The organism is Campylobacter sp. CFSAN093249 (assembly GCF_011067895.1).
GTDB classification, from domain to species: domain Bacteria; phylum Campylobacterota; class Campylobacteria; order Campylobacterales; family Campylobacteraceae; genus Campylobacter_D; species Campylobacter_D jejuni.
This window is the reverse complement of sequence record NZ_JAAMWM010000004.1, coordinates 114665-172335: the sequence shown is the minus strand read 5'-3', so window position 1 is coordinate 172335 and position 57671 is coordinate 114665. Positions and strand designations below refer to the sequence as shown.

Genomic DNA, 57671 nt, shown 5'->3' with positions numbered 1-57671 from the left:
AAACATAGCAAAACAATCTTGCAAATCAAATTCCTTAAGTACTTTATTAACAAGAGTAAATATAGCCTCATTTGTAAATTTTGCTTCACTTCCGCCTTTAAATACACAAGCATTGGAACTTTTTATCATTAAAGCTGCGATTTCAGCGCTAAGACTAGGCCTTGCTTCGTAAATAACACAAATGAGTCCTAAAGGAATGCTTATTTTTTGTATGTTTAAACCCGCATAATTTTTCCAGCCTTTAGAAATTTTGCCTATAGGATCTTCGATGTAAGCGATTTTTTCTAGGCCTTCGCAAAGAGCTAAAATACGTTTTTCATCTAACAAAAGCCTATCTTTCATTGCTCCGCTTTTTGTGAAATTTGCCATATCTTTTTTATTTGCTTCTAGGATAATTTTGAAATTTTCTCTTAAAATTTGAGCTAATTTTAGAATAATTTTTTCTTTATCTTTGGGCGTTAAGTTAAGTAGTTTTTGAGAATTTTTCTTAATATTTTCAAGCAAATTTCGCATTTTTAATCCTTTATTTACAAAAAACTTGATAAATTATACAAAAAAATTTAGAATTGAAAGGTAAATATAAATGAAAAAAATAGATTTAATTGTAGTAGGTGCAGGTCCAACAGGGATAGGCTGTGCAGTTGAAGCCAAGCTTAAAAACAAAGAAGTTTTGATACTAGAAAAATCAAATAACATTTGTCAAACTTTAATGCAATTTTATAAGGATGGCAAAAGAGTAGATAAAGCTTATAAGGGATGCGAAGGAACCAATCACGGACATGTTCCTTTTGAAGATGGCACCAAAGAAAGCACTATAGAAACTTTTCAAAACGCTTTAAAAGAGCACAATATAGAAGTTGAATTTGGTTCTGAAGTTGAGAGCGTTAAAAATGAAAATGGAGTTTTTTTAGTAAGTACAGCTAAAGGTGTTTATGAGTGTAAAAACATTATTGTTGCTATAGGTAGAATGGGTAAACCTAATAAACCTGATTACAAACTTCCTATGACTTTAACAAAAATCATTAATTTTAATGCCAATTCAGTTTTGGGAAATGAAAAAATTCTTGTTGTAGGTGGCGGAAATTCAGCAGCAGAATACGCTGTGGATTTGGCAAATTCAAATCAAGTTAGCCTTTGTTATCGTAAAAAAGAATTTACAAGATTAAATGATATAAATCTTAAAGATATTCACGAAGCTGGAAATTCGGGTAAGGTAGAGTTAAAATTAGGAATTGACATTAATGAAGTAGAAGATGATAATGGCAAAGCTAAAGTAAATTTTACCGATGGTACAAGCGATATTTATGATAGAATCATTTATGCTATTGGTGGTTCTACTCCACTTGATTTTTTACAAAAATGTGGGATTAATGTTGATGATAAAGGCGTGCCTTTAATGGATAAAAACAAACAAAGCAATGTTAAAGGCATCTTTGTAGCAGGAGATATTGCTACTAAAAATGGAGCAAGTATAGTTACAGGGTTAAATGACGCTGTGAAAATTCTTTCTGTGCTTTAAAATTTAGCCTTTGGGCTAAATTTTTATTTTAGTTTAATCTAGAAAATTTATATGCAAAATAAAATAAATATTAATAAACTTATTGCGAAATTACTTTATTTAAATTCTTACATACTAGGACTTTTGGCATTTTATTAGCGGTTTAAAATATTTTTAATTTTAAATATTTTAAGGATTATTATGTCAAGTATTTTTAGCACCTTAAGCCCTTTTAGGCTTTTTATAAAATGTGCCGTGCCAAATGTTATAAGCATGGCTTTTATTTCTTTTTATTATATAGTTGATGGAATTTTTGTTGGAAAATATCTAGGAAGTGATGCTTTAGCGGCACTAGCCTTGATTATTCCCTTTATCATGATGTCTTTTGCTTTGGCTGATATGATAGCCATAGGATCAGCAGTGCAAATTTCTATGCATTTAGGTTTAGGCAAGAAGAATTTAGCTAGAAAGATATTTAGCTCAAGTATGTTGATTATCTTTATAATCTCTTGTTTTATCGGAATTTTAGAGTATTTTTTAGGACCTGTTTTGATTGATTGTTTAAATGTTAGCGATGAGATTAAAACGATGGCTAAAGAATGTATGTTTGTTTTTGCTTTGTTTGCGCCCTTTACTATGCTTTCTTTTGCTTTGGATAATTATTTAAGAATTTGCGGAAAAACTGCTTATAGTATGGTAATGAATGTGATTATAGCATTAAGCAATATAGTGCTTGATTATATTTTTATAGTCGAGTTGGGTTGGGGCTTATTTTCAGCTGCTCTTGCAACTTGTTTGGGGCTTGTTTTAGGTGGTATTTTTGGAATTTTTCCTTTCTTGTTTCAAAATTTAGAGCTTAAAATTTCAAGCCTATACATGAATTTAAAAATTTTTAAAAATATTCTTTATAACGGAAGCAGTGAGTTTTTTGGCAATATTTCAGGATCTTTATATAGTATTTTTGCAAATTTTGTTTTATTAAAAATTTCTGATACTCAAGCCGTGGCAGCCTTTTCTATAGTTTTATATATTGATAGTTTTATTATAATGCTTATTATTGCTATGGGTGATGCAATGCAGCCTGCGCTTAGTTACAACTATGCTAAAAAAGATTTTTCAAGAATCAAAGCTATTGTAAAAGTGGTATTTTTTGCAGGGGGATTTTTATCTTTATTCTCTATAGTGCTTATATTGATATTTGGAGAAAATTTAATCACGCTTTTTACAAAAGAAAACAATCAAGAATTTAAAACTTTTGCTTATACAGCTTTGATGCTTTTTGCTTTTAATTATTTTTTTGCATGGTTTAATGTTCTAAGTGGTTCTTTTTTGACAGCTTTTAATAAGGCAAGCTTTTCTTTGGTTTTAAGTTTGGCGCAAAATTTATTTATACCTTTGTTTTTTCTTTTGTTTTTATCTTGTTTTATGGGTTTAAATGGAGTATGGCTAAGTCCATTTTTTGCTGAATTTTGTGTTTTGATTTTAGCTTGGATTTTTCTTAAAAGAATTTTTAAAGATCTATCTTTATAGGAGATAGATCTTTTTTAAATTTTATCAAAGGAGCTTTTTTATAATTTTTTAGAATTTATATCCTATACCAGTTAGGACAATTTGATAGGTTTCATCATAAAATCCTATATCGCTATTTCTTTTTTCTATGCCATAATTTGCAAAACCATAAAGTCCGTTATAACCCAAAAATTGATTTTTAACAACTTTTAGATTAAGCTTAACTATATTACCATCTTGTTTTTTGTGGAAGATAGGATCAGTTCCTACTGCTTCATATTTGCTAAGATTTAAATTTGGAGTGAAGATGTAATCATTAGCAAAAGCCAAATTTGTTCCTATACTAAAACCATATCTTGAATAGCTTTGAGCTTTTCCGTCTGCATCATTGTAATCATAATTTAGTCCTAGGTTTAATAAGCTATAATTATAGTTTAATTCAATTTCGTGATAATATCCCTCCCTTTTTAAAGAGCTTTGTGCGATAGTGTCTTTATCATATTTGTTTTTGCTAAATAAATATGAAGTGGTAAATTTCCCAAAATCACTTTCATAAAGTTGAGAGATTTTAAAACCATATCTATCAACATCAGTTTCTTCTCTATTTCCTATTACATAAGGATTTGCATAAGCTTTTTCTCTTAAAGAGGAAATTACAGAAAAAGAAGTGCTAAAACGCTCTAAATAAGCTCTTTCGTAGCCTAAAGCTATACCGCTGATATCTCTTCCATTGTAGTTTTTAATAAAAATTCTATCATTATCTATAAGATTACCATAGTAAAGTTCTGCACCGATAAAAGGAATGAAAGAGGAGTCTGAATTATCAGCATTGTGACTGCTTAGATAATCACTGTTTGCCAAGGTTGAAATATTACTTTTAATATCCCTTGCACCCACACCTATGCTTAAATTTCCACTAAAACCTTCTTGAAATTCTACAGCCGTAGCTGATTGGGTTAAAATGGAGGCTAAAACACAGGAAAATAAATATTTTTTCAAATGTTCTCCTTGAAATGTTTGTTGTTTGTAATTAAATTACATTTATAATTGTAACTAATATTACATTAAATATTTATAAAAAAATTAAGTTTTATAATTTAAGTTTTTTTAGATAGAATTTTTAGAATTAATTTATATTTATAAGGAAATTTAGTGCAGCAAGAGTATTATGACTTGGATTTAGAACGAGCTATTTTAAGCAGTTGTATCATGAGTGAAGAAGCTTATGCTAGTATAGCAGGTGATATTAGCCCAAAAGATTTTAGTCTTAAAGCTCACCAAGATATTTTTAAAGCGGTTATAGCTTGTAGTAATAACAAAGAGCCCATTTCTGTAAGTTTTTTAAGAAAACATAAAAAAATAGATGAGCAAATTTTAGCAGAAATTCTTGCCACTCCTTCTATGATAGATTTGCCTGCTTATGTAAATGAACTTCACGAAAAGTCCGTAAAAAGACAACTCTTGAGTTTTGCACATCTTTTGCCAACTCGTATCAATGAAGATCGTGCTGTAAGTGAAATCGCAGATGAAATTGGTAAAGAAATTTTTAGCATTACAAATCGTGTGAATTCTAGAGATATTAAAGATGTTGATATGGTAATATCAGAACTTTTTGAAGAATTTAAAAAGCAAAAAACTTTAGAAAATAAAGGTATTATAGGGCTTGATACAGGTTTTGAAGGTCTAAATAAAATGACAAAAGGTTTTAAAGGGGGTGAACTTATAATAATCGCTGCGCGCCCAGGTATGGGAAAGACAACTCTTTGTTTAAATTTCATTGACAAGATTTTAAGACAAAAAAAAGGCGTGGCTTTGTTTTCTCTTGAAATGCCTGCAACTCAAATCATGCAAAGAATGCTATCTTCCAAAACTTCCATTCCTTTGCAAAAAATTTTAACTGCAGATTTAAATGATGATGAATGGGAGCGTTTAGGAGATGCTTGTAATGATTATAGTCAAAAGAAATTATATATTTACGATAGTGGTTATGCAACTATTGCTGATGTAAGGGCTATTTTAAGGCGTTTAAAATCTCAAGATGAAAGTATAGGACTTTGTGTGATTGACTATATAGGGCTTATGATGAGTAATTCAAATTTTAATGATAGACATTTGCAAGTTAGTGAAATTTCAAGAGGACTTAAGCTTTTGGCTAGGGAGCTTGATATGCCTATTATCGCACTTTCACAACTTAATCGTGGCTTAGAGCAAAGGGCAAATAAGCGTCCTTTGATGAGTGATTTGCGAGAAAGTGGAGCTATAGAGCAAGATGCGGATGCTATTTTGTTTGTATATCGCGATGAGGTTTATAGAGAACAAGAAGAAAAAGAAAGAGAGAATAAAGCTAAAGCTGAAGGCAAAGCTTATCAAAGGCTTTTTATACCAAATCCTATGCAAGAAAATGCTGAAATTATTGTTGGAAAAAATAGAAATGGACCTGTTGGAACTATAGAAGTTGTATTTTTAAAAGAAAAATCTTGTTTTGTAGATAAACCTATAGGCTATGAAACTACTGAATTTACAGGCTAGCTTTAATAAAATAAGTTTTTAATATTTTAAAGTTATTTTTTACGACACAACCTGTCGCAAGGGTGTTTTATACTTTCTTTGTTATTTTAAAACAAGGAGAGAAAATGTTAAAACAAATCGCATTTGGTAGTATAGCTCTTACAGCTACAGGATATGGCATAAAAAAATTATACGAAAAATTATCCAAGCCAGAAAGAAAATTTGATACACATGCTATTGTTCCAAGCTGTAAGGATGTAATCAACACCGAAGAATATAAACTCAAAAGAGAGCTTGAAGTCGAACAAAAGAAAAATCAAATTCAAGAATTTCTTTGTGAATGCATGGAGTGTTATAGCGGCTTTTCAAAATATTTTAATTCTAAGGAATTTTTAGAATTTGAGCAAAATTTTACCTCTAAAAATAATCACAAAACAGAATTTCTTTTGTCGTCTTATAAAGATCAAATGATAAAAGTGATCGACTATGCTAAAAAATTTAAATGCTTGAGTGCTTTTTTGGAAACACAAAGCGAAAAAAATGACTTAGCGGTTGTAAAAATGATAAGTGAAAGTATGGAGAGAAAAACACAGAGATTTTATTTGCAAACAAAATTTCAAACTTTTCCTCAGTATATTTTTCCTTCTGTGTGGAGTTCTCCTATGTGGGATAAACAATGGGAATAATACTTGGAATTTTAAGCCTTATAGCTGGCTTTGTTGCCATAGTGTTGATGTGTGGTTTGTATTTTATAGCGTTTATGGTTTTTGTTGGCATAGCGATACTTATTTTTCTTTCTATGCAACCTTATCCTTATAATATAATATTTTGTGCTATATATTTAATCACAATTTTAGCGCTAGTGCTATGGTGTAAAACTTAAAAATTTCACTTCCCCCTTGACTGGGGGGGGGGATTTGATAAAATACAAAAATTAAAAACAAGGAATTATTAAAATATGAATAATTATATACATTTAGAAGAATTGGATTTAAAAGCCAATTATGCGGATTTAGAAAAAGAGTTGGAAAATTTATCTAAAAAAGAATGTCTAAGAATAGAAATTGATAAAGGTTTGGAAAATTCACTTAAAGAACTTGAAGATTTAATGGAAAAATTACCCGAACAGCAAACCCAAACACTTTTTGAACAATGCACTAAAAATGCTATGGATGCTGTGACAGGGCATTTTGGACTCGCTTCAACGATCTTAAATGCAAAAGATGGTGGGAATGTAACAACACTACATAACTTTGAAAAAGGTATTGTAGCAACAGAAGAAGATTTACAAAAGCTTACAAAGTATCAACAAGGCTATAAACGAGATTCAAACTATGATAAAATAAAAGATAATATAAGAGATAATTCTCCAAAAATTGTACGTAGTGAATACACAGGTGAAGAAATGGAAAGGGGTGCTGGAAAGAATAAAGCGCAACTAGATCATGTTATTTCTTTAAAGGAAATTGATAGAGATCCTAATATGCATTTATTTTTGGATGATGCAATTAGGGCAGAAATAGCAAATCACCCTGACAATCTTAAGTGGCTTGATGCAAGTGCTAATGCTTCTAAAGGTGATAGAGATCTTATGGAGTGGGGTAAAGAAATTGATCCAAAAACAGGAAAAACCAATTTTGAAAAATATGGAATCGATGAAAAAAAAGCTGAAAAAATTTACAATACAGCCAAATCAAACCTAAAAAAGAAAGTTATAAAAGAAAAAATTGTCAAATATTCTAATGAAGTTTTAAGTACAGGTGCTAAAGATTCAATGAAAATCTTTGTTTATTCTGCCTTTGGAGTTGTCTTAAAAGATTTTATTGAAGCTGTTGTTATTGAATTAAAAACCACCTTTAGAGAGTTTGGAAAAGAAAATATTAAAGAAATTTTTAAACGATTTGCACGCAGAATGGAAAAAGTTTGGGAAAAGATAAAGGCAAAATGGAAGGATATATTCAAAGGTTCTTTAGAAGCAGGAATTCAAGCATTTTTTTCTAATTTGTTGGTTTTTATTATTAACACTATTTTTACAACTTTAAAAAAAATAGTGCAAATCATACGTGCAGGCTTTACTTCTCTATATCAAGCTGTAAAAATCATTATTAATCCACCTAAAAATATACCAAAAGATGAAATTTACTTTGAAGCATCGAAAATTTTTGTTAGCGGGATGATTTCTGCAATTTCAATGTTAGGAAGTGAAATGATCCACAAGTTTCTGCTGTCAATACCTGGATTTAATGTATTTTTGTCACTACCTATCCCTTTTACCGATGAAACAATAGGGGATGCCCTTTCTTTATGTATTTCAGCGGCTGGTGGTGCTGTATTGAGCACTATAGCTATTTTTTATATGGATAAGTGGAGAAGCAATTCCAAAATTGGCAATTTACAAATACAAATTGTAACTCAAAAAAATTTGATAGTACAATACAAAATTGCCAAAACTTGGTTTGCATTGAATGATGCTTATCATATTGTAAAAAACGAAACTTTAGCAACTATACAACAAATCAAAAAAGATAACCAAATGAGAGAGCAAAGTTCTCAAGAAGTAGAAACAGCAATTGAAGAATTTGAAAATTGTAATATCACTAAAAAATTATACAAAAAACTTAATCAAACTAAGGAGAACTGATGCTAGAACTTATCACACAAAAAGATCAAGATTTTTTGCAAAATATTGAAAACCTTGATGAAGAATATATTCAAAAATTTATTAATAAAAAAATCAGTGAAATAGCTATAGCTATTGAAACAGCAGCAGAGAATGCTGATAAAGCAAAAGATAGAACACAAAAAGCCAAAAATCTTAATACAGATAGTGATTGGCAAACTTATATACCAATTTTTGGACGTTGGCTTGGAGAAACATCAGAAGAAAAAAAAGAAATTAAATCCAATATGATCCTTGAAGTAGCAGAGTTACAGAATGAATCAATGAATCAAATGACAACAATTCTAAAAGAAGTTGTAATATTTTTTACTTCCAGTTTTTGTATTGCTACGCGTATGAATCAAGCTTTATCTCTTATTATTGCGCAAGGTTTTGTAAAGAGCGATGGCAAGGTAATTCGTTTATCTAAAGCCGCTAAAGAACAATTTCAACAAATACAAAAGTTCACACTGAGTTTTATAGAAGATCATGAAAAACACAAAGATACGATAAATAATATCCAAGTAGAATTAGATAAAAAAAATCAAATTGATGATGAGCAATATAAACTCATAGAAAAACATTATCAAGAATTTATACAATATAAAAATTATAATGACAAAATTGTTCAAGAGCAAGAATGTAAAATCAATGAACTGAAAGATATTTTAAATAAAAGAAAAAATGTTTTTACAAATAGCATTTCAATTTTAGCTTTGATAGTTTCTGTTGCGTCGATTGTATTATATTTTATAGGGCGTTAATTTATGAATTTTTTAAGTTCTTTAAAAGATAAGGCGGTAAATGCTTCAGAAGCAATTAAAGACAAAACTATTAAGACTGCTGAAGTTGTTAAAGATATTGGAATGGAAGTAAAATGTGGGATTGGTTGGCACGCGGGTGAATATCAAAATGAAAAAGATAAACCAAAATGTTTTTTTTCCAAAATTTGCCCTGATTGCGGAAAATATCTTACAAAAAATCAACATGATTTTGAAGCTCCTGAAATATTAAATCCTGATAATTGTTATGGATATAGACGATGTACTCTTTGTTCTATTCAAGTGTTTGATAATTTTCATAATTATTATGAAATCAAAAAAGATGCAAAATGCAGAATGCACGAAAAATGTAATTTATGCGGACATGAAAGATTGGGACAAACAAGACACAATTGGAAATATGACGAAAACGGGCAAAAAATTTGTCTAGATTGCAAAGAAACAGTATAAAGACAGATGTTTTCTAAGATTTTCTCATCTCTTAGCCTTGCAAATGCGTTTAAAGGATTTTTATTTAAACGCATTTCAAGCCCTATGCAAAGTGCTCGTATTATTAGTATGGTTTTGGATATAAAAAATGCTTTTAATGACAGCAAAGATCAAGCAAGTAGTATTTGCAAAACTTTGGATTTGATAGTAAATTTTAAAAAAGAACATCCGCAGGATTTTAACGAGTTGTTTGAAATTTTAAAAGATCTCATACAAGAATACGAGCAAAATCCTAATGAAATCAAGCAAAATCTCAAAGAAATCCTAAAATAAGGCAAAACATGAACCACCTTTTAATCCTTTATAATCCCTATTATCAAGAAGATGTCATCAAGCAACATTTAAGCATTTTACAAGAAAAATCCCAAGTTGCCTTTGGCAAAATCAAATCAAAACTCAACGATCAAGAAAAGCAAAATTCCTTAGAAGAAATTTACCAAAATACAAATGAAGAAAATTTCTTGCAACTTTTTTTAAGCGATTATGCTAATTTATTTGTCGCTAAAGTGGTAAAAATTTCTAAAAATGTCGATGAAAGTTTGATTCCTAGTTATTATAAAGAAAAAAATTTAGAAGTGGAAGACTTTTTTATCATCAGTGATTTAAGAGAATTAGTCAGGGAAGATTTTAGTCTTTTAAGAGATAAATTTTTAGCCAATTTCATCACCCCAAACGATCACACCTATGCCATTTATGGCAATAATTACACCTATCCTTTGCCTGTGAGATTAAAAGAAGAGTGTTCTTATTTTTTAGGAGATGAAAAGCATTATCTAAGCGTGTATAAAAGCAAAGAATACCTAGCCATGCAAGAAAATTTCATACGCTTTGTTTTTGGCAAAAGGATTTTTTATCTCTTGCACCCTGATAGCATAAGCAATATCATTCATGCAGAATTAGAACTTTTACAAAGCGAAAACGATCTTTTAAATGATTTTACAAGTATTGTAGTCAAATACTCCAAAACCTTAGAATATGAAATTTACGCTTTTGCCAAAAAAGTTCTTTTAAAAGCTTGTATGAAAGATCCTAGCCTTTATGATTTAGCTTATAATGTCCAAGGCAAATCTTTTATACTTAAAGATTTTTTTACCCAAAAACCCAATCTTGGAAGTATTAAATTTCTACTCAGACATGAAAATATCCAATGTCATTTAGGAAAAAGTTTAACTCAATTTATCAATTATCCTTTTTCAAAAAGTCTTACTCTCATTCAAGAAATCCGCAATGAAGCCGTTCATGCAAAAGCCCCAAGTTTAAATGAAGTCAAAAAACTTAGAAATGAAATTTTAGGCATAGAAGGCGTAAGTTTGTTAAAAAGCATTTTAACTCACAAGGAAATTTCATGAAAGAATACGACAAATTAAGCATACGCTTGGTGCAGATTTTATCAAAATTTAACAATGGGGAAAGTCTAAGCGCCCAAGAGCTTGCACAAGAGTTTAATGTCGATACAAGAACCATACAAAGGGATCTTAACGAAAGACTTACTTTTATGCCTATTAAAAAAGAAAATGGAAGATATGTTTTAGAAAGCTTTGCTTTGGGAAAATTAAGCTTTAAAGATATACAGAATTTCGCCACCTTAAGTGGCATTGCTGAGCTTTATCCAAAACTCGATCAAGGCTTTATAGTTGATCTTTTAAGCCATAGGGTAAATAAAGTTTTGATGGTAAAAAATGAAGGTTTTCAAAAGGTGGATTATGAGCTTTTTAAAGATCTTGGTGTGGCTATACTCAAACACAATGTATTAAATTTTTTCTATAAGGAAAAAGAACGCCAAATCAAACCTTACAAACTCGTAAATTACAAGGGAATTTGGTATCTTTTAGGGGATGAAAACGATAAATTAAAACATTTTAATTTAGATAAAATTTCAAAACTTCGCACTAAAAATGAAAATTTTATTCCCAATGAAAAACTTGAGGAACAAATCCAAAATGATCCTAATATCTGGCTTGGAGAAAGCAAAGAAGTGATTTTAAAACTTGATAAAAATGCTAAGGAATATTTTTTTAGAAAAGAAATACTAAGCAATTATCAAATCATTGATGAAGATGAAACAAGCTATACTTTAAGCACTCAAGTTTCCTATGAAGATGAAATTTTGCATTTGGTTAAGCAGTGGATTCCTTATATAAAAATTCTAGCTCCTATAGAACTGAAAACACAGCTGGAGAATATTTTAAAAAGTTATTTAAACAATCTATCTAAATAAAATTTATTTTAAATCCATAACTGGTTGCGAAGGGGAGATTTGAACTCCCGACCTTCGGGTTATGAGCCCGACGAGCTAACCACTGCTCTACTTCGCGGCATATAAGATACTTTGAAATATAAAATAAGAAGTGGATGGGGTAAAGGGATTCGAACCCCTGAATGACAGGACCAAAACCTGTTGCCTTACCGCTTGGCGATACCCCAATAAATATTTTTTAAAAGTGTGATTATAATGAATTTTAATTTATTTGTCAAGCAATTTAAGTTATAATTTTAAAAATTTTAAGGAAATAAAAATGAAATTTGTTAGCGTAGAACAAGCGATTAAGGATTTACAAGCAGGAAAAATGCTTGTTATGGTAGATGCAGAAGATAGAGAAAATGAAGGCGATTTAATCTTTCCTGCGCAATTTAGCACTCAAGAAAAAGTAAATTTCATGATAAAAGAAGCTCGTGGTGTGGTTTGTGTAGCCTTAGATGAAACTTTGGCAAAAAAATTTGAACTTCCTTTAATGGTGCCTAAAAATACTTCAAACCACGAAACTGCTTTTACTATAACCGTAGATGCAAAAGATGCTACAACGGGAGTTAGCGCCTATGAAAGAAATATGACTATACAAATTTTTGCCGATGATAATGCTAAGGCGAGTGATTTTGTAAGACCAGGGCATATCAATCCTTTAATCGCAAAAAAAGGTGGGGTTTTAGAACGCACAGGTCATACAGAAGGCACGGTTGATCTTTGTAAATTAGCAGGATTAAAAGGTGCTTGTGTGATTTGTGAAATTGTAAAAGATAATGGAGATATGGCAAGAAGAGAAGATCTAGAAATTTTTTGCCAAAAACATGATTTAAATATGATAGCCGTAAGCGATCTTATAGAATATCGCCTAAAACATGAAAGCCTTATTAAGCTTGAAGAAAAAAGTCAAAGTGTTTTAGCAGGCTTTAAAGCAGAAAAATTTATCTTTAGTGATCATAATCAAACCCAACACATAGCTTTTTGCTTTAAAGATATCAAAAAATGTGAAAATGTTAAATTTCATATCAGTGGTAGTGATTTTGAGCTTTTAACTTCAGATAAATTTTCAAAACTTTTAGAGCAAATCAAATTTCTTAGTGAAAATGGTGGCGTTATAGTTTTCATGCAAGGAGAAAAATCCAGTACTACTCAATACAAAAACTATGGTATAGGAGCACAGATTTTAAGATATTTTGGTATAGAAGAAATTAAACTTTTATCTCAAAGTTGTGATAAAGACTATATAGGTTTAGAAGGTTTTGGTTTAAATCTTAAAGCTTGTAATTTTAACTAAAAAGGAAAAAAATGACTTTAAAAGAACAAATTTTAAACGATATCAAAGAGGCAATGAAACAAAAAGATGATTTTAAAAGAGATAGTTTAAGAACTCTAAATGCAGCTTTTAAGCAAATAGAAGTGGATGAAAGAATAGAGTTGGATAATGAAAGAATTTATAAAATCATTGCAAGTGAAATCAAAAAACGCAAAGACGCAATCGAACTTTATCTTAAGGCAAATCGTGAAGATTTAGCACAAAAAGAACAAAATGAAATAAGTCTTTTTGAAATTTATCTGCCTAAACAACTAAGTGATGAGGAGTTAACTTTAGCCTTAAAACAACTTATAGAAGAATTGGGCGTAAGTTCACTAAAAGAACAAGGTTTGGTAATGAAAGAAGCTAAAATAAAATTAGGTGCGAGTGTTGATGGCAAAAGACTTAATTTAGCACTTAAAGAGCTTTTACAATAATTTTTTGGAGTGTTATTATGAAAGAGTTAAGCGGTTCGGCAATGATTTGCGAGGCTTTAAAAGAAGAAAATGTTAAAATTGTTTTTGGTTATCCTGGAGGCGCTGCGCTTAATATTTATGATGAAATTTACAATCAAAAGTATTTTAAACATATTTTAGTGCGTCATGAACAAGCGGCTTTGCATGCTGCTGATGCTTACGCAAGAATGAGCGGAGAAGTGGGCGTAGCTATAGTTACAAGCGGACCAGGTTTTACAAATACTATTACAGGTCTAGCTACGGCTTATAGCGATTCTATCCCTTTGGTGTTGATTTCAGGGCAGGTGGCAAATTCTCTTATTGGTACAGATGCTTTTCAAGAAATTGATGCAGTAGGCATTTCAAGACCTTGTGTAAAGCATAATTATTTAGTTACTTGTATAGAAGAGTTTCCACGCATTTTAAAAGAGGCTTTTTATATAGCAAGAAGTGGTAGACCTGGGCCTGTGCATATAGATGTGCCAAAAGACGTAAGTGCAACTTTGGGACTTTGGGAATACTCTAAAGAAATTTCCATGAAGACTTATAAGCCCGTTTATAAGGGTAACTCAAAGCAAATTAAAAAATTTGCAGAGCTTTTAAAAGAAGCAAAAAGACCTTTGTTTTACTTAGGTGGAGGTTGCATCAGTTCTAATGCAAGCGAGCAAATCAGAGAGCTTATAAAATTTACAAAAATTCCAGCAGTTGAAACTTTGATGGCGCTTGGAACTTTAAGAAGTGATGATGTTTTTAATCTTAAAATGGCAGGCATGCATGGAAGCTATGCTGCTAATATGGCTTTAAGTGAGTGCGATTTGCTTGTGAGTGTAGGAGCGAGATTTGATGATAGGATTACAGGAAAAACAAGTGAATTTGCTAAACATGCGACTATAGTTCATGTTGATATTGATCCTAGTTCTATTTCAAAGATTATCAATGCGCATTATCCTATAGTAGGAGATATTAAAGAAGTTCTTAAAGAGCTTTTAGAAGAGCTTAAAAAGGAAAATTTCAACACAACTTTTAAAGAATGGCACGAAACTTTAAAGCGTTATAATGAACTTTATCCGCTTTCTTATGAAGATAGCAATGAGATTTTAAAACCGCAATGGGTGATTGAAGAATGTGCGAAAATGGCTCCAGATGCAAGGATTATTACTGATGTGGGTCAGCATCAAATGTGGGTGGCACAGTTTTATCCTTTTAATTATCCAAGACAACTTGCAACAAGCGGAGGGCAAGGAACTATGGGATATTCTTTACCTGCTGCTTTGGGTGCAAAGCTTGCTGTGGGTGAAGAAGTGGTGATTAATTTCGTAGGCGATGGATCGGTTTTAATGAATATCCAAGAGCTTATGACTGCTTATGAGTATGGTATAAAAACTATAAATATTATTTTAAATAATGCCTTTTTAGGTATGGTAAGACAATGGCAAAGTATGTTTTATAAAGAGCATTTTTCACAAACTGATTTAAGCACTCAGCCTGATTTTATCAAAATAGCTCAAGGTTTTGGTTGTGAAGGTTATGAAATTTCAAACAAAGAAGAATTTATCCAAGCTTTTAGCCAAGCTTTAAAAAGTGATAAAACCTCTCTTTTAAATGTAAAAATTGATCGCTTTGAAGATGTTTTACCTATGGTGCCTGCAGGAGGTGCGATTTATAATATGATTTTACCAAAGGCAAAGGATAGACAATGAGAAGGGTTTTATCGGTAATTGTTTTAAATGAGCATGGGGTTTTATCTCGTATAGTAGGACTTTTTTCAGGAAGAGGTTATAATATTGACTCGCTTACAGTAGCACCTTTGGAAAATAAAGAATTTTCTCGTATTAATATAGTCACTTCAGGAAATGAAAGAACTTTTGAGCAGATAGTCAAACAACTTCATAAGCTCATTCCTACTTATAAAGTGATAGAAAGTGAAGAATTTATTGACAAAGAAATGGCTTTGGTGAAAATTCCTTTAAATGAAAATTTAGGTGGACTTGATGCCGTTTTGAAAGCTTATAATGGTACTATTGCAAATAGCAATGAGAATTTTTTATTTTTAATGGTTGCTGATGATGCAAATCGCATTGATAATTTTTTAAAAACAATTAAAAAATATAATCCTAGTGATATAGTTCGCAGTGGATCTGTTTTGATGGAGATTAAATGAAATTAAGTGAAATAGCAGAATTTTTAAGCTTGGAATATAAAGGCGAGGATATAGAAATCAGTGCTTTAAATTCTTTATTGAAAGCAAATTTTACAGAGCTTACTTATTGTGATGGTGAGAAAAATACCAAAGATATACCTCACACAGGAGCTGCTGCTATTTTAGTATCTAAAGAATATGAAAATTTAGTACCTAAAGATACTAAAGCTTTGATTACTCAAAGTCCACATTTGAGTTTTGCTTTTTTAAGCAAGCTTTTTGCTAAACCTTTGATAAGCACAGCTAAAGAAAAAGTACAAAATATCGCAAAAAGCGCAAGAATCATGCCTAATGTTTATATAGGTGATAATGTAAATATCGGTGAAAATGTAATCATTATGGCAGGAGCTTATATAGGCGATAATGTCAGCATTGGTGATGAGAGTATTATTCATCCTAATGTAGTGATTTATAATGATACTAAAATCGGTAAAAAATGTCATCTGCTTGCTAATTGTGTAATAGGAAGCGATGGCTTTGGTTATGCGCACAATAAAAACGGCGAACATTATAAAATTTATCATAATGGCAATGTGGTTTTAGAAGATTTTGTAGAAGTGGGGGCTTGTACAACTATAGATAGAGCAGTTTTTGATAGTACTATTATCAAAGCAGGTACTAAGGTAGACAATCTAGTTCAAATCGGACATAATTGCAATATAGGTCAAAATTGTATCATTGTGGCACAAACTGGAATTTCAGGTTCAAGTGAGTTAGGACGCAATGTTATTATGGGTGGTCAAAGTGCAACGAGTGGACATTTAAAAATAGGCGATTTTAGTACTATAGCTGCAAGAGGCGGTGTGAGTAAAAATTTAGAAGGCGGGCGTGTTTATGGAGGTTTTCCTATCATGCTTCAAAAAGATTGGCTAAAACTTCAAGCTAAAATAGCAATAAATTTTAAAGAAAAATCACAAGATTAACATCGCATCGCCATAAGAGTAAAAGCGATATTTTTCTTTTATGGCGAGTTCATAAAGTTTTAAACACTGTTCTCTACCGATAAAAGCTGAAACTAGCATGATAAGAGTAGATTTTGGTAAATGAAAATTGGTTAAAAGATGATTTTGTCTTATAGGTGGATTTTGCGGGTGTAAAAAAAGATCACAAAAACCATTTTTTGTTTTAGTTCTTGCATAATATTCTATGGTTCTTGTTACCGTTGTTCCTACGCCTAAAATAGCTTGTTTAGAATCTATAATTTCACATGCTTGCTGCGGAATATTAAAAAATTCGCTATGCATTTTATGCTCTTGTATATTTTCGCATTCCACGCTTTTAAAGGTTCCAGCTCCTACATGTAAGGTTAAATGATAAATTTCGTGTTTTTTTCTTAAATTTTCAAGCATAGTCTCACTAAAATGTAAACTTGCAGTCGGAGCAGCCACTGCACCTAAATTTTTTGCAAAGATACTTTGATAATCTTTCAAATCACTTTTTTCATCCTCCCTTTTAATATAAGGAGGCAAGGGTATATGTCCTATCTTGTCAAGCAGGTTGTAAAGATTTGAGGTGTCTAAGGTTTTATCATTTTGAAAAAATTGAACTTTTCGAAGACCATCATTTAAAAGTTCTACAACGCGTACTTTTAAATCATCTTTAAAATATAAGATTTCATCTTTTTTAACACGCCCTTTAATTTGAGCTAGAAAAAGCGGATCGTGAGAATTTAAAAAAGGTTGATGCAAGAAAAGCTCTATTTTTCCTCCGCTTGCTTTATTGCCATAAATTCTTGCTTTAATAACTTTGGTATCATTGAAAAAAATCGCGCAGTTGGGTAAAAAGTCTTGTAAATTTTTAAAAGTAGTATGAAAAATTTCTTTGTTTTTGCGATCAAAAACCAAAAGCCTAGCATCTTCTTTTGGATTTGTAGGATAGTTGGCTATGAGTTCATTAGCTAGAGTGTAATCATAGCTTGAAAGAAGTAGGTCTTTATTCATCGCTTTCTTTATCTTTTGGAGCAGGATTTACCTTTTGAACAATTAAAATAGAAAGTCCATAAAGTCCGCAAAGTGGTCCTGCCATTAAAAATTGAGATAAAACATCAGGTGGAGTCATAAAGGCTGAAAAAACAAAAATAACTAAAACAGCTATGCGAAAATGGCGTTTTAAAAAACTATCATCTATAAGTCCGATTTTAGCAAAGAAAAAGGCAATTACAGGCATTTCAAAAGCTAAGCCAAAAGCCACAACAACTTTGGTAAAAAAATCTACATAAGTTCCTATGGTAATCACAGGATTAAAATCTTCATTTAAACCAAAATTAATCAAAAATTTAAAAGCCAAAGGCACTACAACAAAATAGCAAAAACAAGCCCCAAAGGCAAACATAATGCTTGCAAAGCTAACAAAAGGCACTACAAGGCGTTTTTCATTATCATAAAGTCCTGGAGCTACAAATTTCCAAAATTGCCAAAAAATTACAGGTAGAGAAAAGATAAAGGCTGCAAAAAAACTAACCTTCATTGCGGTAAATAAGGCTTCTTGTACTTCAATTACATTCACATGTTTGGCTACTTCGGGTAAAACAGCTATAAGTGGAGCTTTTAGAATATCTAAGATATAGCTACGCAAGGCAAAACATACAATAAACATAACTACAATGCAAGCAACGCTTATAAAAAGGCGTTTTCTAAGTTCTATTAAATGAGGTCTTAATTCTTCAAACATTTATTTTTCCGTTTTATCTTGTGTTTCTAATCTGGTAAGATTTGGTTTTTCTTCTGTATTTAAATTTTGTCCGCTAAGGTTATTTTTTACTTTATCATCTCTGCTATCAAAGGTTAAATCTACCTTTGTTTTATCTAAAATATCTCTCTTAAGGTCATCAAATTCTTCAAAGCTGAGTTTTTTGCGTATATTTTCATTAGTGCTTGAAAATTCATCTTTGTATTTCTTAGCTTCTTCTTTTAAGTCATTGATGCGTATTTCTTTTTCTATGCTTGATTTTGCATCATCTATGTTGCGTTTTACAGCCTTTAGAATTTTTGCTATTTGTACTATAGCTTCTGGAAGTTTATCAGGTCCTAAGACTAAAATCGCTACAACTAAAATAACTATAATTTCACCAAAACTCATTAATCATTACTCTTTGATTTGATATTTTAAATAAATATTTTACTTAAAAAACTTAAATTTAAGATGAGAGATATAAAGTAAGTTCATCGCTAATGAGAAAATTAGGATTAAAATATCTTTTATTTTTGTAAAAAAGTTTTTTTTCTTTTAATAATATATTTATTTTGTCTTTTTGCCATTGATTGAGTTTTGTTTCATCAATCCCTACTATACTTCTAAGTCCTAAAAATAGGTGCTCTAAATTCAAGTCTTTGGAACTTAGTTGCTCTATAGATCTAAAAGTAGGATTTTCTATGTAATTTTTTAAATTTTTTGCTGTATAAAAACGCTTATTTTCATAAAATCCTACTGCACTTAATCCACAAGCTAGGTAGTTTTTTCCTTGCCAATAAGCAAGATTATGTTTGCAAATTTGGGCTTTGGTTTTTGAAAAATTACTGATTTCATATTGAAAAAAGTCAAGCTCTAGAAGTTGTTTGATGAAAAATTTCATTAAATTAGGAGCATTTTTTTTGAAATGTTCTTTTTTAGCAAAGGCTGTGTTTGATTCTATGGTTAAATTATAAGCACTAAGGTGTGTGATTAAATCCTTGATTTGTTTTAAGTGTAAGAGTTCAAATTCAAGCATTTTTTTATTGTCTAATTTCGTATCATAAATAAGATCTAAATTGATATTTTTAAAACCTACTTTATTTGCGTTTTCTAATGTTTTGATAATCATTTCTTGATTGTGAATTCTTCCAAGAAAGTGAAGTTTTTTAGGATGAAAACTTTGAGCTCCAAAAGAAATGCGATTAACTCCTAGATTTTTCATATTTTTAAGCCAATTTAATGTTGCTGAGTTGGGATTAGCTTCGCATGAAATTTCTACATTTTTATCTAGTAAGGGATATAAAATTTTAAAAATATCTTCATAATTATACGCATCGACACAACTTGGTGTTCCTCCACCTATGAATAAGGTTTTAATTTGATTTGATTGAATGTTAAATTGTTTTAATTGAAAAACAATATCTTCTTTTAAAGCCTGAAAATAAGCTTTTTCATAATCATTTTTTTTCAAACTTGTAAAAGCGCAATAATTACATTTGCTTTCACAAAATGGAATATGGATATAAAAATGCATAAAAACCCTAGAATATTTTATTAAATTTTTAATGTATTTTAATAAAAATTTGATTTGATTTAGGTTAAAATTATATTCTTGAGATTTAAGGAAAAATATTGTGGAAAACGAGAAAAATTATAGACCAAATGTTGCAGCTATTGTTTTATCAAGTTCTTATCCTTTTGAGTGTAAGATTTTTATAGCTAAAAGAAGTGATATGGATAATATTTGGCAATTTCCACAAGGAGGCATTGATAAAGGTGAAAGTGTCAAAAACGCTTTATTTAGAGAATTAAAAGAAGAAATAGGCACTGATGAGGTTGAAATCATTGCTGAGTATCCAGAATGGTTGAGTTATGATTTTCCGAGTAAAATTGTTAAAAAAATGTATCCTTATGATGGGCAGATTCAAAAATATTTTTTAGTGCGTTTAAAGCACGGTGCTACAATCAATATCAATACCAAGCATCCTGAATTTGATGATTATCAATTTGTGAGTGTTAAACAAATTTTTGAAATGATTAATCATTTCAAAAAAAATATTTATGTTAAAGTGATCAAATATTTTGAAGAGAAAGGTTATATCTAAAATGCTTATAGTTCAAAAATATGGTGGAACAAGCGTTGGAACACTTGAGCGTATCGAAGCAGTAGCCAATAGGGTTATCCAAAGTGTGCAACAGGGTGATCAACTTGTTGTTGTAGTATCTGCAATGAGTGGGGTGACAAATACTCTTATCGAGCAAGCTGAATATTTTAGTAAAACTCCTAATGGTAAAGATATGGATATGCTTTTAAGCAGTGGAGAGCGTGTAAGCTGTGCTTTACTTTCTATTGCTTTAAATGAAAAGGGTTATCCTGCTATATCATTTTCTGGGAGAAAAGCGGGAATTATTACAGATAGTGTTTTTACAAAGGCAAGAATTCATCATATTGATACAAAAGCGATAAAATCAGAACTTCAAAATGGTAAAATAGTCGTTATAGCAGGTTTTCAAGGTGTAGATGAGGAAGGTAATGTAACTACCTTAGGGCGTGGTGGAAGCGACTTAAGTGCTGTGGCGGTAGCAGGTGCCTTAAATGCGGATTTGTGTGAAATTTATACCGATGTTGATGGGGTTTATACAACAGATCCAAGAATTGAACCAAAGGCAAAGAAATTGGATAAAATTTCTTATGAAGAAATGCTTGAACTTGCAAGTTTGGGTGCAAAAGTTTTGCAAAATCGCTCTGTAGAGCTTGCAAAAAAATTAAATGTTAACTTAGTAACTAGAAGTAGTTTTAACAATAACGAAGGAACAATGATAACAAAGGAAGATGGAATGGAACAAGCTTTAGTAAGTGGTATTGCTTTGGATAAAAATCAAGCAAGAGTGACTTTAAGAAATGTAGAAGATAAGCCTGGAATCGCAGCTGAAATTTTTTCTGTTTTGGCAAATGAAAATATTAATGTAGATATGATTATACAAAATGTTGGAGTTGATGGCGCTACAAATTTGGGTTTTACGGTTCCTCAAAATGAACTTGAATTAGCCAAAAATGCTATGCAAAAAATTTTAAGCTCAAAAACAACTATAGAAAGTGATAGTGCTGTAGTAAAAGTTTCTATAGTCGGCGTAGGCATGAAATCACATTCAGGAGTGGCAAGTAAAGCTTTTAAAGCTTTAGCTGATGAGGGGATTAATATCGGTATGATTTCTACTAGTGAAATTAAAATTTCAATGATAGTTCATGAAAAATACGGAGAACTTGCAGTTAGAGCACTACATGAGTGCTACGGACTTGATAAATAAATGAGTGATTTTTTAAGTTTTACTCTTGAAAATATTCGCAATGGCGGAGCTTTTATGGCATGGTTGGAGTCGCGTCGTTTAGAATGGGCTCCTTTGATGGCTGCAAGACTTAAATATCTTTTAGAGGGACGCACTTTTGTCTTAATGTGCGATGAACAAAGATCTTGGTATGAAGAGTATTTTTTAAAAAATATAAATTCAAAAGCCGCTCGTCCTATGCTTCCTTTTGTGTCGTTAAATTCTTTATGCAAGAAGAAAGTACAAAGTTCAGAAGATATAGCTTTACTTAATGACTTGCTTGACATTTCTTTTCCTAATGGTTATGTGTATTTTTATATAGGAAGTGCTTCTGATAATAAATCTTTAATCGCTAAATCAAGAGATGATAGTTTATTGTGGCTTTTTGATGAGCAGTTACAAGATAGTTTTTATTTAAATTCTAAAGATAAAGACTTGGATATCAAGCTTATTAGTTTATATCAACTTTTTGATGTAAGTTTGGATGCAATATTATTTTCCAAGGTGCAATTAGGATAAATATTTTGTTTATTAGTAAGATTATTATCAGCGAAGATTTTTTAGGTATTAAAGAAGAAATGATTAATAATTTTGGTATTAAAAAATTAAGATTTTTTATGCCACAAAATGAATTTTTACTTGATGATGCAAGAGCGGTTGAAAAAGAAAGCTATATTGCAGAAACTGAAGAAAAAATTATTGTTTTAATGGCGGATTCTTATAGGATAGAAGCACAAAATTTTTTACTTAAACTTCTTGAAGAGCCTCCAAAAAATACTAAATTTCTTATTGTGGTACCTTCTAAAAATTTACTTTTACCTACCATAAAATCGCGTCTTATTTGCGAAAAAAGAAAAGTTGAAAAGGAAGTTAAAAAACTTGATTTAGATCTTAAAAGAATGGATTTAAGAATGCTTTTTGATTTTTTGCAAAAAAATGAAAATTTGGATAAAAATGAACTTATGGATCAAATCGCATTACTTGCTAAAGAATGTGTGAAATATAAAGATTTTAATGCTGAAGAATTAGAGTTTTTTTATGAAGGCTATGAGCTTGCAAAATTAAATTCTAAAAGCGGGGTGCTTTTAGCTACTCTTTTGTTAAATTACTATACAAAGAAATAAAATGAAATTTTTTAAAATCAATCCAAATACCGATTTTAATTTGCTTTGTTCTTTCATAAATCCCCATAAAATGGGACAAAAAATTATGAGTGAAAAAACAAAAATTCATTTTATTTTTATCAAAGATATTTCCACTCCTGCGGCAAATATTTTAAAACAAGATGCTTTAAGAGTAGGAGCTGAACTTATTACTCATAAAGAAGTAATTACTGCAAAAATCACTCATTCAAATGCGCTTTTAATGGCAAGTAAAGAGCAAATTCAAAAGCTTGTTGTCAAAGAAAAACTTCAAGATTTTGGACTTAAAAATTTGGCTCTTTTTTTGCAAAAAGATTTTTTAAAACAGAAAAAAGCCGAGCTTATGGCAGTGATTAATGTCAATGAAGACAGTTTTAATGCAAAAAGTCGTGTGAGTGAAGAAGACTTTGAAAAAAGGCTTAATGACTTTCTTGCTTTAAAGCCTGAATATATCGATATAGGTGCGGTAAGTTCAAGACCTGGGAGTGAGTATTGTGGCAAGGAAGAGGAATTTAAAAGACTGAAAAAAGTACTTGACTTAATTTATGAGAAAAATTATTACGAACAAGCAATTTTTAGTTTAGATAGTTTTGATGAATATTGTCTAGAATATGCTTTAAATAAGGGTTTTAAACTCATTAATGATATTACAAGTTTAAGAAATCTTAATCTAGCCAAACTTGCAAGTAAATATGGGGCAAAATATTGCTTAATGCACATGCAAAACAATCCAAATAACATGCAAGATAATCCTTTTTATGAAGATTTGCTTGATGAGATGACTTTGTTTTTTAAAGAAAAACTTGAGCTTTTAGAAAGTTTTGGAGTAAAAGAAAGTATTTTAGATGTAGGTATTGGTTTTGGAAAGAGTGCGGGGCATAATATGATTTTAATCAAACACTTAGAACATTTTTTGCAATTTAATAAACCTTTACTTATAGGTGCGAGTCGTAAAAGTGTGATTAATGCGTATTTTCAAAGCGAGATTAAAGATCGTTTAGCGGGAACTTTATATTTGCATTTAAAGGCTTTTGAAAATGGTGCTAGTATTATAAGAGTGCATGATTTATATGAGCATAAACAACTTTTTGCTTTAGCGCAGGCAATGGATAATATAGGAGTTTAGATGAAAAAAGAAGAGTATTTAGAAAAAGTTGCTTTAGCTAATTTGTGGATGAGGGCATATTATGAAAAAGATGAACCCTTGGCTAGCGATGAAGAATACGATGCTTTAATCAGAGAATTAAGAGTTTTTGAAGAACAAAATAAAGATGAAATTTCAAAAGACTCTCCAACGCAAAAAATAGCTCCTACTATACAAAGCGAGTTTAAAAAAATAGCTCATTTAAAGCGTATGTGGTCGATGGAAGATGTGTTTGATGAGAGTGAGCTTAGAGCTTGGGCAAAACGCGCAAAATGTGAAAAAAACTTTTTTATAGAGCCTAAATTTGATGGAGCGAGTTTAAATTTGCTTTATGAAAATGGTAAATTAGTAAGCGGCGCCACTAGGGGCGATGGCGAAGTGGGTGAGGATATAACGCTTAATGTTTTTGAGATAGAAAATATACCTAAAAATATAGCCTATAAAGAAAGGATAGAAATTCGTGGAGAAGTGGTGATTTTAAAAGATGATTTTGAGAAAATCAACGAAAAAAGAGCCCTTTTAAATCAAAGTTTATTTGCCAATCCACGCAATGCTGCAAGTGGGAGTTTAAGGCAGCTTGATACAAGCATCACTAAAGAAAGAAATTTGAAATTTTATCCTTGGGGAGTAGGGGAAAATACCTTAAATTTCACCAAACACAGCGAGGTGATGCAATTTATCAGAGAGCTTGGTTTTTTAAAGGATGATTTTGTAAGACTTTGCGCTAATTTAGACGAAGTTTTAAAAGCTTATGATGAGCTTTTAGTTCTAAGAGAAAAAAAACCTATGATGATGGATGGAATGGTGGTAAGAGTTGATGATCTTGCACTTTGTGAAGAATTAGGCTATACGGTAAAATTTCCAAAATTTATGGCAGCTTTTAAATTTCCTGCGCTTGAAAAAACCACGCGTTTAATAGGGGTAAATTTACAAGTAGGAAGAAGTGGAGCGATCACTCCTGTGGCAGTTTTAGAACCTGTAAATTTAGATGGGGTTGTAGTAAAATCAGCCACCCTTCATAATTTTGATGAAATTGCAAGACTTGATGTTAAAATCAATGATTTTGTAAGCGTGATAAGAAGTGGCGATGTTATCCCTAAAATCACTAAGGTTTTTAAAGAGCGTAGAGAAGGTTTAGAGATGGAAATTTCACGCCCTAAGCTTTGTCCTACTTGCCAAAGTGAGCTTTTGGATGAAGGAACTTTAATAAAATGTCAAAATATAGATTGTGAAGATAGACTTGTAAATTCTATCATTCATTTTGTTTCTAAAAAATGTCTTAATATCGACGGACTGGGAGAAAATATAGTAGAACTTTTATACAAGCACAAAAAAATCACTACGCTTGAGAGTATTTTTCATTTAAAATTTAATGATTTTGAAGGTTTGGAAGGCTTTAAAGAAAAGAAAATTAACAATCTTTTAAATGCCATAGAACAAGCAAGAGAATGTGAGCTTTTTCGTTTTATCACAGCTTTAGGAATAGAGCATATTGGCGAGGTTGCGGCTAAAAAATTAAGTTTAAGTTTTGGTAAAGAGTGGTACAAGCAAAGCTTTGAAGCTTATGCTAATTTAGAAGGTTTTGGAGAGCAAATGGCTTTAAGTCTTTGCGAATTTACGCGTGTTAATCATACAAGAATTGATGAGTTTTACAAGCTTTTAAATTTGAAAATAGAAAAACTTGAAATCAAAAGCGATGGTGTGATTTTTGGTAAAACTTTTGTGATTACAGGCACTCTTTCACGCCCAAGAGATGAGTTTAAGGCTTTGATAGAAAAGCTTGGGGGTAAGGTAAGCGGCTCGGTTTCTAAAAAGACTGACTATGTGCTTTTTGGAGAAGAGGCAGGTTCTAAGCTTAGTAAGGCTAAAGAGCTTGAAGTAAAATGTATAGATGAAAGTGCTTTTAATGAGCTTGTTAAAGAATAGTTCTTATATTTTAACGCTTTTAAGCCTTTTTGGCTTTTTGCTAACTTGGCAAAGGAGTGCTTTTTCTTTATTTTTTTTAATTCCTATTTTTTTAACACTTTTTTGGGAATTCTTTTTATTTTTAAAGCTTAGAAAAAATATTATAAAAGAAGCTACTTTGATTAAGGGAAGTTTGTTTTATCGTATTAGTATGGGGGATTTTTATCTTTATATTTTTAGCTTTTTTTTGGCGATTTTTGGACTTGTTTCTTTATTTTTAAATTTTTTAAATCTTGAAAAAATTGATTTTGTTTTTATATTTATAATTTTACCTTTATTGATGATATTTTTAAAAAAAGAATTGCATTTGCAATTTATAGATAATGCTTATAATGATTTTAGAATAGTTGTTATCGCTAGTTTTTTTACTGCTTTATTTTATGCATTTTATGGGCTTTTTTTTACTTACAATGAACTTTTAAATTTAGAACTTTTTTCTAGGAAAATCATTGCCTATAAGAGTGCTTCTTTTGTTTATTTTGATTTTTTATCTGAATTTTTACATTTTGTTTCAAATTTAAAATTTTTTATTTTTTCTTATTTTGGATATTTGGGGTTTAGGGCTTTAAATTTTATTTTTGATTTTTTTAATTTTTTTATGTTTTGTTCTCTTTTGGCTTTTGTTTTTAATTTTGTTTTGAAAATAAAGATAAAAATAATTGTTTTATTTTTATGTTTTATCATGGTTTTAGGAAATTATTTTTTAAAAGAGCAAAGAAATAATGCCTTAAAATCCGAACAAGAGCAAATACTTTTATGGATGAATAATTTTAATTTTTTAAAAGATAATAACTTAAGTTTAATTCAAAAAGAAAAAGATCTTTTTGAAAAAGATCTTAAAGATCTTAGAGAAATTTTTAAAAAAAATGCTTTTGAAATAGGTATTTGGTGGTTTTCTAAAGAAAAAGAAGACTTAGAAAAAAGAATAAATGAGAGTTTAAAATGAGATTTGATTTTTTTGTTTCAAAGCGTTTAAATATCAGTAGAAATAAAGCCTTAGAGCTTATAGAAAATGAAGAGATTTTACTTAATGGTAAGAGTTTTAAAGCTTCTTTTGATGTGAAAAATTTTTTAGAAAATTTAAAAAAAACGCAAGATTTAAATCCTGAAGATATACTTTTAGCCAATGAGTTAAAATTGGATCTTTTAAGTGAAATTTATGTTTCAAGAGCAGCTTTGAAATTAAAAAAATTTTTAGAAGAAAATGATATTGAAATAAAACATAAAAATTGTCTTGATATAGGATCTAGTACGGGCGGTTTTGTTCAAATTTTACTTGAAAATCAGGCTTTAAAAATCACTGCTCTTGATGTGGGTAGTAATCAACTCCATCCAAGTTTAAGAGCAAATGAAAAAATTATCTTGCATGAAAATACAGATCTTAGAGCCTTTAAAAGTGAAGAAAAATTTGAACTTGTTACTTGTGATGTGAGTTTTATTTCTCTTATTAATTTACTTTATTATGTCGATAATTTAGCTTTAAAGGAAATTATTTTACTTTTTAAACCTCAGTTTGAAGTGGGAAAAAATATCAAAAGAGATAAAAAAGGTGTTTTAAAAGATGACAAGGCAATCTTAAAAGCAAGAATGGATTTTGAAAAAGAATGTGCTAAGTTAGGTTGGCTTTTAAAAAATACGCAAAAATCAAGCATTAAAGGAAAGGAAGGTAATGTTGAATATTTTTACTACTATATCAAAAATTAATATTACTTCTTTAGCCATAGGTTGTTTTGATGGTATGCATTTAGGACATCTAAAACTTGTAAAATATTTAGATGAGAATGGGGCTTTGCTAGTTATTAATAAATTTAAAGGTCAATTTCTTTGCTCAAATCGTCAAAAAGAAGAAATTTCAGGAAAAAAAGTTATAGAAGTGGATTTTGAAAGTATAAAATCTTTAGATGGTAAAGATTTTTTAAGCTTTTTGAAAAAAGAATTTACCAGTTTAAAATTTATAGTCGTGGGTTATGATTTTTCTTTTGGGAAAAATAGGGCTTATAGTGCTAAAGATATTGAGTTTTTAAGTGGGATAAAAACTATAATAGTTGATGAATTTAGCATAGGTGGAATAGGTGTTCATGCAAGTTTAATTAAGGATTTTTTATCAAGAGCAAATTTGCAAAAAGTAAAAGAATTTTTAGGGAGAAATTATAGCATCAAAGGAAAGGTAATTAAAGGACAAGGCTTAGGTTCTAAAGAACTTTTTGCAACTATAAATTTAGATTGCGAAGGTTATTTTTTGCCTCAAAATGGTGTTTACGCTACTTTGTTAAAAAGTCAAAGAAAAACTTATAAAAGTGTGAGTTTTTTAGGTGTAAGATCAAGCGATGAAAATTTTGCTATAGAAAGTCATATTTTAGAAGAATTGGGTGAAAATTTCACGCAAGGAGAGTTTTTTGAACTCGAGTTTATATCTTTTCTAAGAGAGAATCAAAAATTTCAAGATCTAAAAAAACTTAAAAATCAAATTACTAAAGATATAGAACAGGCTAGAGAATTATTAAGGAAAAATGATGAAAGATGAACTTTTTAAACAAAGCCCTAAAAAACAATTTGAATTTGATAAAAGCGTGGCTAGTGTTTTTGATGATATGATCAATCGTTCTGTACCATTTTATAGAGAAAATTTAGAACTTTGTGGCAATTTATTGGCTAAAATTTTACCTACAAATGCAAGTGTTTGCGATTTGGGCTGCTCAAGTGCTAATTTTTTGATTTTTTTGGCAAATCTAAGAAAGGATTTTAAACTTTTTGGCGTGGATAATTCTGCTTCCATGCTTGAAGTTGCAAAATCAAAAGCTAAAGCTTATGGGCTTGATATAAGTTTTTTTGAAGCTAATTTATGCGAATTTGATTTTTTTACTTGCGATGTTTTTGTAGCAAATTATACCATGCAGTTTATTCGTCCTCCTAAAAGACAAGAATTGCTTGATCAAATTTATAAAAATTTAAACTCTAAAGGCATTTTGATTATGAGTGAAAAAATCCTTTATGAAGATGCTTTTTTGTCTAAAAATATCATAGAACTTTATGCTGATTATAAAGAAAAACAAGGCTATTCTAAGTTTGAAATCGCAGCTAAAAGAGAAGCTTTGGAAAATGTTTTAATTCCTTATAGTCAAAAAGAAAATTTAAATATGCTAGAAAAGGCAGGTTTTAAGAAAATAGAAAGTATTTTTAAATGGGCAAATTTTGAAACTTTCATAGCTTTTAAGGATTAGAAATATTTTCATCTTCCCATTCATCTTTTGGAAAACCTATCTTATATGCATTAACACAATCTTGACTAATGATAGCTTTGTGTCTGCATTCTAAACTTCTTTTTTTTGCTTCCTCGGGGTGATTTTGATAATATTCTACACTTTTGGTTTGTTCGCATGCTGCAAAAAATATACCAATAAGGCTTAAAAAAAGAGTTATTTTCATGGTCATTTTTCCTGTGTCATATTAACATCATCGCTAAAGATAGAACTTTGATTGTTTTCTGTTGTTTTGGAAGGATAAATTTCAGAAGGTGTTTCTGCTATAGGTGGTATTATAATACTTTCATTATTTTCTGAACTTTGGTTAATATCTTTTGTGGTTTTTTCTTTTTTTAAATCATTTTGTTTTAAAGCTTCTAATATTTGATTATCAGATTTTTTCGGTGTGTTTGGACTGTATTTACCCTCTTCATTTGTTGGTTTAACACCAACTTTTAATGCATTAATACAATCTTCGCTAAGAGTTCCGCTTTCTTTGCATTCTTTCGCTTTTTCTTTTGCTTTGCTAGGAAGATTTTTGTAGTAATTTTCTGTTTTACTATCACAAGCTGTTATATTAATAACTATTAAAATTGCAAGTAAAATACTTAGTCTTCGCATTTATCAATCTCCTAAAATTTTTAATATCTTAGCAAACTTGTATAAAGCAACGATAAATTATTTTTCTTCATTGTAAGAAAAAATAGGTAAAGACCATTGATATTTGATAGCTAAAAGCCTTGCAAAAACTCCTATAAAAAGAGTTAAAAGTGTGCAAACTAGGGCATTAAGCTCAAGCCAAATTATTAGAGAATAATAGATTGCTCCTGCAATTATGGCAATTCCTGCATAAATTTCTTTTTGAAACACCAAGGGGATTCTCATACATAAAATATCTCTTAAAATTCCACCAAAAACACCGGTAATTACAGCGGCAGCAACGGCTATGATAAAGCCATGGTTTTGATCTATAGCTATTTGAGCTCCAAGTATGCTAAAAACAACAAGTCCTATAGCATCAAGAGTTAGAAATAAAGTTTCAAGTTTGGTTACTACGCGCGGAATTTTTGTGGCTACAAGGGCGCAAAAACAGATTAAAATAATATATTCAGGATGTTTAACCCAAGTTAAAGGATAATGTCCTAAAAGCACATCTCGTATGCTTCCGCCTCCAATTGCTGTTACGAGAGCAATAAAAATAACTCCAAAAAGATCCATTTTGTGGCGTCCTGCAGCTAAAGCTCCTGTCATTCCTTCTGCGGAAATACCTATGATATAAAGAGTGGTTATCGTAAGAGCATTTATCTCCATAATTTATACCTTAAAATTTATCACAATTTATTTGATACTGTTTAATATTTTCATCATTTACTTCGTGGTTTGGTGCTTGATAGCATTCTTTAAATTTCGGAGTTTTAATAATTTTCACATAAAAACTTGGTATAGCAATACGGTTTTTAATGTATTGTGGTTCTTTATCGTAAAGTACTAAATTTAAAACTTCGATACTTTGAAATTCTAAAGCTAAATTTCTTTCTCTTTGTTCGATTTCATTCCAAATTTTATTATTTATTTGTGCATTTTGTGGGGTAATATTACTCATTAAAAATACTGAATTTTGAGCAGCTTTACTAAAGCTAAAAGAAGCATTGGGTGCAGTGTGTCCTCGTGTGTAACCACTGTTTTTATAATTACTCCAAGTAGTGCGGTATTTTTTAGGAATATTTGTATCATCTTCAAAGCGAGGGCGTTTTTTGATTTGTCTATCTTTCAAATTTGAAGCTTCTACCTTATAAGCAACAGCTTTTGTGCCTTTGAGTTTATAATCATAGCAATTTAGATAAAAAAACTTATCTAAGATTTGCGAGCAATTTATATTGTTAAAATAAGAAGAAAAATCAGCACTAGGCTTGTAAGGTTCTAAGGCAAAAATATTAAGAGATATAGTGAGTAAAAAGATGAAAATTTTCATTTAAGTTCCTTATCTTTACTTTTGCAAAGATGATTTAAAAAGCATTCTTTACATAAAGGTTTTTTAGCTTTACAGGTGTAACGTCCAAAAAGAACCATGGCTTGATGAAGATAGTTAAGATTATCTTTAAATGTGCGTGTTAAATCTTCTTCTGTAGCTTCTGGAGTTTTTGCTTTGCTAAGTCCTAAGCGGTGAGAAACTCTAAAAACATGAGTATCTACAGCCATGAAATTTGCTCCGCACCATTCTATTAAAACTACATGAGCGGTTTTTTGTCCTACGCCTGCTAAGGATTTTAAATTTTGTTCATCAAGGGGAATTTCTCCGTCAAAATTTTCACAAACTGCTTTTGCCATTTTTATAAGATTTTGTGCTTTATTATTAAAAAATGAACAAGTTTGTATATAGGTTTTAAGACTTGATAAATTTGCATTTGCAAGGGATTTAATATCAGGATAAGCTTTAAAAAGATCAGGAGTGATGAGATTAACTCTTTTATCAGTGCATTGGGCTGAAAGCATTACGCAGACTAAAAGCTCATATAAATTTGAAAATTTAAGCTCTGTTACAGGCTTGTCAAAATGTTTTAAAAAAAGTTCTTTGATTTCTAAATTTCTTTTCATTTTTTAATTTTAGTTAATTAGCTTTAAACCAAGTTTAGATATAATTGATTTTATATACATTTTATTAAAAAGGAAACCTAATGAAAAAATTTTCTTTAGTCGCAGCAACTTTGATTGCAGGTGTAGTTTTAAATGTAAATGCAGCTACAGTAGCTACTGTTAATGGCAAGAGCATTAGCGATACAGAAGTAAGTGAATTTTTTGCCCCTATGCTTAGAGGACAGGATTTTAAAACTTTGCCAGATAATCAAAAAAAAGCTCTTATTCAGCAATATATTATGCAAGATTTAATTTTGCAAGATGCTAAAAAACAAAATTTAGAAAAAGACCCTTTATACACAAAAGAACTTGATCGTGCAAAAGATGCAATACTTGTTAATGTTTATCAAGAGAAAATTTTAAATACTATTAAAATTGATGCGGCTAAAGTTAAAGCTTTTTATGATCAAAATAAAGACAAATATGTAAAACCTGCAAGAGTGCAAGCAAAACATATCTTAGTAGCGACAGAAAAAGAAGCTAAGGATATTATTAACGAACTTAAAGATTTAAAAGGTAAAGAACTAGATGCTAAATTTAGCGAGCTTGCTAAAGAGAAATCAATTGATCCAGGTTCAAAAAACCAAGGTGGTGAGCTTGGTTGGTTTGATCAATCAACTATGGTAAAGCCTTTTACAGATGCTGCTTTCGCGCTTAAAAATGGTACTATTACTACAACTCCGGTAAAAACGAATTTTGGTTATCATGTAATCTTAAAAGAAAATTCGCAAGCTAAAGGTCAAATCAAATTTGATGAAGTAAAACAAGGTATTGAAAACGGACTTAAATTTGAAGAATTTAAAAAAGTTATCAATCAAAAAGGCCAAGATCTCTTAAATAGTGCTAAAGTGGAATATAAATAATGGGTGTTTTAGACATTGTAAAAGCAGGGGTGATTAGCGGAGATGAGCTTAATAAAATTTATGACTATGCTAAAGCAGAGGGTTTTGCTATCCCTGCTGTTAATGTTGTAGGAACTGATTCTATTAATGCAGTTTTAGAAGCTGCAAAAAAAGTTAACTCTCCAGTTATTATCCAGTTTTCAAATGGTGGGGCAAAATTTTATGCAGGGAAAAATTGTCCTAATGGAGAAGTTTTAGGTGCAATTAGTGGGGCTAAACATGTACATTTACTTGCTAAAGCTTATGGTGTACCTGTGATTTTACACACTGATCATGCTGCAAGAAAACTTTTGCCTTGGATTGATGGGCTTATTGAGGCAAATGCACAATATAAAAAAACCCATGGACAAGCTTTATTTAGTTCTCATATGCTTGATCTTAGCGAAGAAAGTTTAGAAGAAAATCTTAGCACTTGTGAAGTTTATCTTCAAAAACTTGATGCTTTAGGTGTCGCGCTTGAAATAGAATTAGGTTGTACAGGTGGCGAAGAAGATGGAGTGGATAATACAGGTATTGATAATTCCAAGCTTTATACCCAACCAGAAGATGTAGCTCTTGCATATGAAAGACTTGGAAAAATTAGTGATAAATTTTCAATCGCAGCAAGCTTTGGAAATGTACATGGAGTTTACAAGCCAGGAAATGTTAGCTTACAACCTGAAATTTTAAAAAATTCGCAAAAATTTGTAAAAGATAAATTTGCTTTAAATAGCGATAAGCCTATAAATTTTGTATTTCATGGCGGTAGCGGTAGTGAGCTAAAAGATATTAAAAATGCAGTAAGCTATGGCGTAATTAAGATGAATATTGACACAGATACTCAATGGGCTTTTTGGGATGGGGTGCGTGAATATGAACTTAAAAATAGGGCTTATTTGCAAGGACAAATTGGAAATCCAGAAGGTGATGACAAGCCAAATAAAAAATACTATGATCCGCGTGTTTGGTTAAGAAGCGGTGAAGAAAGCATGATAAAACGTCTTGAAATCGCTTTTGAAGATTTAAACTGTATAAACAAAAACTAAGCATTTTAAAAGCTTAGTTTTATTTTGTTTTAAAAATTTTTATCAAATTAAGTAGCAATCTTTAAAATAAAATTTTTAATGAGGTATTGGTTTCATGGATATTAAATCAGATGAAATTTCAGAACTTGTTTTGCCTGAAGGCAAAGATGCAAGAGGTTCTTTGGTTTATTTTAAAATTATTTTTATTCCAGCTTTTCTTTATATTTTGATTTTATTGGGTTATTTTAATGTAATTGACTTTAAGGTCGAATTACATACGGTTATTATGACAGGTGTGATTTTTTTTACAGCATTGATTTTTGCTAGACATAGTGCTGAGTATGCGTATAGTATTTTTGAACAACAAAAAGATGAATTTAAACAGGCTTTAAAAAGACATATTATGAGGCATTTTCTTGCCATAGGGAAAGACACGAAATCAAATGCCAATTTTGATGACTTTGCTTATACATATATTAAGGGTGCAAGAAATGAGAATTTTGCTAGTATAGGTTCGGCAATTTTTCCAATGATGGGAATTTTAGGAACTTTTATCAGTATAGCTTTTTCAATGCCAAATTTTAGTTCTAGTGATACAGCCGCTTTAGAACAAGAAATTGCAGATTTGTTAAGTGGAGTGGGAACTGCTTTTTATGTTTCAATTTATGGAATTTTTCTTGCATTATGGTGGATGTTTTTTGAAAAATATGGTAAAAGCAAAATAGATCGTTTGCTAAATCGTCAAAAAAACGCTACAAGTGGATTTTTTTGGACAAAAGAAGAGCTTGATCAAAGATATTTAACTGAAAGTTTGCAACATTTTGAAAAAATTGGAGCAATTTTTAAACAAGTTAGTAATGATGATTTTTTTGCAGAGCTTGATCATGCTATTGATAGAAAATTTGGTATTTTCCAAGATATGCTAAATGTAGAAGAAAAGGCTATTAGATTAAGTAGTGAACATATCAAACAAACCATGGGTGAGCTTAGTAAAGCACAAAGAGATCAACGCGATCTTGGAAAGCTTTATAGTGAAATGTTAAATGGTATAGGTTTGCTCAATCAAAATTTAAAAGAAATCAATACAAGAATGTCAGAACAATATAATCGCTTGCTTGATATCAGTAGTGATAAAATTCATCATCTTGATAAGACGCTAAGTGCATTCGATGAAAAAATAGAGCGTTTTGGTAAAAATTTTGAACTTTATGAAAAAGCAATGTTGGAAAGTCAAGAAAAGGTTTTTGAGGGATTTAAAGCAAGCTTGTTTGAAGGTATGCATAAATTTAAAGAAGTATATGAAGAAGAAAAAAGTATTGATGCTAAAATCAAAATGATGGATGAGCTTAAAAAAGAAATGAAAGCACTTGATGAAGAAACAAGTCAAATGATGAGCAAGCTTTCTGGGGATGAAAATCAGAATAAAGAAAATGAAACCAAACAAATAGAAGATTTTTCAGAGTCTAAGACTGAAGAAAATCAAGATGAAATTCAAGCAGAAATATCTAAGCAAGAAAGCAATGATGAGCTAAAAAATGAAGATAAAGAAAATAAATGAAAAATGAGTCAAAAGAAGATAGCAATTTTTGGATAGCTTATGCTGATTTAATGGCAGGATTGCTGTTTGTTTTTATTTTGCTAATAGGTGCTATTGTTGTAAAATATGTTTTAACTCAAAGTGATTTAAAAGAAATCAAAGATAATCTCAATAAACAAGAGGCACGCTTAGAGGAGAGTAAAGAAGAGCTTAGAAATAAAGAAGCCATAGTGTTTAAACTAAGTTCTGATTTAAACAATGCTTCTAGTGCTTTAAATCTTGCTAATTCTCAAAAAGCAGAATTAGAGGCTAATATTACAAATTACAAGCAGTTAAGCAAAGATTTAAACTCAACTTTAGATAATAAAGATAAGCAAATTTTGATTTTACTAGGTCAACTAGAGAAAAAAGATGAAGAGCTTAAAAATTTACAAGAAGATTTTCAAAAAGCTAAAGAAAAGGTGCAAAATCTTGGTTTGATTCGTGAAAATTTAAGCAAGGAATTACAAAGCAAACTTGATAATAATATCACTATAGATGAAAAGACAGGATCTATTTCTTTGCCTGCTGAAGTACTTTTTGATAAAGATTCTTATGTGTTAAAAAATGAGGCAAAGGCAAGTTTGAGAAAAATCTTAAGCGAATATTTTGATGCTATTCTTGAAGATCCAAAAATTTTTTCTAACATTGAAAATATCATTATTGAAGGACATACTGATAGTGATGGATCTTATATTTATAATTTAGATTTGTCGCAAAAAAGAGCTTATGAGGTGATGAATTTTATCTATACTTTTTATAAGAGTGATAAGCTTCAGAAGCTTTTAATGGCAAGTGGACGTTCTTTTTCAGATCCTGTGTTTGTCAACGGAGTTGAAGATAAGGATAAGAGTCGTCGCATAGAAATAAAATTTAGCATTAAAAATGATAATGCTTTAAAAGATGTAGAAAAATTCTTTGAATTTCATTAAAACAATTAGTCCTATACAAAAAATCAATTTTAACGGATTTGAATTTTATATTAAAAGAGATGATTTATTAGGAGAAATTAATGGAAATAAAGCTAGGAAACTTGCTTTTTATATCCATCAAAGATATCCTAAAAATCAATCTTTTATAAGTTATGGAGGAAGCCAAAGTAATGCTTTGGCGGCATTAAGTATTTTTGCTAAACAAAGATCATATAAGCTTGTTTTTGCTTGTGAAAAAATTTCTACTTTTCTTAAGAATAATCCTTGTGGAAACTATGCTTTAGCTTTAGAAAATGGTGTTGATTTTGTAGAAAATATCCATTCTTTATCCTTAAAGCAATTTGCTTTGTCTTTGTGTAAAAAAGATGATGTTTTTATAGAACAAGGCATAGCTAATTTAGAAGCTCAATATGGCTATATGGAACTTGCTCAAGAAATTCAAATGCAAAGTCAAAGTTTAAAGCTTGATTTTGATATTTTTTTACCTTCGGGTACAGGCACTTCGGCAGCTTTTTTGGCAAAGTATTCTAAATTTAAAGTATTTACTTGCGCTTGTGTAGGTGATATTAAATATCTTAAAAAACAAATTTTAACATTAGATCCAAGCTATGATTTTTCAAATTTAGAATTTTTAACAAGTGATAAAAAATATCACTTTGCTAAGCCGTATAAAGAATTTTATGAGCTTTATATGGATTTAAAGTTAAAGTGCAATATAGAATTTGACTTGTTGTATGATATTTTAGGATTAAGTATAGCATTAAAACAAGAGTGGAAAAAACCATTGCTTTATATACATCAAGGTGGAATTTTAGGAAATTCCACTATGTTAGAGAGATATAAATTTAAAAAATCAGTTTAAAATTCCATAGATAAAAATGATTAAAATAATCAAAGGTACTATATATTTTACATAATAAAACCAAATTCCAAACCATGAACTTTTAAGTGTATTGTTATTGCTAAGTTCTTTTAGACTTTCTTGTTTGCCTAAAATCCAACCTACATAAATACAGCAAAAAAATGCAGTTAAAACAAACAAAATATTTCCACTAATGAAATCAAAACTATCAAAAATGTTTTTTCCTTTGATGATAACAATATCACGCCAAGGCCCGTAAGTTAGAATACAAGGAAGATTGCCAAGTATGAAGATAAACCCTAGAGTTAGGTTAATAGAAAGATTTTTAGAATATTTAAATTTTTCTTCTAATACGCTAATAATAACTTGATAAATTGGCAAGCTTGTGGTTAAAGCTGCAATCAAGAGTAAGACAAAAAATAAAATACACACAATAGTGCCAAAATGGATATGAGAAAATGCTATAGGTAAAGTTTCAAAAACCAAAGAAGGCCCGCTATCTGGAGCAAGTCCCGCTGAGAAAAGTGCTGGAAAAATCATAAAACCAGCCAAAACAGCTATGATAGTATTTAAAACCCCTGTATAAATAGCGGTTTTTGCCATATTTTCATTTTTATTAAGATGAGATGAAAGTGTTATCATTACCCCAAAACCTAGGGATAAAGCAAAAAAGACTTGTCCTAAAACATCGATTAAAAGTTTTGGTGATAAAATTTTACTAAAATCAGGTTCAAGATAAAATTTAACTCCAGCCATAGCTCCATCAAGGGTTAAATTGCGTCCTACAACAATAATAAGACAGATAAATAATAAAGGCATTAAAAATTTTACGGATTTTTCTATACCATCTATAATGCCTCTTTTTAAAATAATATAATTAATAATTACAAAAACAGTGGTAAAAATACCAACTCCTAAAGGATTGAAGGCTATTTTGTCGTTAAAAAACTGATGAGTAAATTCTTTGCTTACTACATTGGCAAGGCTAAAATTCCCTAGGGTTAATTCCCAAATATAAACTAAAACCCATCCTCCAAGTACCATGTAGTAAGCCATTATACCAAAGCTTCCTAAAAGTCCCATATATCCAATACTTTGCCATTTTTGTTTGAAAGCATCTACACTATTTGTCATCGCTTTTCTGCCTATGACATTTTCAACTAAAATAACAGGAATGCCTATGATAATCATAGCTATACAAAAAACTAATACATAAGCACCGCCACCATTTTCTCCTACAAGATAGGGAAAACGCCAAGTTGCTCCAAATCCTATGGTTGCTCCAGCAACTGTTAGAATATAAGTTAGTGTGCTGCTCCATGTTTGTCTTTGCATGATTATCCTTTCAAAAAAGAATTATTTTACCTAAAAATAACTTTAAAAACTTATAAGCTATCCATATAGCTTATATCGTAAGTATTTTTTAAGCGTTTGTGTATTGTTTCGTGCCAATTTTGAGATATGAGAGAGTTTAATTTTTCTAATTTATCTAATAAATTCGGATTTTGCTTAAGAATTTGATATGGGGAGTAAAAAAGTTGATTGAGTTCAAATACACTAAGTGAAGTAGAATTTTTTTCTAAAATTTTAATGTTTTCATGCTTTCGTATTTGTCCAACTTGTAAAACTTTATAATACCATCCACTCAAGCCCGTTTTAAAAATTTCATGTGTAAAATTTGGATTATTGTGAATTTTAGAAATTTTTACACAAGGTTTTCTAGGTTCGCTTACTTGCAGTATTGCATTTGAAAATTGATGTATATCACCTATGCAAACATTTTGTTCACAAAGCCCATCGATGCTCAAATTTTCACCCATTGAGCCAAAATTTAGCTTTTTATTAAGAAATCTTTCCCATATAGGATAGTTTTGACAAGAGTTGGCAAAAATAGCCTTATAGTAGCCTCCATGATGAATTTTATCAGCTATTTGATCATCTAAAACACCTAGAAAATCAATTTGTATTTCTTCTAGGTAAGTATCTTTAATAAATGCGCTTTGGAAATTTTTATAGTTTTTAATTTTCCCTATTTGCAAACTTTGAATTTTCATGGTTCTAGTTTTTTTAATAAATCATCAGCACTGATAAAACCCGTGATTTTTAATTTTTCTTTTCCATTTTCAAAGAAAATTAAAACAGGTGGGCCAAAAACATTAAATTCTTTCATGGTTTTAATTTGTTCATTATTATTTTCGCTTACATCAACTTTGATAAGTTTGTAATTTTGCATTTTTTGTATGATTCTTTCATCGCTAAAGGTTAATTCATCTAAAAGTTTGCAATTTTCACACCAAGATGCAGTAAAATCAAGCATTATGGGCTTTGTATTTGTTTGTATTTCTTGCTTTAATTGTTCAAAATTGTTGATATAATCATAGCTTAAAGCAGGTTTTGAGGCAGATATAGTATTGAAATTTAAAGGATTTAAGAAATTTTTAGCCCCAAAAAGTCCCCCTAGGAAAATACTTAGAGAATAAGCTAAAATAAGAATTAAAATACTTTTTTTAATTTTAGAAATTATTGTAAAACTTTTTTCAAAAATTCCCATAAAAACACTAAAAAATACACCTAAAATTCCATAGGCAATTAAAATGTAATTTTCTTCAATAATTCTAGAAAGTATCCAAATAGCCATAGCCAACATAACAAAACCAAAGAAAATTTTTACTTTTTCCATCCAAAAACCAGGTTTAATAAAACCTAATCCTAAGCCTATGAAAAGCAAAGGTATACCCATGCCAAAACTCATGATAAAAAGCGCACTACCACCTAATAAAGCATTGCCTGTATTGGCTATATAAATTAAAGCACCTGCTAAAGGAGCTGCTACGCAAGGACCTACTATTAAAGCAGATAAAAATCCCATGATGGCTATACCTAAAACTCCTTTCCCTTTTTCGCTTTTTTTATGTATAAAGGTTTGAAATCTTAATGGCAATTCAAAACGAAAAGCTCCAAACATAGCAAAAGCAAAAGCTATGAAAATTAGAGCAAAAAGAATTAAAATAATAGGTTTTTGTAAAATTCCTTGAATACTTGCTCCTAGAAAACTTGCTATAACTCCAGCAATAGCATAGGCTAAAGACATGAAAAAAACATAGATAAAAGAGAGAAAAAAACTATATTTTTTTGAAAATTTAGCATTACTTTTTGCTACGATAAGAGAAGATAAAATCGGAATCATAGGTAAAATACAAGGTGTTAAGGAGAGTAAAAGTCCATAGCCAAAAAAACTTAGCAAAATCCAAAAAAAGTTATCTGTTGCTAAAAAATTTGCTATAGAGCTTTCTTCAGATTCAATTTTAGTTTTTTTATCTGTTTTTTGAGCTTTGTAAGGTTTTGAAATTTCAAAAGCATCTTTTTTAGAAATGAGATCAAAGTACCAAGTTTGAGGATTATAACACAAGCCTTGTTCAGAACAGCCTTGAAATTCGAGTTTGATTAAATTTGTGGTATTTTTTGCAAAGCGCTCTAGTAATAAATTTGGCAAAGCTAAATTTAATTTTTGATAATAAATATTTTCATTACCTCTTGTAGAACTTTGAGGTAGATTAATCAAAGAACTTATATCTTTTTCGTTTATATATAATTTAAGTTTATTAGAATAAAGATAAATATCTTTTCCAAGTTCAATATCAATTGAGATAGAGTTATTATAAGAGTTTGATTTTACATTAAAAGCTTCATTTAAAGATAATATAGAAGCAAAACATAAACAAAAACTTAATAAAATAATACCAAAAATACGCATAAATTTCCTAAAAACTTATTTTTTCCTTTATTTTTAGCTTCAATTATAATTTATTATGGTAAATTTACTTTAAATACTTTATAAAGGTTTGAAAATGCAAGAAAATAATTCTCCAAAAGCGCAAGCGGTTGTTAAAAAGAATGAAATTTATGTTTCTGTTAAAAGAAAGAAAAGTACAATAGAATATGAAAAAGATTTAAAGAATTTGCAAATTGAGCTTTTGAAATTTCAAAATCATGTTAAAGCCAAGGGTTTAAAGGTTCTTATACTTATAGAAGGGCGTGATGCGGCTGGAAAAGGTGGGGCGATTAAACGTTTGATTGAGCATTTAAATCCGCGTGGTTGCCGCGTTGTGGCTCTTGAAAAACCTAGTGATGTGGAAAAAACACAGTGGTATTTTCAGCGTTATATAGCACATTTGCCCTCAGCCGGTGAGATTGTGATTTTTGACAGATCTTGGTATAATCGTGCAGGAGTAGAACCGGTTATGGGTTTTTGTACACCGCAACAACATAAAGATTTTTTAAGAGAAGTGCCTTTGTTTGAAAATATGATTTCAAATAGTGATATTATTTTTTTTAAATTTTATTTTTCAGTATCAAAAGACGAGCAAAAAAAACGTTTTGAAAAACGCCGAAGCGATCCACTTAAACAATATAAATTATCTCCTGTGGATCAAAAATCGCAAGAATTATGGGATAAATATACTTTAGCTAAATACTCTATGCTTTTAGCATCTAATACTCCAACTTGTCCTTGGACTATTATTTCTTCTGATGATAAGAAAAAAGCAAGATTAAATTTATTGCGTTTTATACTTTCTAAGGTAGAATATCCAAATAAAAAAACTGGAGATTTTTCCAAAATTGATGCAAAATTAGTGCGTAGTGGAGAAGAAGAAATACGAAAAATGGAGGCGAATTTGGAAAAACTTGACAGTAAAAAAGCAGATGAGAAAATAAAAGATTTAGATTAAGGAAAAGAATGCAAAAGCTGGTTGAAAATTTAGCACTAAAGTACTATGATAAAGTAGTTGATTTAAGACATCAAATTCATATGCATCCTGAGCTTGAATTTGAAGAAGAAAATACAGCCCATTTAGTGTGTAAAATTTTAGATGAGTTTGGCATTAAATATCAAAAAAATATTGCAAAAACAGGAATTTTAGCTATTATAGAAGGAAAAAAGAAGAGTCAGAAAAAACCAAAATGTGTTCTTTTAAGAGCGGATATGGATGCTTTGCCTGTGCAAGAAAAAACTAATCTAAGTTATGCTTCAAAAATTGATGGTAAGATGCACGCATGTGGACATGATGGACATACAGCAGGACTTTTGGGAGCTGCTTTGATATTAAATGAGCTTAAAGATGAATTTTGTGGCACGATTAAGTTTATGTTTCAGCCCGCAGAAGAGGGAAGCGGTGGAGCTAAACCTATGATAGAATCAGGTGTATTGGAAAATCCTTATGTTGATGCAGTTTTTGGTTGTCATTTATGGGGGCCTTTGCTTGAAAATACTGCTCAAATTGTAAGTGGTGAAATGATGGCTGGAACGGATATTTTTGATTTGGAATTTATTGGCAGAGGAGGGCATGGAGCTCATCCGCACACTTGTATAGATCCTATAATTATGACAACGCAATTTGTAAATAATATACAAAGTGTTATTTCTAGACGTTTAGCCCCTTATGAAGCAGGGGTGATTACCGTAGGTCAAATTTGTGCAGGAACTACTTATAATGTTATTCCTACAAATGCTTATTTAAAAGGAACTGTGCGCTTTTTAAATGATAAAACGCAAGATATTTTAAAAAGTTCTTTAGAAGAAGTGGCTGCTGCTACAGCAAAATCCAATGGCGGAGATTATAAGCTTAAATATACTAAAGAATTTCCTCCATTGATTAATGATGAAAAAGCTGTTTTAATAGCAAGAAAAGCTTTTGCAAAGGTCTTAGGAGAAGAAAATATCATTGTTTCTTCTAAACCTGACATGGGGGCTGAAGATTTTGCTTTTTTAACACGAGAAAGAATGGGGGCTTATGTATTTGTTGGAATTTCAAAGGATTTAAATCATCCAGCTTTGCATCATAGTTCTACTTTTTGTTGGGATGATGAAAATTTAAAAGTTTTAATGCAGGGTGATGTGATGATGGCTTTAGAATTTTTAAATTTATAAAATAGAATTAAAAATTCACAAAAAATTCACAAAAAATGAGTAAAATTTAATCTTGATTTTTCTTTAGGATTTGTTATTATGAAAAAGAAGATTGTTTTAATCATTTTAATTGCAATACTTGGAAGTGTTGGGGCTTATTTTATTTTTTTTAATAATGATGAAAAAATCAGCTATTTAACTCAAAAAATACAAAAAAAAGATATATCTCAAACCATAGAGGCAGTAGGAAAGGTATATGCCAAAGATCAAGTTGATGTGGGTGCTCAAGTTAGTGGACAAATTATAAAACTTTATGTTGATGTGGGAACTCATGTAAAGCAAGGTGATTTGATCGCTCAAATTGACAAAGATAAACAACAAAACGATTTAGATATTACAAAAGCTCAGCTTGAAAGTGCTAAGGCTAATTTAGAGAGTAAAAAAGTTGCCCTTGAGATTGCGAATAAGCAATATCAAAGAGAGCAAAAACTTTATGCAGCTAAAGCAAGTTCTCTTGAAAATTTAGAAACTCAAAAAAATAATTATTATACTTTAAAAGCCAATGTTGCAGAGCTTAATGCTCAAGTAGTTCAGCTTGAAATCACTCTTAAAAATGCACAAAAAGATTTAGGTTATACAACCATTACTGCTCCTATGGATGGTGTTGTGATTAATGTAGCTGTAGATGAAGGACAAACAGTTAATGCTAATCAAAACACTCCTACTATAGTCCGTATAGCTAATTTAGACGAAATGGAAGTAAGAATGGAAATAGCAGAGGCTGATGTGAGTAAGATAAAAGTAGGAACAGAGCTTGATTTTTCTTTGCTTAATGATCCTCAAAAAACTTATCATGCTAAGATTGCAAGTATAGATCCAGCTGATACTGAAGTGAGTGATTCTAGTACAAGCTCAAGCTCATCAAGTTCGAGTTCTTCAAGCTCAAGCTCATCAAATGCTATTTATTATTACGCAAAATTTTATGTAGCCAATAAAGATGATTTTTTGCGTATTGGTATGAGTATACAAAATGAAATTGTCGTAGCGAGTGCAAAGGCTGTTTTAGCAGTGCCAACTTATGCAATTAAAAGCGATCCAAAAGGTTATTATGTTGAAATTTTAGAAAATCAAAAAGCTGTTAAAAAATATGTCAAACTTGGCATTAAAGATTCTATCAATACTCAAATTTTAGAAGGCGTAAATGAAAATGAAGAATTGATAGTAAGCTCAAGTGCTGATGGCTTAGCCACTAAAATGAAGTTGAGATTTTAATGATTTTTCTTAAAAATATTTGCAAGAATATAGGTGAAAATGCCATTTTAAAAAATGTAAGTTTAAGTATAGAAAAAGGTGAATTTGTTGCTATTATAGGACAAAGTGGAAGTGGTAAAACTTCACTTTTAAATATCATAGGAACATTAGATACGCCAAGTAGCGGAACTTATGTTTTTGATGAGTATGAAGTCACTAAACTTAATAACTATGAAAAAGCAAGATTAAGGCGTGAAAAAATAGGCTTTATATTTCAAAGATATAATCTTTTAAGCTTGCTTAGTGCTAAAGAAAATGTTTCTTTACCTGCAGTTTATGCGGGAAAAAATTTACAAGAAAGAAGTCAAAATGCTAAAAAACTCTTAAATGATTTAGAATTAGCTCACAAGTTAGATTCTAAGCCAAACGAATTAAGCGGAGGGCAGCAACAACGCGTTTCTATAGCAAGAGCTTTAATCAATGGCGGAGAGCTTATTTTGGCTGATGAACCAACGGGAGCTTTGGATAGTAAAAGCGGTATTATGGTGCTTGAAATTTTACAAAAACTTAACGAGCAAGGTCATACTATAGTCTTAGTAACTCACGATCCAAAAATTGCAGCACAAGCTAAAAGGGTTATAGAGATTAAAGATGGAGAAATTTTAAGCGATACTAAAAAGGAAAAAGCTCAAGAAAAACTTATTTTAAAAACAATGCCCAAAGAGAAAAAAACACTTACTTTGCTTAAAAATCAAGCCTTTGAATGTTTTAAGATAGCTTATTCTTCCATACTTGCACACAAACTTCGTTCTATTTTAACTATGCTTGGAATCATCATAGGTATTGCTTCTGTAGTTTGTGTTGTAGCTTTAGGATTAGGCTCTCAAGCTAAAGTGCTTGAGTCTATTGCAAGACTTGGGACAAATACTATTGAAATTCGCCCTGGAAAAGGATTTGGGGATTTGCGTTCGGGTAAAACAAGGCTTAATTTTAGTGATTTAGAAACGCTAAGATCTTTAGAATATTTAGAAGCAGTTGATGCTCATTCAAATACTTCAGGAGTGGCAACTTATACCAATATTTCTTTAAGCGCAAGAGCTGAAGGAGTAGGGATAAATAATTTTGCTATAGAAGGTTTAAGGATAGATGCGGGAAGAATTTTAAATAATGATGATGTAAAAAATAGTACCAATGTTGCTGTATTGGATTTTAACGCTAAAAAAAATCTTTTTCCTGATGAAAAAAGTGAAAATATTTTAGGTCGTGTGGTGCTTTTTAATTCTCAACCTTTTAAGATTATAGGAGTTTTGCAAAAAGATACAGACAAGCCTATAGAAGATAATGTAGTACGTCTTTATATACCCTATACAACACTGATGAATAAGCTTACAGGAGATAGAAATTTGCGTGAAATCATAGTTAAGGTTAAAGATGATGTGAGTTCAACTTTGGCTGAAAATGCTATTATAAGAATTTTAGAAATTAAACGCGGACAAAAGGATTTTTTTACTTTTAATTCTGACACTTTTAAGCAAGCTATTACAGCAAATAAACGCACTACAACCATACTTACCGCTTGTGTGGCTGTGATTGCTTTGATTGTTGGGGGTATAGGAGTGATGAATATCATGCTTGTTTCTGTAAGTGAAAGAACAAGAGAAATAGGCATACGCATGGCTATAGGGGCTAGAAGAGAAGATATTATGATGCAGTTTTTAATCGAAGCGGTTATGATTTGTACTATAGGGGCGATTTTAGGTGTGATTTTATCGATTTTTGTTATTTTTGCTTTTAATACTTTAAGTACGGATTTTCCTATGATTTTAAATGCCTATTCTGTGCTTTTGGGACTTTTAAGTTCTATGTTTATCGGTGTGGTTTTTGGTTTTTTCCCTGCAAGAAATGCAGCAAATTTAAATCCTATTAGTGCATTATCAAAGGAATAAAATGAAAATAATACTTAGCATTTTTTTAGCATTTTTCTTGAGCGCTTGTGGTGTAAAACTTAGCTTGCCTAAAGAAGTTGATTTAACTCAAGAACAAATGAAAGATTTAAATCTTACTTATGATTGGTATAGATCTTATGATAATGCAAAATTAAATGAATTTCTAAATTTTGTTTTATTGAATAATAGTGATATTAATATTGCTAGAAAAACTTTGCTTTCGGCTTTGGCTAGAGCTGATTTGATTGATTATGATTTATATCCGACTTTAAGTGGAAATTTGGGTTTTGGTGGAGATAAAGATTTAAATTCAGGCAAACAAAGTAAAAATTTCAATAATTCTTTAAATTTAAGCTATGAGCTTGATATTTATGGAAAATTAAGAGATAGTGCAAGTGCGAGTGAATTTAGTGCAAAAGCAAGTGCTTATGATCTTGAAAATTTAAAAATAAGCATGATCAATACAGCTTTAAATGATGTTTTTGAGCTGGCTTATTTTAACGATGTAGATAAATTGCTTCGAGCTTATCTTTCAAATTTAGAACAAATGAAAGAGCTTTATAACTATAAATACAAGCTTGGAAAAATAGAAGAATTAGATCTTTTAAACATAGAACAAAGCTTATTAAGAGCTAAACAAAATTTATTAAGCAATGATCAAAATCGTAATTTACTCATAAAAAATTTACAAGATTTATTGGCAAAGCAAGAAGGTTTTGCTTACATAGAGTATTTTAAAACTTTATCTTTAAATGATTTTAAAACCTTAAGTCCTGATTTTAATATACCTTTAAAAGCTTTAGCGTACCGTGCAGATGTGAGATCTAAACTCAATAGCTTAAAATCAGCCTTTAAGGATTATTCTTCCATGCAAAAATCTATTTTGCCTAGTATTTCTTTAGGTGGAGCATTAAGTGGGAGTGATAAAAAAATTGATGATAGTTTTAAATTTGAAATTTTAAGTGGTAATGTTAAGATTTCTTTACCTTTCTTAGATTATGGTAGGGTAAAGCAAAATATCAAAATTTCACAATTTGCTTATGAGCAACTTTTAATTTCTTATGAGCAAACTTTGCAAAGCGCGATGAATGAATTTGCATTGAATTATAAAGATTATCAAAGCGACACCTTGCTTTTGCAAAATTTGCAAAATATTAACATTAAACAAGAGCTTATCACTAAGGCGTATTATGAAAAATATATTTTAGGAAAAAGCGAATTAAAAGATTATTTGGATGCAAACAATACTTTAAATTCTACCCAGCAAGAATTTTTAAGAGCCAGATTTAATCTTTTAAAAACCATTAATTCTTACTATCAAATCACAGCTTTAAGTTTTAATGATAAAAACTTAGAATTTCCTAAGTATTAAATTTAATAATCAATGATATTTTTTAAATCCTCGAGTAACTTTTTAGCCATTAGCTCATAGCCTTTTATAGTAAGATGTACATCATTGAGTGAAAGCTTTTGTTCTATCCATTTGTTTTTTCCCCCACTATCTTGCATAAACTGATGCATATCAAAGATAAGAGTTTTTTCTTCTTTAGCAACTTCATATAATGCTTTGCGTATGGTAAAAAAATCAGGAGCAAGCTTGTAGTTTTTACCTTGTTTTTGAACTACGGTTGGTGGAGAGATTAATATGATAACAGCGTTTTTATTGTAAGTTTTTAAAATACTAATCCATTTTTTTAAATTGTTTTTAAATTTTTGTTTTTCAAACCCTTTAAAGAGTGCATCATTAGAACCATAGGCAAGAATAATTAAATCATTGTGTAAAAGTTCTAGTTCTTTTTTTACAACTTCTTGATTCCAAGAGAGCCATAAATCACTTTTGGCACCATTGATTGCAATGGTATCTAAGAAAACATTATTATCTTTATTTGTGATGAAATATCCTCCTAGTTCAGCATCCTTTTGTAAGGCTGAAATTTGCAAAGGAAGATCAAGTTCTAGTTCTTTATAAGACCATTTGTTAATTTGTGTAGTTCTTAACTCATAGCTTTGATTTTTTGCATCTTTGATGCTAAAAGCATTGGTATTTTGCTTGGCTTTAAATAAAAATCCTATTTTGAAATTTTTTTTATCTAGGGTTGTATCAAGGTTGATTTTTGCGCCTTTAGTTTTTGCTTTGGCTATTATCCCACCTAGTGGAAAATTATGTCCAGCATTAGCAGGATTTCTTGAGTTTAAAATTTCAAAGTTTTTATAAGAATAAACAAGATTAAGATTTTGTTGATATTTAGGCTGTAAAGGATAGGCAAAACCTATAGAGTTAGAACGGATTAAATATCCTCTTATGACACGCGGAAAGAAATCAGCCGCCATATGAGAATCCCCATAAATTCTAATTCCTATGTTTTGATTTTTTTCTAATTTTTTTTCTAGATTTTTAAGATCTTTTTTTGATACATAACTTGTTAAAGCAGAGTGATTTTTGTTTTGATTGAGTATGGAATCTATTGTGTCATTTGTATTTAAATTTTGTGCATAAGAGCTAGTAAAAATAATAAAAAACAAGAAGATAATTTTAAATTTATTTACTAGCATTTTCTTCCTTAAGTTTTATGTGTTCTAATAAAAGTTTAGACATTTCTCTTGCGCCACTTGGAGTAAAATGAACCCCATCATCTGTTCTTACTTTTATACTTCTATTGTTTTCATCTTTTATATAAGCTGAGTATTGATCATTGACGCTAAAAAATAGCTTAGTGTTGATAAAAATTTCTTTATTTTTAAGAATTTCATCGCTGTAAATTTTGTTAAGTATTTGTATTTTTTTGTTTAGTTCCTCTCTTTTTACAGGAGGGATTTCAAACCAAAAAACTTTGGCTTTATGTTTTTTAGCGATCTTAATGATTTCATCTACACGACTTGTGTAAATATCTATCCAAGAAGGGGAGCCAAAACGATGATAACTTCCTCCTTTTTTAATATCCCAAGGATCATTAGCACCAAGAAGAACAACAAGATATTTAATATTTGAGTTTTTAACAAAAGCTTCATTGGTTGCTTTTGACCAATCAAAATAGGATTTATAAGAAAGGCCTGTATTTTGTTTGCTAAGATCGGTTACCTTAAGATTTAAATTTCTTAAATCTCTATTTAAGGCTATTGCAACACCTTGCATTAAAGAATCTCCGATAAATAAAAACTCATCTTCATTTTGTAGTTCTAATTTGGTATTGTCGATAAAACTAATATTTGCATCTTGGATTAAGGTTGGATTTGTTTCTTTATGAGAAGTGTTTTCATCATTTTCTAAAGTGTTTAGAACTTTATCTATTTTACTTAAGTTTTCATCTATTGATTTATTTTCTTGATTTGTAGTTTCTTCATTAGTTTGAGGCAAGGGTTCGTTGCTTAAAATTGCACGAATTTGTTCTAATTTAATTTTGAAGCCATTGGCTTCTTTTAAAAGATCATTATGAGGATAGAATGCAAAGTGATATTTTTGTTCTATATAAGAGCTAATACTCTGATTCATAACTACAACAACCAAGCCAAGCACTATAATCAAAATAAAGAAAAATCTAACCACACTCATCTAAAAACTCGAATAAATAAAATCAGGAATTCCATCTGGCATAAAAGCAAAAACCAAAAGTAAAATAAAAGCTATGATAAAAGGTTTTAGTAAAAATGGAGTAAGATTTAAAATCTTAATGCAATATTCTTTAAAATTAATAAATAAAGGATAGATCATAAAAAGAACCCCAAAAGCAACCAACATATAAATATCATTATAGGATGGAATTTGGAAGAAATTATAATAACAAGCTTTAAAATATTCTATTGCATCTTCTAGATTTTTGCTATAATAAAAGAAAATCCAAGTAAAACATACAAATTGAAAGGTTAAAAATCTTCCTAAAGCTGGAATTTTTTGTAAACTAAATTTGCTTAAAGTTAGCAAATGTATAAAAACTATGCCAATACCATGCAATAAACCCCAAACAATAAAAGCAAGTGTATTGCCATGCCACATACCTGAAAGTATAAAAGCGATGAGTATATTAGCTACAGTGCGTGGTATTCCTTTTCTATTGCCCCCTAAAGGTATATAGATATAATCTCTTATAAAGGTTGAAAGACTGATATGCCATCTAGCCCAAAAATCTTTTAGGTTTTTTGCAAGATAAGGCATGTTAAAGTTAGGCGGAAGGGTAAAACCTAACATTAAAGCAAAAGCACAAACTAAATCAACATATCCGCTAAAATCGCAGTATATTTGAATTGCATAGGCGTAAATTGCGCTTAAAAGTTGTATGAAATTATAAGATTGTGGAAAGTCTAAAATACTTTTAGCATAAATTCCAAGGTAATTGGCTATTAAAACTTTTTTAACTATACCAAAAACAAGCAAGATGATGATTAAATTTGCATGTTTAAATTCGCGTTTTTGATACGCCTGTTCAAAGAAAAAAGAACTTCGCATAATAGGCCCTGAAAGTAGTGTTGGAAAAAATGATAAGAAGGTTGCTAAATTTAAAAAACTTTCTAAACGGCGTTTTTGATAAACTTCCACAAGATAAGTGATAGAAGTAAAGGTATAAAAACTAATTCCTATTGGTAATACTAAATCAATATTTAAAAATTCTAAACCGAAAAAATTTAATATCTCATCAACACTTCCTTTGATGCTAGGAAAGTATTTAAAAAAACATAAATTTAAAATAATAAAAGCTATACAAGTAGCGAAAATATAACGCTTGCGACGCACAAAAATTAGCAAGGCGAAATAGTGTATAAAAAAGGTATATATAAATAAAACTAAGGCGAAATAAGGATTGATTAAAATATAAATAATATAAGAGAAAATTAAAATTAAAATATTTTGTATTTTATAATCATTTTTAAAAGTCCAATAAATAGCAAAAAAAGCTATCATTAAAATACTAAATTCTAGAGAAAAATAAGTCATACCTTCAATCCAAAGCGAGATTTGCCCATAATAGGGCAAAGATTATTTTTTTCTACTTAATGCAATATTTTTGATGTATTGATCAGCTAAATAAAGTCCATTTCCGTGTTCCCCGATTAATTTAATCTTGTCAACTATACCGCGGAAAAGTGCTTCTTCTTCGTGTTGTTCGCTTACATACCATTGTAAGAAATTAAAAGTAGAATAGTCTTTATGTGTTAGCATGTGTTCAACTAAAGTATTGATTGACTTTGTGATAAATTGCTCATGTTCATAGGTTTTTTCAAAAACATCAAGTAAAGATTTGAAATTTTGTTCAGGCTGTTTTACTTCTTGAAGCTCTACATGAGAATCTGTTTCATTAAGATAAGTGATAAGCTTTTTAGCATGATCGCTTTCTTCGCTTGCATGTGCAAACAAGAAGGCTCCAGCTCCATCAAGACTGTTTTCATAACACCAAGAACTCATACTAAGATATAAGTTTGCTGCATACATTTCTTTGTTTATTTGTTCATTGAGTAATTTTATAACTTCTTTAGAAAGCATTCTTATCTCCTTATTAAAATTTAAAATGTTTTGTAATGATATATTATTTTTTTAAAAACAAGCTAAATTTTTTGATAGTTAAAAATTATATTTAAGAAAAATACAAAATAAAAAATGTTTCCAAAATGTTTCCAAGTTTTTTTAAACTTCCATTACTTTTTTTAAAGTTAAGGAGAAAAAATGAAAAAAATTCTATCTTTAAGTGTGGCAAGTCTTGCACTTTGTGGTGCTTTAAGTGCAGCAGATTTAAAAATCGCAGGTTCATCGACTGTGTATCCTTTTACTTCTTTTGTAGCTGAAGAATATGCTTCGATCAAAAATACAAAAACTCCTATAGTAGAGAGCTTGGGAACAGGGGGTGGATTTAAGGTATTTTGTGAAGGAACTACTGATATTTCTAATGCTTCAAGACCTATGAAATTAAGCGAATTTGAAACTTGCAAAAAAGCAGGGGTAACTGATATAGTAGGGATGATGATAGGTTATGATGGTATAGTTTTAGCTCAAAATAAAACCAATGCTCCATTAAATATCACAAAAAAAGAACTTTTCTTAGCATTGGCAAAAGAAATTCCACAAAATGGAAAACTTATACCAAATCCTTATACAAACTGGAATCAAATCAATAAAAATTTACCAAATCGTAAAATTAGTGTTTATGGTCCACCATCAAGTTCAGGAACAAGAGATACTATAGAAGAGCTTGTAATGAGTGATGTGTCTAAAAAAATTCCTGAGTATAAAGGCGAGTATAAAACCATACGCCAAGATGGTGCTTATATCCCAAGTGGTGAAAATGATAATCTAATCGTTTCCAAACTTACTATTGATAAGGATGCTTTTGGAATTTTTGGTTATAGCTTTTTAGTGAGCAATTCAGACAAAATCAATGCTGCTAATATCGATGGTGTTACGCCAAGCGAAGAAAGCATCGCAGATGAAAAATACGAACTTGCAAGAAGTTTGTTTATTTATATCAATGCTAAGAAAAATCCAAAAGAAGCCTTTGATTTTGCAAAAATTTATATGAGTGATGATTTGGCAAAAAGTGGTGGAGAGCTTGAAAAAATAGGACTTGTTCCTTTAAGTGATGATAAATTAAAAGCTTCTCAAAAACACGTAGAAGATAGAAAAATTTTAAATGATGAGCTTGTAAAAGCTGGAAAAGTTTTTTAAGGAAAAACTTTGTTAAAAGAAAAAATAATCAAATTTGCACTTTTTTTATGTGCTTTTGTAAGCGTGATAGTAAGTTTTGCTATCATGCTTACAATTTTAATTGAAGCTTTAAAATTCTTTCAAAAAGAAAGCGTTGTTACCTTTTTATTCTCAAGTCAGTGGGCAGCTGATGCAGCTTTTATGAATGCAGATGGCACGAGTAAACAAGGTGTTTTTGGGGCGCTATCGCTTTTTTGGGGAACTTTTTATATTTCATTGATTGCTATGCTAACGGCTTTACCTTTAGGGGTTATGTGTGCTATATATTTAGGTGTTTTTGCTGGCAAAAAATCTAAAAATTACTTAAAACCTATTTTAGAAATCATTGCAGGGATTCCTACTGTTGTTTTTGGATTTTTTGCGGCTATAGTTGTAGCGCCTTTTATAGTGTGGTTTTTTTCTTTATTTGGCATACAAGCAAGCTTTCAAAGTGCTTTAGGTGCAGGTTTTATCATGGGGATCATGATAGTACCTATAGTGGCTTCTTTATCTCAAGATTGTATTGAAGCAGTAAGCGAGAAAAGGATTAATGGCGCTTATGCTTTAGGTATGACAAAAAAAGAAGTGGTTTTTGCCGTGATTTTACCTGAGGCTATTCCTGGTATAGTTGCAGCTTGTCTTTTAGGACTTTCAAGAGCCTTAGGCGAAACTATGATAGTGGTGATGGCAGCTTCTTTGCGTCCAAATTTAACTTTAAATTTTTTAGAAGATATGACAACGGTAACGGTAAAAATCGTAGAAGCTTTAAGTGGAGATCAAGCTTTTGATAGTTCTTTGGCTTTAAGTGCTTTTTCTTTAGGTTTGGTGCTTTTTGTCATCACTTTAATCATCAATATGTTTAGCGTTTATCTTATCAATCGCTTTCACAAAAGGAAAAATTTATGAAAAAACTTTTTAAAAAAAGACAAAAAGCTTCAAAGTCTTTTAAAAGACTTTGTAAAATGGGGCTTTATATTAATTTAATTTTTCTTTGTATCTTTTTAGGAAGTGTGGCTTATCTTGGATTTCCTGCTTTTAAGCAAACCTATATTTTTGTAGAGGCTAATAGAAATTCTCCTGCTTATGATCTTTTATCTCGTGCTGAGCAAAGAAAGATAAGAACAGGGCAAATCACTGAAAAATCTTGGCTTTTGGCAAATTCAGAAGTAGATCAATATATGAAGCAAAAATATAATCGCCTTAGTGAAAAACAAAGAACTTTAGTCGATGATCTTATGCAAAAAGGCGAGATAGAGCTTAAATTTAATAGCAATTTCTTTTTAAATGGAGACTCAAAATCTCCTGAAAATTCAGGAATTTTATCTTCAGTTGTAGGGACTTTGCTTGTTATGCTTGTTTGTATGGTTGTGAGTGTTCCTATAGGCGTTGCAGCGGCAATTTACTTAGAAGAATTTGCACCACAAAATATCCTTACGCATTTTATAGAAGTGTGTATTAACAACCTTGCAAGTATTCCTAGTATCTTGTTTGGACTTTTAGGACTTGGAGTGTTTATCAATCTTTTTGGAATGCCTCGTTCAAGTGCTTTAGTGGGTGGGCTTACTTTGGCGATCATGAGTTTGCCTATTATCATTGTTTCAACCAAAGCGGCCTTAAAAAGTGTGGATATCAATATGAAAAATGCTGCTTATGCCTTAGGTATGACAAAGGTTCAAATGGTAAAAGGCATTATGCTACCTTTAGCTATGCCTATGATTTTAACAGGTTCTATTTTGACTTTAGCAGGGGCTATAGGCGAGACTGCACCTTTGATGATTATCGGTATGATAGCATTTATCCCTGATGTAGCTAGTTCGATTTTTGATCCAACTAGCGTTTTACCTGCTCAAATTTACTCATGGTCGGCTATGCCAGAGCGTGCATTTTTAGAAAGAACCGCAGCGGGTATTATTGTGCTTTTAGGACTTTTAGTCGTATTAAATCTTAGTGCAATATTATTAAGAAAATATTTTCAAGGAAAATTAAAGTGATAGCAAAAACAACAAATTTAAATTTATTTTATGGAAAAAAACAAGCTTTATTTGATATCAATATGCAAATAGAGCAAAACAAAATTACTGCACTCATCGGTGCTTCAGGATGTGGTAAATCCACTTTTTTGCGCTGTTTTAATAGAATGAATGATAAAATTGCAAAAATCGATGGTTTGGTGGAAATTGAAGGAAAAGATGTTAAAAATCAAGATGTAGTAGCTTTGCGTAAAAATGTAGGCATGGTTTTTCAACAACCTAATGTTTTTGTAAAAAGCATTTATGAAAACATCTCTTATGCACCAAAACTTCACGGTATGATTAAAAACAAAGATGAAGAAGAAGCTTTGGTGGTGGATTGCTTGCAAAAAGTGGGGCTTTTTGAAGAGGTTAAAGATAAATTAAAACAAAATGCCCTAGCTCTTTCAGGCGGACAACAACAACGCCTTTGTATTGCAAGAGCTTTAGCAATAAAACCTAAGCTCTTGCTTTTAGATGAGCCAACTTCCGCACTTGATCCTATTAGCTCAGGTGTTATAGAAGAGCTCTTAAAAGAACTAAGTCATAATCTTTCTATGATCATGGTTACGCATAATATGCAACAAGGCAAACGCGTGGCTGATTATACTGTATTTTTTCACCTAGGTGAGCTTATAGAATTTGGAGAAAGCAAGGAATTTTTTGAAAATCCAAAACAAGAAAAAACCAAGGCTTACTTAAGCGGTGCTTTTGGGTGAGATTTATTTTTTGGAAATTTGATGATATAATTAATTAAAAATTTCCAAAAAAAGGTTTAATATGATTATAAACCAAATTTATTCTATAGATTCTTGTGATGATGTAGAATTAAATATCAAAAAGGGGAAGTAAATTAGAATTTAGATTGACTTATGATGATAGTAAAGAAATAGAAGCTATTGTTTGTATTATTCCAGGTGGTGCTGAAGATATGAATAGTTATATTTATATTGATGATTATTTGACTAGAAATTATAAAGTTGCTGTTATTAATATTAACTATCATTGTATAGGAAATAGACCTCATTTGCGTTCTAGTTTTTATTTGGATGATATAGATAAATTCATTTTAGATACTAGTTTAAAGGCTATAAATTTAAAATGTATAAATGTTTATGGTATAAATTCTTATGAAAATCTAAATAATGCTTTTATAAGAATAGATCAAGAAATTCAAAAATTAAAATTAAATCAAAAACTAAATCAAAACTATAAATTAAGAACGCATGTAAGCTTTTTACCATCTAAAAATGAATATCAAAATTTTGGCATAATGCAAGCTATGGATATTTTAAATGCTATTTTTTATATAAAAGAAAATTCTCCATTTAAACTAATGGGGGGGGGGTATTAGAACGATTTTGTTTGGAAATTCATATGGCGGATATTTAGCAAATTTATGTGCAAAAATAGCTCCTTGGAGTATTGATTTTATATTAGATAATTCTTCTTTTGTTAATTTGTTTGGAAATATTTTTAGACTTATAGGTTTTGGAAAAGAAATCGATTTTACTAGATATCATGGAACATATGATGATACTTTATTTAAAAATATATTTTTATATTTAAGTGATAAAACTTATTGGAATAATAATAAATTTTCAAAAAATTATTTTTCAAATGCTAGAAAAATCATAAGAGAACCATTAAACAAAGAACATCTAATAATACAAAGCTTATACCCAAATCCAAAATATATTGTATATCATAGTATTTTTGATGAAAGATCTCCTTTTAAAAATAAGGAAAATTTTGTACATATTTTAAAAGAATTAAATTTTAAAGTAGAATTTTTTGCTATTTCACAAGTTGATAATAAGTTTATTAAAAATTTAAATCATGGAATGGGATTGAGCACAAAATTATTTTTTAAAAAACATTTATTGCAAATATTAAAAGAACCTTTGCAAGATAAAATTTGCAAGAAGGAAGTCTCATATAAATGTGATGAGCTAGTGTATACTTTCAAAGAAGAAAATCATCAAATTATTTTAAATATAACAAATTGAGTATATTAAATATTTATATTTAAAAAAGTAATTTTTAAGTAGAATTGTTTTTTAAAAGAAATATTTAAAAAAAGAGATAAGATAACATCATGGCAAAAAAACAACTCTCCTTAACAAGACTTAGTTTTCCTATATTTTGGGATTTGCTTTCTAAGTATTTAACTGTGATTATCAATACCGCTATGGTGTCGCATTATTCTAATTTTCTTGTTGGTGCTATGGGCGCTGGAAATCAAATTTTAGATCTTTTTATCACTATTTTTTCATTTTTAAGTGTGGGTTGTAGTGTGCTGATCGCACAAGCAATTGGTGCAAAAGATCATGTTTTAGCAAGAAAAGTGATTCATCAAAGTTTGTTCTTAAATGCACTTTTAGGCTTTGTATGCGGTGTGCTTATTTTATGGCATGGGGAGTATTTGCTTTATCTTTTAAAAATTCCACAAGAATTGCTCAAAGATAGCGAAATTTACTTACATATGCTTGCAATTTGTTTGTTTTTTGATGCCATAGGTATTGTTTTAGCTGCTATTGTAAGGGTTTATAATATGGCTTATTGGGTCATGTTTATAGGTTTTTTGATGGATATAGTGGTGATTTGTGGAAATTATTATGTTTTGCATTATACAAAGTCAGAACTTTTTGGAATAGGGCTTAGTAATATTTTTGCTCGCATTGTTGCTATAGTTGCTTTGTTTGCGATACTTTTTTATAAACTTAAAATTCATCTTAAAATCAAAGAAATGATAAAACTTGAAAAAGAAGTTTTAAAAAAGGTTTTAAATATAGGTGGATTTTCAGCAGGGGAAAATCTTTTGTGGATAGTCCAA

General features: G+C 30.1%; 59 protein-coding genes, 2 tRNA genes and 1 pseudogene (2 of these 62 running past the window's edge). 42 read left to right on the top strand and 20 right to left on the bottom strand.

The window, feature by feature from the left end; all coding sequences use genetic code 11:
• Positions 1-513 carry the start of a glutamate-5-semialdehyde dehydrogenase gene (locus tag FBF10_RS03190; RefSeq protein ID WP_002887669.1) on the bottom strand. The gene continues 720 nt to the left of window position 1, outside the view, so 513 of the gene's 1233 nt are visible here — the first part of the coding sequence; it begins with the start codon at positions 511-513; the stop codon falls past the left edge of the window.
• Positions 514-583: 70 nt separating this feature from the next.
• Between FBF10_RS03190 and FBF10_RS03185 the strand changes: the two genes are divergently transcribed.
• Both FBF10_RS03185 and FBF10_RS03180 read left to right on the top strand, forming a co-directional pair.
• On the top strand, positions 584-1519 hold the full coding sequence (locus FBF10_RS03185; RefSeq protein WP_002859083.1) for an NAD(P)-binding domain-containing protein: 936 nt from the start codon (positions 584-586) through the stop codon (positions 1517-1519).
• 180 nt (positions 1520-1699) lie between these two features.
• Complete coding sequence (locus FBF10_RS03180; protein ID WP_002887668.1) at positions 1700-3028, top strand: MATE family efflux transporter; 1329 nt, start codon at positions 1700-1702, stop codon at positions 3026-3028.
• 48 nt (positions 3029-3076) lie between these two features.
• On the opposite strand, the gene FBF10_RS03175 is transcribed toward FBF10_RS03180, so the two are convergent.
• Positions 3077-4006: a DUF2860 domain-containing protein gene (locus tag FBF10_RS03175; protein WP_002859085.1), complete on the bottom strand. Its 930-nt coding sequence runs from the start codon at positions 4004-4006 to the stop codon at positions 3077-3079.
• A gap of 153 nt (positions 4007-4159) precedes the next feature.
• Here FBF10_RS03175 and FBF10_RS03170 point away from each other — a divergent pair, with 153 nt between their 5' ends.
• From FBF10_RS03170 to FBF10_RS03130, 9 genes are all read left to right on the top strand, one after another.
• Positions 4160-5536: a replicative DNA helicase gene (locus FBF10_RS03170; protein ID WP_002887667.1), complete on the top strand. Its 1377-nt coding sequence runs from the start codon at positions 4160-4162 to the stop codon at positions 5534-5536.
• A gap of 62 nt (positions 5537-5598) precedes the next feature.
• Positions 5599-6201: a hypothetical protein gene (locus FBF10_RS03165; RefSeq protein WP_079263711.1), complete on the top strand. Its 603-nt coding sequence runs from the start codon at positions 5599-5601 to the stop codon at positions 6199-6201.
• Complete coding sequence (locus FBF10_RS03160) at positions 6192-6398, top strand: hypothetical protein (protein ID WP_002887663.1); 207 nt, start codon at positions 6192-6194, stop codon at positions 6396-6398. Before FBF10_RS03165 ends, FBF10_RS03160 begins: the two co-directional genes overlap by 10 nt.
• A 75-nt stretch (positions 6399-6473) precedes the next feature.
• Entirely contained in the window at positions 6474-8156 is a 1683-nt protein-coding gene (locus tag FBF10_RS08770) for a hypothetical protein (RefSeq protein ID WP_002884498.1), read from the top strand.
• Positions 8156-8938 carry a hypothetical protein gene (locus FBF10_RS03150; protein WP_002854816.1) on the top strand — a complete coding sequence of 261 codons (783 nt, stop codon included), beginning with the start codon at positions 8156-8158 and terminating at the stop codon, positions 8936-8938. Before FBF10_RS08770 ends, FBF10_RS03150 begins: the two co-directional genes overlap by 1 nt.
• A 3-nt stretch (positions 8939-8941) precedes the next feature.
• A complete protein-coding gene (locus FBF10_RS03145; RefSeq protein ID WP_002869110.1) occupies positions 8942-9406 on the top strand; it encodes a hypothetical protein in 465 nt (154 codons plus the stop codon).
• Between the two features lie 6 nt (positions 9407-9412).
• Positions 9413-9718 (top strand): hypothetical protein, encoded by a 306-nt coding sequence (locus FBF10_RS03140; protein ID WP_002866447.1) that lies wholly within the window; start codon positions 9413-9415, stop codon positions 9716-9718.
• Positions 9719-9726: 8 nt separating this feature from the next.
• A complete protein-coding gene (locus tag FBF10_RS03135) occupies positions 9727-10794 on the top strand; it encodes an HP0729 family protein (protein WP_002887661.1) in 1068 nt (355 codons plus the stop codon).
• Positions 10791-11663, top strand: a complete 873-nt coding sequence (locus FBF10_RS03130) for a YafY family protein (RefSeq protein WP_002887660.1) — start codon at positions 10791-10793, stop codon at positions 11661-11663. The genes FBF10_RS03135 and FBF10_RS03130 overlap by 4 nt, the downstream gene beginning before the upstream one ends.
• A gap of 21 nt (positions 11664-11684) precedes the next feature.
• Here FBF10_RS03130 and FBF10_RS03125 read toward each other — a convergent pair.
• Positions 11685-11760: transfer RNA gene (locus FBF10_RS03125), tRNA-Met, on the bottom strand.
• 34 nt (positions 11761-11794) lie between these two features.
• A tRNA-Gln gene (locus tag FBF10_RS03120) sits at positions 11795-11869 on the bottom strand.
• Positions 11870-11961: 92 nt separating this feature from the next.
• Here FBF10_RS03120 and FBF10_RS03115 point away from each other — a divergent pair.
• From FBF10_RS03115 to lpxD, 5 genes are read left to right on the top strand one after another with little or no spacing between them, the layout of a single operon-like run.
• Complete coding sequence (locus FBF10_RS03115) at positions 11962-12981, top strand: bifunctional 3,4-dihydroxy-2-butanone 4-phosphate synthase/GTP cyclohydrolase II (protein WP_002852104.1); 1020 nt, start codon at positions 11962-11964, stop codon at positions 12979-12981.
• An 11-nt stretch (positions 12982-12992) separates the two neighbouring features.
• Positions 12993-13436 (top strand): GatB/YqeY domain-containing protein, encoded by a 444-nt coding sequence (locus FBF10_RS03110; protein WP_002852081.1) that lies wholly within the window; start codon positions 12993-12995, stop codon positions 13434-13436.
• A 17-nt stretch (positions 13437-13453) separates the two neighbouring features.
• A complete protein-coding gene (locus tag FBF10_RS03105) occupies positions 13454-15154 on the top strand; it encodes an acetolactate synthase large subunit (RefSeq protein WP_002887659.1) in 1701 nt (566 codons plus the stop codon).
• Positions 15151-15615 (top strand): acetolactate synthase small subunit, encoded by a 465-nt coding sequence (gene ilvN / locus FBF10_RS03100; RefSeq protein ID WP_002852211.1) that lies wholly within the window; start codon positions 15151-15153, stop codon positions 15613-15615. The genes FBF10_RS03105 and ilvN overlap by 4 nt, the downstream gene beginning before the upstream one ends.
• Positions 15612-16577, top strand: coding sequence for a UDP-3-O-(3-hydroxymyristoyl)glucosamine N-acyltransferase (gene lpxD / locus FBF10_RS03095; RefSeq protein ID WP_002852180.1), 966 nt, complete (start codon positions 15612-15614; stop codon positions 16575-16577). The genes ilvN and lpxD overlap by 4 nt, the downstream gene beginning before the upstream one ends.
• Here lpxD and queA read toward each other — a convergent pair.
• Genes queA through hemW form a run of 4 tightly spaced genes read right to left on the bottom strand, consistent with a single transcriptional unit; the run spans position 16566 to position 19858 of the window.
• The gene (gene queA / locus FBF10_RS03090) at positions 16566-17594 is read right to left on the bottom strand and encodes a tRNA preQ1(34) S-adenosylmethionine ribosyltransferase-isomerase QueA (protein ID WP_002870115.1); all 1029 of its coding nucleotides are present in this window, start codon (positions 17592-17594) and stop codon (positions 16566-16568) included. The two genes, lpxD and queA, sit on opposite strands and share 12 nt — an antisense overlap.
• Positions 17587-18324 (bottom strand): twin-arginine translocase subunit TatC, encoded by a 738-nt coding sequence (gene tatC / locus FBF10_RS03085; protein WP_002852171.1) that lies wholly within the window; start codon positions 18322-18324, stop codon positions 17587-17589. The genes queA and tatC overlap by 8 nt, the downstream gene beginning before the upstream one ends.
• Positions 18325-18732 carry a Sec-independent protein translocase protein TatB gene (gene tatB / locus FBF10_RS03080; RefSeq protein WP_002859951.1) on the bottom strand — a complete coding sequence of 136 codons (408 nt, stop codon included), beginning with the start codon at positions 18730-18732 and terminating at the stop codon, positions 18325-18327.
• A 58-nt stretch (positions 18733-18790) separates the two neighbouring features.
• Positions 18791-19858: a radical SAM family heme chaperone HemW gene (gene hemW / locus FBF10_RS03075; RefSeq protein ID WP_002887657.1), complete on the bottom strand. Its 1068-nt coding sequence runs from the start codon at positions 19856-19858 to the stop codon at positions 18791-18793.
• Positions 19859-19958: 100 nt separating this feature from the next.
• On the opposite strand from hemW, the gene FBF10_RS03070 reads away from it, so the two are divergent.
• From FBF10_RS03070 to cmoA, 10 genes are read left to right on the top strand one after another with little or no spacing between them, the layout of a single operon-like run.
• The gene (locus FBF10_RS03070) at positions 19959-20429 is read left to right on the top strand and encodes an RNA pyrophosphohydrolase (RefSeq protein WP_002854797.1); all 471 of its coding nucleotides are present in this window, start codon (positions 19959-19961) and stop codon (positions 20427-20429) included.
• Position 20430: 1 nt separating this feature from the next.
• On the top strand, positions 20431-21633 hold the full coding sequence (locus FBF10_RS03065; RefSeq protein WP_002867698.1) for an aspartate kinase: 1203 nt from the start codon (positions 20431-20433) through the stop codon (positions 21631-21633).
• Positions 21634-22170, top strand: a complete 537-nt coding sequence (locus FBF10_RS03060; protein ID WP_002861289.1) for a HobA family DNA replication regulator — start codon at positions 21634-21636, stop codon at positions 22168-22170. It abuts the gene before it with no gap.
• 5 nt (positions 22171-22175) lie between these two features.
• Complete coding sequence (locus FBF10_RS03055; RefSeq protein WP_057033289.1) at positions 22176-22775, top strand: DNA polymerase III subunit delta'; 600 nt, start codon at positions 22176-22178, stop codon at positions 22773-22775.
• A gap of 1 nt (position 22776) precedes the next feature.
• Complete coding sequence (folP, locus tag FBF10_RS03050) at positions 22777-23919, top strand: dihydropteroate synthase (RefSeq protein ID WP_002867700.1); 1143 nt, start codon at positions 22777-22779, stop codon at positions 23917-23919.
• Positions 23920-25863, top strand: coding sequence for an NAD-dependent DNA ligase LigA (ligA, locus tag FBF10_RS03045; RefSeq protein WP_002867701.1), 1944 nt, complete (start codon positions 23920-23922; stop codon positions 25861-25863).
• Positions 25844-26848, top strand: coding sequence for a membrane protein (locus FBF10_RS03040; protein WP_011049741.1), 1005 nt, complete (start codon positions 25844-25846; stop codon positions 26846-26848). Before ligA ends, FBF10_RS03040 begins: the two co-directional genes overlap by 20 nt.
• Positions 26845-27606, top strand: coding sequence for a TlyA family RNA methyltransferase (locus FBF10_RS03035; protein ID WP_002854799.1), 762 nt, complete (start codon positions 26845-26847; stop codon positions 27604-27606). Before FBF10_RS03040 ends, FBF10_RS03035 begins: the two co-directional genes overlap by 4 nt.
• Positions 27572-28426: a bifunctional riboflavin kinase/FAD synthetase gene (locus FBF10_RS03030; protein ID WP_011049742.1), complete on the top strand. Its 855-nt coding sequence runs from the start codon at positions 27572-27574 to the stop codon at positions 28424-28426. The genes FBF10_RS03035 and FBF10_RS03030 overlap by 35 nt, the downstream gene beginning before the upstream one ends.
• The gene (cmoA, locus tag FBF10_RS03025) at positions 28413-29123 is read left to right on the top strand and encodes a carboxy-S-adenosyl-L-methionine synthase CmoA (RefSeq protein WP_002859101.1); all 711 of its coding nucleotides are present in this window, start codon (positions 28413-28415) and stop codon (positions 29121-29123) included. The genes FBF10_RS03030 and cmoA overlap by 14 nt, the downstream gene beginning before the upstream one ends.
• Here the strand turns inward: cmoA and FBF10_RS03020 are convergent.
• Genes FBF10_RS03020 through nth form a run of 5 tightly spaced genes read right to left on the bottom strand, consistent with a single transcriptional unit; the run spans position 29113 to position 31739 of the window.
• Entirely contained in the window at positions 29113-29334 is a 222-nt protein-coding gene (locus tag FBF10_RS03020; RefSeq protein WP_002859102.1) for an EexN family lipoprotein, read from the bottom strand. The two genes, cmoA and FBF10_RS03020, sit on opposite strands and share 11 nt — an antisense overlap.
• The gene (locus FBF10_RS03015; RefSeq protein WP_002875883.1) at positions 29331-29765 is read right to left on the bottom strand and encodes an EexN family lipoprotein; all 435 of its coding nucleotides are present in this window, start codon (positions 29763-29765) and stop codon (positions 29331-29333) included. The genes FBF10_RS03020 and FBF10_RS03015 overlap by 4 nt, the downstream gene beginning before the upstream one ends.
• A 57-nt stretch (positions 29766-29822) precedes the next feature.
• A complete protein-coding gene (locus tag FBF10_RS03010) occupies positions 29823-30455 on the bottom strand; it encodes a trimeric intracellular cation channel family protein (protein WP_002852232.1) in 633 nt (210 codons plus the stop codon).
• A 10-nt stretch (positions 30456-30465) separates the two neighbouring features.
• Positions 30466-31116: a DNA/RNA non-specific endonuclease gene (locus tag FBF10_RS03005; protein WP_002852117.1), complete on the bottom strand. Its 651-nt coding sequence runs from the start codon at positions 31114-31116 to the stop codon at positions 30466-30468.
• The gene (gene nth, locus FBF10_RS03000; RefSeq protein WP_002852225.1) at positions 31113-31739 is read right to left on the bottom strand and encodes an endonuclease III; all 627 of its coding nucleotides are present in this window, start codon (positions 31737-31739) and stop codon (positions 31113-31115) included. The genes FBF10_RS03005 and nth overlap by 4 nt, the downstream gene beginning before the upstream one ends.
• 80 nt (positions 31740-31819) lie before the next feature.
• Here nth and peb4 point away from each other — a divergent pair, with 80 nt between their 5' ends.
• The 5 genes from peb4 (at position 31820) to FBF10_RS02975 (ending at position 37054) form a co-directional block, all read left to right on the top strand.
• Positions 31820-32641, top strand: a complete 822-nt coding sequence (gene peb4 / locus FBF10_RS02995; protein ID WP_020246902.1) for a peptidylprolyl isomerase PEB4 — start codon at positions 31820-31822, stop codon at positions 32639-32641.
• On the top strand, positions 32641-33705 hold the full coding sequence (gene fbaA / locus FBF10_RS02990) for a class II fructose-bisphosphate aldolase (protein WP_002852272.1): 1065 nt from the start codon (positions 32641-32643) through the stop codon (positions 33703-33705). Before peb4 ends, fbaA begins: the two co-directional genes overlap by 1 nt.
• Positions 33706-33799: 94 nt before the next feature.
• The gene (locus tag FBF10_RS02985) at positions 33800-35242 is read left to right on the top strand and encodes a MotA/TolQ/ExbB proton channel family protein (protein WP_002852205.1); all 1443 of its coding nucleotides are present in this window, start codon (positions 33800-33802) and stop codon (positions 35240-35242) included.
• Positions 35239-36192 carry an OmpA family protein gene (locus FBF10_RS02980; protein WP_002852313.1) on the top strand — a complete coding sequence of 318 codons (954 nt, stop codon included), beginning with the start codon at positions 35239-35241 and terminating at the stop codon, positions 36190-36192. The genes FBF10_RS02985 and FBF10_RS02980 overlap by 4 nt, the downstream gene beginning before the upstream one ends.
• Positions 36179-37054, top strand: coding sequence for a 1-aminocyclopropane-1-carboxylate deaminase/D-cysteine desulfhydrase (locus FBF10_RS02975; RefSeq protein WP_004308307.1), 876 nt, complete (start codon positions 36179-36181; stop codon positions 37052-37054). The genes FBF10_RS02980 and FBF10_RS02975 overlap by 14 nt, the downstream gene beginning before the upstream one ends.
• On the opposite strand, the gene FBF10_RS02970 is transcribed toward FBF10_RS02975, so the two are convergent.
• From FBF10_RS02970 to FBF10_RS02960, 3 genes are read right to left on the bottom strand one after another with little or no spacing between them, the layout of a single operon-like run.
• Positions 37046-38389, bottom strand: a complete 1344-nt coding sequence (locus FBF10_RS02970; protein WP_002852070.1) for a sodium-dependent transporter — start codon at positions 38387-38389, stop codon at positions 37046-37048. The two genes, FBF10_RS02975 and FBF10_RS02970, sit on opposite strands and share 9 nt — an antisense overlap.
• A 50-nt stretch (positions 38390-38439) precedes the next feature.
• On the bottom strand, positions 38440-39108 hold the full coding sequence (locus FBF10_RS02965) for an MOSC domain-containing protein (protein ID WP_004308309.1): 669 nt from the start codon (positions 39106-39108) through the stop codon (positions 38440-38442).
• Positions 39105-40808: a protein-disulfide reductase DsbD gene (locus FBF10_RS02960; RefSeq protein ID WP_004308310.1), complete on the bottom strand. Its 1704-nt coding sequence runs from the start codon at positions 40806-40808 to the stop codon at positions 39105-39107. Before FBF10_RS02960 ends, FBF10_RS02965 begins: the two co-directional genes overlap by 4 nt.
• Before the next feature lie 94 nt (positions 40809-40902).
• Between FBF10_RS02960 and ppk2 the strand changes: the two genes are divergently transcribed.
• The 5 genes from ppk2 to FBF10_RS02935 all read left to right on the top strand — a co-directional run bounded on the left by ppk2 (position 40903) and on the right by FBF10_RS02935 (position 47531).
• The gene (gene ppk2 / locus FBF10_RS02955; protein WP_002852184.1) at positions 40903-41784 is read left to right on the top strand and encodes a polyphosphate kinase 2; all 882 of its coding nucleotides are present in this window, start codon (positions 40903-40905) and stop codon (positions 41782-41784) included.
• Positions 41785-41792: 8 nt separating this feature from the next.
• Positions 41793-42983: a M20 family metallopeptidase gene (locus FBF10_RS02950; protein WP_002852326.1), complete on the top strand. Its 1191-nt coding sequence runs from the start codon at positions 41793-41795 to the stop codon at positions 42981-42983.
• A 78-nt stretch (positions 42984-43061) separates the two neighbouring features.
• Positions 43062-44234 carry an efflux RND transporter periplasmic adaptor subunit gene (locus FBF10_RS02945; RefSeq protein WP_002884110.1) on the top strand — a complete coding sequence of 391 codons (1173 nt, stop codon included), beginning with the start codon at positions 43062-43064 and terminating at the stop codon, positions 44232-44234.
• Positions 44234-46159: an ABC transporter permease gene (locus tag FBF10_RS02940; protein ID WP_004308314.1), complete on the top strand. Its 1926-nt coding sequence runs from the start codon at positions 44234-44236 to the stop codon at positions 46157-46159. Before FBF10_RS02945 ends, FBF10_RS02940 begins: the two co-directional genes overlap by 1 nt.
• 1 nt (position 46160) lies before the next feature.
• Positions 46161-47531: a TolC family protein gene (locus FBF10_RS02935; protein ID WP_004308316.1), complete on the top strand. Its 1371-nt coding sequence runs from the start codon at positions 46161-46163 to the stop codon at positions 47529-47531.
• Between the two features lie 2 nt (positions 47532-47533).
• On the opposite strand, the gene FBF10_RS02930 is transcribed toward FBF10_RS02935, so the two are convergent.
• Genes FBF10_RS02930 through ctf form a run of 4 tightly spaced genes read right to left on the bottom strand, consistent with a single transcriptional unit; the run spans position 47534 to position 51632 of the window.
• Positions 47534-48712, bottom strand: coding sequence for an SGNH/GDSL hydrolase family protein (locus FBF10_RS02930; protein ID WP_004308318.1), 1179 nt, complete (start codon positions 48710-48712; stop codon positions 47534-47536).
• On the bottom strand, positions 48699-49709 hold the full coding sequence (locus FBF10_RS02925) for a DUF459 domain-containing protein (RefSeq protein WP_004308320.1): 1011 nt from the start codon (positions 49707-49709) through the stop codon (positions 48699-48701). The genes FBF10_RS02930 and FBF10_RS02925 overlap by 14 nt, the downstream gene beginning before the upstream one ends.
• Positions 49710-51086 carry an MBOAT family protein gene (locus tag FBF10_RS02920; protein WP_004308322.1) on the bottom strand — a complete coding sequence of 459 codons (1377 nt, stop codon included), beginning with the start codon at positions 51084-51086 and terminating at the stop codon, positions 49710-49712.
• A 42-nt stretch (positions 51087-51128) separates the two neighbouring features.
• Positions 51129-51632 (bottom strand): non-heme ferritin, encoded by a 504-nt coding sequence (gene ctf / locus FBF10_RS02915; RefSeq protein WP_002825034.1) that lies wholly within the window; start codon positions 51630-51632, stop codon positions 51129-51131.
• A gap of 180 nt (positions 51633-51812) precedes the next feature.
• On the opposite strand from ctf, the gene FBF10_RS02910 reads away from it, so the two are divergent.
• The 6 genes and pseudogenes from FBF10_RS02910 to FBF10_RS02880 all read left to right on the top strand — a co-directional run.
• Positions 51813-52808 carry a substrate-binding domain-containing protein gene (locus FBF10_RS02910; RefSeq protein WP_004308324.1) on the top strand — a complete coding sequence of 332 codons (996 nt, stop codon included), beginning with the start codon at positions 51813-51815 and terminating at the stop codon, positions 52806-52808.
• A gap of 9 nt (positions 52809-52817) precedes the next feature.
• Positions 52818-53732, top strand: a complete 915-nt coding sequence (gene pstC, locus FBF10_RS02905; protein ID WP_002776292.1) for a phosphate ABC transporter permease subunit PstC — start codon at positions 52818-52820, stop codon at positions 53730-53732.
• The gene (gene pstA / locus FBF10_RS02900; protein WP_002784288.1) at positions 53729-54817 is read left to right on the top strand and encodes a phosphate ABC transporter permease PstA; all 1089 of its coding nucleotides are present in this window, start codon (positions 53729-53731) and stop codon (positions 54815-54817) included. Before pstC ends, pstA begins: the two co-directional genes overlap by 4 nt.
• Entirely contained in the window at positions 54814-55554 is a 741-nt protein-coding gene (gene pstB / locus FBF10_RS02895) for a phosphate ABC transporter ATP-binding protein PstB (protein WP_004308327.1), read from the top strand. Before pstA ends, pstB begins: the two co-directional genes overlap by 4 nt.
• 61 nt (positions 55555-55615) lie before the next feature.
• Positions 55616-56844: pseudogene (locus FBF10_RS08940) on the top strand (DUF2920 family protein).
• A gap of 89 nt (positions 56845-56933) precedes the next feature.
• Positions 56934-57671 carry the 5' portion of an MATE family efflux transporter gene (locus FBF10_RS02880; protein WP_020246908.1) on the top strand. The gene runs 579 nt beyond the window's last position, so only the first 738 of its 1317 coding nucleotides appear in the window; its start codon is at positions 56934-56936; its stop codon lies beyond the right edge, outside the window.

Excerpts from the sequence above, each read along its gene's own strand:
- pstA (WP_002784288.1), top strand. The coding sequence starts at position 53,729 with ATGAAAAAACTTTTTAAAAAAAGACAAAAAGCTTCAAAGTCTTTTAAA.
- FBF10_RS02965 (WP_004308309.1), bottom strand. The coding sequence starts at position 39,108 with ATGAAAATTCAAAGTTTGCAAATAGGGAAAATTAAAAACTATAAAAAT.
- ligA (WP_002867701.1), top strand. The coding sequence starts at position 23,920 with ATGAAAAAAGAAGAGTATTTAGAAAAAGTTGCTTTAGCTAATTTGTGG.
- FBF10_RS03185 (WP_002859083.1), top strand. The coding sequence starts at position 584 with ATGAAAAAAATAGATTTAATTGTAGTAGGTGCAGGTCCAACAGGGATA.
- FBF10_RS03135 (WP_002887661.1), top strand. The coding sequence starts at position 9,727 with ATGAACCACCTTTTAATCCTTTATAATCCCTATTATCAAGAAGATGTC.
- FBF10_RS03040 (WP_011049741.1), top strand. The coding sequence starts at position 25,844 with ATGAGCTTGTTAAAGAATAGTTCTTATATTTTAACGCTTTTAAGCCTT.
- folP (WP_002867700.1), top strand. The coding sequence starts at position 22,777 with ATGAAATTTTTTAAAATCAATCCAAATACCGATTTTAATTTGCTTTGT.
- FBF10_RS02985 (WP_002852205.1), top strand. The coding sequence starts at position 33,800 with ATGGATATTAAATCAGATGAAATTTCAGAACTTGTTTTGCCTGAAGGC.
- nth (WP_002852225.1), bottom strand. The coding sequence starts at position 31,739 with ATGAAAAGAAATTTAGAAATCAAAGAACTTTTTTTAAAACATTTTGAC.
- FBF10_RS03035 (WP_002854799.1), top strand. The coding sequence starts at position 26,845 with ATGAGATTTGATTTTTTTGTTTCAAAGCGTTTAAATATCAGTAGAAAT.
- FBF10_RS02920 (WP_004308322.1), bottom strand. The coding sequence starts at position 51,086 with ATGACTTATTTTTCTCTAGAATTTAGTATTTTAATGATAGCTTTTTTT.
- FBF10_RS02930 (WP_004308318.1), bottom strand. The coding sequence starts at position 48,712 with ATGCTAGTAAATAAATTTAAAATTATCTTCTTGTTTTTTATTATTTTT.
- FBF10_RS02940 (WP_004308314.1), top strand. The coding sequence starts at position 44,234 with ATGATTTTTCTTAAAAATATTTGCAAGAATATAGGTGAAAATGCCATT.
- FBF10_RS03115 (WP_002852104.1), top strand. The coding sequence starts at position 11,962 with ATGAAATTTGTTAGCGTAGAACAAGCGATTAAGGATTTACAAGCAGGA.
- FBF10_RS03180 (WP_002887668.1), top strand. The coding sequence starts at position 1,700 with ATGTCAAGTATTTTTAGCACCTTAAGCCCTTTTAGGCTTTTTATAAAA.
- FBF10_RS03140 (WP_002866447.1), top strand. The coding sequence starts at position 9,413 with ATGTTTTCTAAGATTTTCTCATCTCTTAGCCTTGCAAATGCGTTTAAA.
- ctf (WP_002825034.1), bottom strand. The coding sequence starts at position 51,632 with ATGCTTTCTAAAGAAGTTATAAAATTACTCAATGAACAAATAAACAAA.
- FBF10_RS02950 (WP_002852326.1), top strand. The coding sequence starts at position 41,793 with ATGCAAAAGCTGGTTGAAAATTTAGCACTAAAGTACTATGATAAAGTA.
- FBF10_RS03015 (WP_002875883.1), bottom strand. The coding sequence starts at position 29,765 with ATGCGAAGACTAAGTATTTTACTTGCAATTTTAATAGTTATTAATATA.
- peb4 (WP_020246902.1), top strand. The coding sequence starts at position 31,820 with ATGAAAAAATTTTCTTTAGTCGCAGCAACTTTGATTGCAGGTGTAGTT.
- FBF10_RS03160 (WP_002887663.1), top strand. The coding sequence starts at position 6,192 with ATGGGAATAATACTTGGAATTTTAAGCCTTATAGCTGGCTTTGTTGCC.
- FBF10_RS03065 (WP_002867698.1), top strand. The coding sequence starts at position 20,431 with ATGCTTATAGTTCAAAAATATGGTGGAACAAGCGTTGGAACACTTGAG.
- tatB (WP_002859951.1), bottom strand. The coding sequence starts at position 18,732 with ATGAGTTTTGGTGAAATTATAGTTATTTTAGTTGTAGCGATTTTAGTC.
- cmoA (WP_002859101.1), top strand. The coding sequence starts at position 28,413 with ATGATGAAAGATGAACTTTTTAAACAAAGCCCTAAAAAACAATTTGAA.
- tatC (WP_002852171.1), bottom strand. The coding sequence starts at position 18,324 with ATGTTTGAAGAATTAAGACCTCATTTAATAGAACTTAGAAAACGCCTT.
- FBF10_RS03060 (WP_002861289.1), top strand. The coding sequence starts at position 21,634 with ATGAGTGATTTTTTAAGTTTTACTCTTGAAAATATTCGCAATGGCGGA.
- FBF10_RS08770 (WP_002884498.1), top strand. The coding sequence starts at position 6,474 with ATGAATAATTATATACATTTAGAAGAATTGGATTTAAAAGCCAATTAT.
- FBF10_RS03005 (WP_002852117.1), bottom strand. The coding sequence starts at position 31,116 with ATGAAAATTTTCATCTTTTTACTCACTATATCTCTTAATATTTTTGCC.
- ilvN (WP_002852211.1), top strand. The coding sequence starts at position 15,151 with ATGAGAAGGGTTTTATCGGTAATTGTTTTAAATGAGCATGGGGTTTTA.
- FBF10_RS02960 (WP_004308310.1), bottom strand. The coding sequence starts at position 40,808 with ATGCGTATTTTTGGTATTATTTTATTAAGTTTTTGTTTATGTTTTGCT.
- FBF10_RS02925 (WP_004308320.1), bottom strand. The coding sequence starts at position 49,709 with ATGAGTGTGGTTAGATTTTTCTTTATTTTGATTATAGTGCTTGGCTTG.
- FBF10_RS03020 (WP_002859102.1), bottom strand. The coding sequence starts at position 29,334 with ATGACCATGAAAATAACTCTTTTTTTAAGCCTTATTGGTATATTTTTT.
- FBF10_RS03150 (WP_002854816.1), top strand. The coding sequence starts at position 8,156 with ATGCTAGAACTTATCACACAAAAAGATCAAGATTTTTTGCAAAATATT.
- FBF10_RS03030 (WP_011049742.1), top strand. The coding sequence starts at position 27,572 with ATGTTGAATATTTTTACTACTATATCAAAAATTAATATTACTTCTTTA.
- FBF10_RS03105 (WP_002887659.1), top strand. The coding sequence starts at position 13,454 with ATGAAAGAGTTAAGCGGTTCGGCAATGATTTGCGAGGCTTTAAAAGAA.
- FBF10_RS03010 (WP_002852232.1), bottom strand. The coding sequence starts at position 30,455 with ATGGAGATAAATGCTCTTACGATAACCACTCTTTATATCATAGGTATT.
- fbaA (WP_002852272.1), top strand. The coding sequence starts at position 32,641 with ATGGGTGTTTTAGACATTGTAAAAGCAGGGGTGATTAGCGGAGATGAG.
- hemW (WP_002887657.1), bottom strand. The coding sequence starts at position 19,858 with ATGCATTTTTATATCCATATTCCATTTTGTGAAAGCAAATGTAATTAT.
- FBF10_RS03130 (WP_002887660.1), top strand. The coding sequence starts at position 10,791 with ATGAAAGAATACGACAAATTAAGCATACGCTTGGTGCAGATTTTATCA.
- ppk2 (WP_002852184.1), top strand. The coding sequence starts at position 40,903 with ATGCAAGAAAATAATTCTCCAAAAGCGCAAGCGGTTGTTAAAAAGAAT.
- FBF10_RS02970 (WP_002852070.1), bottom strand. The coding sequence starts at position 38,389 with ATGCAAAGACAAACATGGAGCAGCACACTAACTTATATTCTAACAGTT.
- FBF10_RS02935 (WP_004308316.1), top strand. The coding sequence starts at position 46,161 with ATGAAAATAATACTTAGCATTTTTTTAGCATTTTTCTTGAGCGCTTGT.
- FBF10_RS03110 (WP_002852081.1), top strand. The coding sequence starts at position 12,993 with ATGACTTTAAAAGAACAAATTTTAAACGATATCAAAGAGGCAATGAAA.
- FBF10_RS02945 (WP_002884110.1), top strand. The coding sequence starts at position 43,062 with ATGAAAAAGAAGATTGTTTTAATCATTTTAATTGCAATACTTGGAAGT.
- queA (WP_002870115.1), bottom strand. The coding sequence starts at position 17,594 with ATGAATAAAGACCTACTTCTTTCAAGCTATGATTACACTCTAGCTAAT.
- FBF10_RS03145 (WP_002869110.1), top strand. The coding sequence starts at position 8,942 with ATGAATTTTTTAAGTTCTTTAAAAGATAAGGCGGTAAATGCTTCAGAA.
- FBF10_RS02910 (WP_004308324.1), top strand. The coding sequence starts at position 51,813 with ATGAAAAAAATTCTATCTTTAAGTGTGGCAAGTCTTGCACTTTGTGGT.
- FBF10_RS02980 (WP_002852313.1), top strand. The coding sequence starts at position 35,239 with ATGAAAAATGAGTCAAAAGAAGATAGCAATTTTTGGATAGCTTATGCT.
- lpxD (WP_002852180.1), top strand. The coding sequence starts at position 15,612 with ATGAAATTAAGTGAAATAGCAGAATTTTTAAGCTTGGAATATAAAGGC.